Source organism: Roseofilum sp. SBFL, from assembly GCF_017746885.1.
Classification (GTDB): domain Bacteria; phylum Cyanobacteriota; class Cyanobacteriia; order Cyanobacteriales; family Desertifilaceae; genus Roseofilum.
Genome location: NZ_JAGHZH010000166.1, coordinates 1 through 52036 on the forward strand (window position 1 = coordinate 1; position 52036 = coordinate 52036).

Consider the following 52036-nt stretch of genomic DNA (forward strand, 5'->3'; position numbering starts at 1 on the left):
AACTCAATGGTCGCGATCGCATAACTATAGCATCAGGTTAGAGGGTTACTTGCCCAAAAAATCGCTGGATTTTTTCGCCATCTTTTAACGGCTCAAAGCCAAGTGTAGCCTTAGATTCAAGCCTGTTGTCACCCCCTGAGATCCTTAACTCCAGAACCGGTGGCTTCTTCAATCAGGGCTTCGGCGCGATCGCCATCTTGATAGAGTAATTCTAAAAACTGCCAGGGTTCCATCCCGACTAACCGGGCGTAAAATCCAACTTCACCCATGATTCTGGCTTCTGACTGGCGCAAATACATACTGAGGCAATGATGGGCCTGGTTTTCGGGTTGGCGTTGGGTACGGAAAAAGGCTAAAGCATTGAGTAACCGGTCTTCATAGGGCGCGAGGGGTCTAATGTTCAGGTTTTGGGGAGTTCGTTGAGTCATAATCGATGAAACTGCGTTTCCTGTAGAAAGAGCATACCCCGTAAGGCAAACAACACACCCTACGGGGCTAAGATTACTCTATTTTGCCACTTTCGGAAGCATCAGAGTTTGACTCCCCTTTGTTGAACTCTGATAAAAGAGGAAATTCAACCTAGGCTTTTTTAGCTCTTTTACGAACCATGAAACCACCAACACCCAGTAGAGCAAGTACCATTCCGGGTTCAGGAATGCTCTGGCTCTGGTTTTGATCGGGGTCAAAACCGGTGTTGCTCAGGAGGAAGGAGTGGTTGTCAGTCTCAAAGCCACCACCTGCATGAGACACCTGTTGTAACACAATCCGGTCAAATACAGACCCGGCATCTTCAGCCCAGAATTCCAGGTAAGCATCTGCTTCATTCCAGAAGTTCCTTGCACGGTGAGAACCTTTAGCTTCCTGCCAAACAGCATTCAATTCAGCTTGATTTGGAGCATTACGTCCTGCTGACTGAAAAGCATCGATAAGCGTATCTCCTTTATAGAAGGAAATTTTATTGTTGGCGCTCACAGAACCCCAGTTGAGACCAAAGTAGTTAGCTGTTTCATTGAGTTTAATCTCAACATCAGCTCCTTTGAAAACGGTGAGGTAAGGGTTGTTGTGGTTAACAGTGCCATTAATATTTTCTGGAACCCATCGGTCAGCAATTACAGCACTCCTGCCAGGGTTCAAAAATGTATAAGAGGCAAATTCATTGGTGAAATTTGCCTTAGACCGACGGCCGCGTTGATTAGGGATTAAGTCATTGAAGTCAACAGTAGCCGTATTCTCAACTTGAGTGGCAATCCCCATATTGCCATGTTCACCATAGGAACCCCCCTTATTCATGCGGAAGCTAAGACCTGCATGAGCAGCATTATTTCCAATTCCGAGTGTGGAGAAAGTTGCTAGAGCCGCGATCGCTAGAGTTTTGTATGTGTTGTTCATGGTCTGTTCTCTTTTTTGTGTTTGTGTGTTAATCACATGGTAAAAAAAATTCTTGAAAAAGTAAACTCATTATTCAAAACCTTTATTCAAGCCTTAAAAAAACTGTTTTTTTACTGAAATAAACACCCCGACTTTGAGTAATAAAAATTGCAAAGTATGGCATTTATACTTAAAATGTGCATCGCCAAAGGGAAGTACGGATAAGGAAAAATTTTGGCAGTAAATTGGCATAAATATTGCTATAGCGTCGTCTCAAGACCTAGAATCACCATTCCTCCGCTTAAAGTGAGAAAAACTATGGCGATATCAATTGCTTTCATTAGGGCTAACACGTAAGTAATAGCACATATATAGTAAAATTTAAGGGAGATAACGGATAGGCTACTGAGCTGCAAGCCCTCAATTGTGGAAACGGTGATGGCGATCCATAAATCTAGGTTGACCTGCTGTTTGGCAGAAAAAGCGTTATTATCTTTAAACTTGTGTCTCTAAACTGAGTGCCCATATCCACCAACTGTTTTAGTCCATGAGTTTTAAGGAAGAATTTGAACTACTGCTGCGATCGCGCTATCCGATCATCTATATTCCCACCGCCGAAGAAGAACGGGTGGAAAGGGCGATCGCCGAATCGGCCAAAAACCTCGGCAGTCGAGGAGTCTATACCTGGGATTTCGTCGATGGTTATCAAGGCAACCCCAATGATAACGGGTTTGGTCGTCGCAATCCCCTCCAAGCCTTAGAATTCGTCCAGAAAGTTCCCCCCACAGCCGCTGGAATTTTTGTTCTCCGGGATTTTCAGCGCTTTTTAGAGGATGTTTCCATATCGCGGAAACTGAGAAATTTAGCCCGCAGCCTCAAATCGGAAGCCAAAAACCTGGTGATTCTGGCTCCAGAAATTGCCATCCCCACCGACTTAACCGAAGTGATTACTGTCTTAGAATTTCCCTTACCCCAGAGTGGAGACATTCGGGAAGAAGTGAGCCGGTTACTGATGGGATTAGGGCAAGTCATTGAGCAAGAAGTCCTGGAAGAAATTGTCCGGTGTTGTCAAGGTCTTTCCCTAGAGCGCATTCGCCGGGTATTGGGAAAAGCGATCGCCACCCATGGGGAATTGCGCCCGGAAGATGTAGACCTAATTTTAGAAGAAAAACGGCAAACCATTCGCCAAACCCAAATCTTAGATTTTTATCCCGCTCAAGAACAAATTTCTGACATTGGCGGTTTAGAAAACCTCAAAGATTGGCTCCTGCGGCGCGGTGGCGGGTTTTCCGAGCAAGCCAGAGCCTACGGACTGCCCCATCCCCGTGGTTTACTGTTGGTGGGCATTCAAGGAACGGGAAAATCGCTGACAGCAAAAGCGATCGCCCACCATTGGCATCTTCCCCTCCTGCGCCTCGATGTGGGACGACTATTTGCCGGACTCGTGGGAGAATCGGAATCGAGAACCCGGCAAATGATTCAACTAGCTGAAGCTCTCGCTCCTTGTATTTTATGGATTGACGAAATTGATAAAGCCTTTAGTGGCATGGGATCGCGGGGAGATGCAGGCACAACGAATCGGGTATTCGGAACCTTTGTCACTTGGTTAGCAGAAAAAACTTCACCGGTTTTTGTCGTTGCCACCGCTAATAATATCCAAAGTTTACCCCCAGAACTATTACGCAAAGGGCGATTTGATGAAATCTTTTTCGTGGGACTCCCCACCCAAGAAGAACGACAAGCCATTTTTGAAGTTCATCTCTCTCGGTTGCGTCCCCAAAGTCTGAGAAATTATGAGTTAAAACGTCTTGCCTATGAAACCCCTGATTTTTCGGGGGCAGAAATTGAACAAATGATTGTAGAAGCCATGCACATTGGCTTTAGTCAAAACCGGGATTTTACTACCGATGATATCCTAGAGGCAGCCAGTCAAATTGTCCCCTTAGCTCGCACGGCTCAAGAACAAATTGAATTGTTACAATCTTGGGCAGCTTCCGGTAAAGCAAGACTTGCCTCTCGTTCAAGTGGTTTAAAACCGCCCTTGTAGTCGTTATTATTTTCAAGATTTATTCTTATGGTTGGTAGATTAGTTTCAGGATTTTTTCAAGTATTTTTGGGGATCGCGTTGGCGATCGCCCTGATGTTAGTCGGTGGATTAGCCGCTGCCCGTTATTTTATGGCCAGAATGACCATTGACCCTCCCAAACCCGAATTTCCAGAGGCACAAGAGGCTAAACCCGCTTCTGCTTCCCTGTCTACTCCTGCTGAAGTCCAAAAGCCAAAAGAACCGGAACTTCCAGAAGGAGCCTACAAAGCCAGAGTCACTTGGCCTGATGGTTTGATCTTGCGGAATGCCCCCAGTTATGAGTCGGGGTCTATTGGTGGAGTCGGTTATAACGAAACGTTGTATGTGATTGGAGAAAGTGAAGATAAGATTTGGCAAAAAGTTCGGGTTGCTTCTCGAGATGCCTGGGTGAAAGGGGGAAATGTGGAGAAAGTGGAATAGAAGGGAATGGGGAATGGGGAATGGGGATGCAATTCTCTCTGCTATGAAGTACAGCTTGAAGCCTCAGACCCTAAGTAATACAAGATATTGCCTGTTGCCTATTGCCTAGCGCAAATCGCCTTAAATGTTAAGAAATATCTCTAAACCTCAAGCTTGATTGCAATTGAGGGGAAATTATGCACGGAAAAGAAACTTGGGTGATACCCTGAGAAGACAAAATTGATCGGCACTCATCCAGAAATTATCTTTTATGTATAATAAGTCTTCTGATTCGGATTGGCTCGAAGCGATCGTTACTGGCAGTATCGGTGCAGGTATTGTAACTTCTTTTGCCGTCAGTCAAGGGCAACATCCCCTAGTCGGTTTAGCTATTACCCTATTTGCTGGTATTTGCGCTTGGTTGATCGATCGACAAATGCACTAATTGACACCAACTCAATCCATGTTTACCCTTGTGTTACCATTCGGTAAATTCATCTCTTCGGGTTCTCGCTTAATCCAAAGCTTGCTAACAATAATCCTGATTCTAGGGTCGTTGACTCTCTCAGTCAGAGCTATAGAAATAGGAGATGATGGGCCACAAGTGCGGGAATTGCAGCAACGACTCCAAGATTTAGGGTATTTTAATTTACAACCTACAGGACGATTTCGGGAACTGACCCAGGAGGCGGTCATCCAATTTCAACAAGATCGGGGCCTAATTCCCGATGGTATTGTGGGAGCAGAAACTTGGAGTCGATTGCGTTCGGGAGGAACCCAGAGATCGACATTAGACAATTCTCCCGTACTCCAGCGCGGCGATCGCGGCCCGGAAGTCACAGCTCTACAGGAAAACCTGATGGCCAAAGGCTTTTTTAATGGCCCCATTACGGGATTATATGGTTCCTTAACCGAGGAAGCGGTTCGCTCCTATCAAGAAGTCCAAGGCTTAACCCCAGATGGTATTTATGGCCGCCGCACTCAAGCACAACTCGAAAATGGAGCGCCAGTGGGTCAGTCCTTAAGTTCAAGGTCAGATCCCCAAGTTCTAGAATTACAGCGCCGTTTAAAAGCCAGGGGATTGTATGATGGCCCCTTAGATGGCATCTTAGGCCCCCTAACCCAAGAAGCCATATCCAGAGCGCAACAGAGGTATGGTATTAGTCCAGAAGATATTCGCTGAGTTTCTCTAGGTAACCAATCCCCGCGAAGACAGCGACGGGGCTTCCAAACGTATCGGAGACTTTACGTGAGAGCCCCCTGAGCCAAAGAAATTACAAGTGAGCAATCTTGAGTCATTTTGCTCGAAAAGATCGCCTAAAATAGGGGCAGCATCGACACCTGGATTAAGATCTCCTACTCTCTATGGACTCTCTAGCCTATCTCCATCTAGCCCTAGCCTATCAAGACCCGACCAGCACCGAACGGGTTTTACGAAAATCAATCCAGCAATTTTGGCAACAGTTGCTGGCTAAACCAATTTCTAGTCGATTGATCCTACGATTACTCTCTTTAGGCATCACGCTGGCGATCTTGACTTTAGCGCAAGTAGCTCTAGCTCTACGATTCGGAGATTCTGGCACAGATGTAGCACAACTTCAGCAAAATCTCCAGCTATTAGGATACTATCGAGGCCCCATCACCAGAATCTTTGATGGAGTAACTGAGCAAGCAGTACTCAGTTTCCAACGTGATGCTGGTATTGGGGTCGATGGCATAGTGGGTTCGGAAACTCAATCTGCGATCAATCGGACCTTGTTCAACCAATTGCCACAAGCAGGATTCAATACGTTCCCTCAAATTCTGCCCCCTCCTCCAGCACCTTTTAATACGCCATCTTTTACACCCGGTTTCACTTTTGGCGATCCCCTTCCGAATTCCTTTAATCCGGCTCTGGGTCAACCCAACTTTAATCAACCCTTTGGATTACAACAAGTAACACCCAGTTCTCCGATCTGGCAGATTCAGCTACTGCAAAGTAGACTGCAAGATCTAAGATTGTATCGGGGCACAATTGATGGAATCTATGGCCAACTGACAACAGATGCTGTGGAGCAGTTTCAGCGCTTAAGAGGTTTATTTCCTAGTGGCATAGCTGATAGCAGAACTCTAGCAGAATTAGGCTTAGGATCAGACCCAATAGCCACAGGAAACAATACTTTTCCCCGCGTAACACTCCAAGGATATGTCGTAGTGATTCCAACCGGTAACAATTTTATCTATCAACAAATCCGCATACGGTATCCCAGCGCTATACAAACTCGAAATCGAAGAGGGAGATTTGTTTATATACAAGCCTATGACAATCGCGATCGTGCTGAGAGTCAGTCTGCACTATTGAGATCGCAAGGTTTTACTAATGCCAGAGTCGTCTATTTCCGTTAAGCTCTAAATATCAAGGATAATGATTCCTGTGGCGATCGCCCTTGAAAATTCACTTACCACCTAAACTTGTTACTCCCCTTAGATCCTCTATGACTGAACCTGTTGCCGATCTCAATACCCAATCTCCTATGGCGACGCGCATCCGTAATCTGGTAGTGGCATTAACGGCGATCGCCTTAAGTGTAGCTTTGTTTCTAGGTCTACAAACCCAAAATCCCTCTACTTCTCTGTCTGAGTTGGCCGAAACCTCTACACCGCTAGAAGTTGCCCTAGAAAATGAGAAGCCAACGTTAATGGAATTTTATGCCAATTGGTGTTTAAGTTGTCAAGCTATGGTTCCTGATATGGTAGCGTTGCGAGAGGGCTATGGGGAACAAGTCAATTTTGTCATGTTGAATGTGGATAATACCAAATGGTTGCCAGAAATGGATGCCTATCGCGTCGATGGTATTCCCCATTTTGTATTTTTAGATCGTCAGGGAGAGGCGATCGCCGAAACCATTGGCGAATTACCCAAACCCATTCTCAAAGATAAATTAGACGCTCTCGTGGCGGGTGTCCCCATTCCCGACGCTGGCAATATCGGCAAAGTATCCAGCCTAGAATCGGGTTCGCGAAACGAAGTCCCCATGGTTTCCGATCCCCGCAGTCATGGATCTCAAGTCGTACAGTAGGCGATCGGATGTCTCCAGGAATTTTATATAAAGTGGATTGTGAATGTTGGACAGAAGAATATTATTCAATACTTTCATCATAACCGTTTCATTGGTTTCCCTCCTCTAAGATATATTGATAAACCGATCGCGATATAAAAAACCTTGAACGTAATCAATTTGCATTCGTCGTGCAAAGGCCAAATCCTCTTCGGTTTCCACCCCTTCTAAAATGATTTTTTTTCCTGTACTATGCACATAATTAGTCAAGAACTGAACTAAACAAATTAGATTTTTATTTTGTTTATTCTGCACAACATATCGATCCAGTTTAATAAAATCGACCAGTTGCATAACCGATGTGGAGATCATCGATTGTGGATTACAAACATCATCAAGAGCCGTCTCAATTGTGGCATTTGATAATTCATGGATCATAGACAAACTCATCATAGCATGATTGATTTCAGTATTTTCAATTAACTCAACGACAATCCCATCACCAGTTTGATAATTATGAAATAACTCTAGAAATGGATTTTTTCCAGAATGGGTTGTGTATTGTTCTCTACTACAGGAAAAATACGAATCTTGATCGAGGTTGACAAAAAGCTTCGTCTTTTTGGGGGCATGAGCTAATTGCAGTATTTTTTGTTGATATTCAACCTCACAGAGTTGGAGTGGTGTGTTGTGTAAAGCTCGATATACTATATCTGGTGGAATGGCTTGATTAGAAGCATCAAAAAATCGGGCTAAACACTCGAATCCATAGATCTCTTGACTCTTGACTTCAACAATCGGTTGATACTCCACTCCATATCTTTGTTCCGAGATCAACTCATCTATACTCTTAGACCAATTGACCCAAGCATCTATCTTTTTTACTTTAAAACCTGAGCTATTTAAGCGCATTTTTTCTACTTTTCTTCATTTTTTCTGGAAGATTTGAATGATGTATGAACACCAACATTTTTTTCTTCGTTGTCAATCCAATGGATGTTTCGTTGCACTAGCATAAGATAATTGTGCTTTCTTACGCCTTTTGTCTTGGGTACTTAACACTAAGGATTTTGAGCTTAACTGGTGACCAATGGAGATGATCCATGACTAGCGCCTAGCACGATAGCATAGTTGCACGTATTGAGTTGAGTTGCAGATAGGGATTGAGATCCAACTTTACTTGGGGATGGCGATCGCGATATCGGTAGATTGATCGAGAAAGTGGTTCCTTCTCCCATTTTAGACTGGCACAATAGCTGACCACTGTGCTTATCAACAATTATTTTATAGCTAATCGACATCCCTAAACCGGTTCCCTTATCCGCAGATTTTGTAGTGAAGAATGGTTCAAATATTTTCGCTTTTACTTCATCAGACATTCCTGAGCCATTGTCAACAATTTTGATTTGCACTTGGTTTTCTCTTGCCATAGAAGTTTGAATTTTAATTTGACCTGTTTGGAGAGGACTTCCCTGCTCTTTCTGTTTTTTACTGCGCTCATCGAGTACATCAATTGCATTGGCGAGAATATTCAAAAAGACTTGGTTTATTTGTCCACTGTAACCCTCGACTTTCGGGATTTCTCCATATTGTTTGATGATGGCAATTTCAGAGCGATAATCTTTGGCTTTTAATCGATTGTATAAGATCAACAAAGTACTGTCTAAACCTTCATGGATATCTACCGGTTTCATGGTGGACTCATCAACATGAGAAAAAGTCCGCATGGATTGAACAATCTGGGCGATGCGTTCGGTTCCCACTTTCATGGAATTGAGTAAATCTGGAAAGTCTTCCATCATAAATTCGAGATCGGATTCCTCACTATAGTCAACAATGGCTTCGACCGGTTCGGGATAATATTCTTGATATAACTTGAGGAGGGTTAAAAGAGATTCGCAGTAGTCTTGAAGTGGCACTAAGTTACCTCCGAGAAAATGGAGAGGGTTCTTGATTTCATGAATGATACCCGCTAACATTTGGCCCAACGCCGACATGCGTTCGCTGTGAACGAGCATGGCTTGAGTGTTTTGTAATTCAGTTAAAGTCTCTTGTAGAGTATTGGCTTTCTCCGTTTGCTTTCTGAGGAGTTGTTCAATCTGTAGCATGTAGCGCTGAGAAGCTCTGAGGTAAATGCTCAGAAAGGTAATTAAAGCTGTACTGCCGATAATGATGCTCCAAGTCCGCCAATATTGATCGGGGGCAATGTATTGAGCAGTGGGGATCAGCAACCAAGAAATTTCACGATCGCTCACCTTTAGCGATCGCTGACAGGGTAGCGTCACGGAATTTCGCGATCGCCGCAGTTGACGAAATGCTTGCCCAGAGGCTGAACTCGTCGGAGGGGCAAATTCTGGACATAACCACCCCCGACCAATTAGACTTGGAGGGTTTTCCTCAAGATTGTTGACAAATAATCGCTCATTCACTTTATAGAGCGCTACGGGTTCTAGCTCTTGTTTCAGGTTACCTTGCCAAAAATAAATCTCTAGCTCGGTTAGATTCAGCCCCCGTAGGGAGTGTTCTAGTAATGCCTGAATTAATTCACTTGAGGTCAGCTTTTCAATCTGCTCTGGACGGATTTTTTGTTGAGTAGAGAATTGTTGTTCTAAGGAATGTTGAAGGCGATCGGCTTGAATCTGTAAGCTGTTTCTCAATTCGCGCCGCTCCCATTGCCAAGTCGCAGAAGCAAGAATCATCGCGAAAATTGCACTAAGGATGGTGAGGGCTGTAACGGGTACATTGCGATATAGAGCAATGGCGCGACGATTCCGATCTAAAAAATAAGTCATAGTTAGATTACTCTATTATCGCAAATGAAGATTGGGAGTATTGGTATCTATTGAGAATATTTCTTAATTATAAGGGTATGAAGCACCAAATATTGGTGATCTGAATCACATAAAAATCAAAGATTAGATTTAATCTTAGGTTGTTCTTACTCCCCACTGCCGACTCGCTGCTTGTCCTGAGTATCTTCCTATCAGGGTAACGACAGGGGAATTAACGATCCACTAGAATTTAAACTATTCCTACTCTCTGAACCCAATTAAGTTCATGTACGTTTATCGCACAGATCAAGTTAAGCACAAAGCCAAGCAGCATAATCTGGAGACCCACATTAATCGATTCTGTGATGAACTGTTGCCTCAGAGTGTCGATCAAGCCCAAGCTCATTTCAAGCGCCTGTATCCTTATCTCAAGCGCAAGGTTGACCATAATTATCGCTTGATTGCTCGCATGGTACGGGTGCAGGGAGAAAGTGCGGGGGAGGATGTTTTGGTGTTGCTTGATATCCTCAAGCGGGGAGCAAAAGACTATGAACATTTTCTTAGAGACCGGGAAGGGTTTGGCCAGCAGTATCTCGATCTTCAGATTCAACCTGGGGAATTGGAGAATTGGCTATTGGGTCAACACAATTTAGAGTTGGTTCCCCATCGGGTACGGCCATTGGTACAGGAAAACCCGGATTTATTACCCTGGTTAGAACCTCCAGGATGGAAACGGGAAAACCAGGGTGCGTTAATTTATGAGAGTGAAATTTGGTTTGGGGAGTTAAGTAGTGCAGCGATGCGATCGCACGCTTCCCAGTATACCCAATTAGTCGAAGTGATTCAGAGTCCCCAATCGACGGAACAGACGACTGAGTGGCCGGGAGTGTTGCTTTATGGAGCAGGCGATCGCTATATTCTCTTTAGTCGGATTGTCTGTGGGGATCAATCGTCGTCGATTCTGTTTCTACTGTGTCCCTTTTCCCATTATCCCACGCCCGAGGAAATCAGTGCTATTGGCGATCGCACCTATCTCTACAATCAAACTGTCAATTATCTGAACGGCCATTTCAACCTCAATTCCATTACTGCCTTAGCTCGCCGAGCCTATCCCAATTATTTACTCGCCCATGAGGATTGGCTGATCCTTGAGGGTTCCCCAAAGGTGAATTTAGCCCTGTCTGCGGAAGAGGAGAGCCTCTTAAACTTTGTCTCAACACCGGGCAATCACGCTCTTCCCTTGTTCTTAAACGGACAAGCTGGGAGTGGTAAATCAACGCTCCTCTTTTATCTGTTTGCCGACTATTGCTATCGCAAATTCTATTATTATGGCGATCGCCTCTTACCTGGCAATCCCCTATTTTTAACCTACAATGAGCGTCTGCTAGAGGTTGCCAAAGACCGAGTCCAAAAATTACTAAAATTTCATCATCGCTTTGTTTCCCAACAAACCAGCAACGATCCGATTCCTAATATCCGGCATTTTTTTAAACCTTTCCAGCGTTTTTTGCTTAACCTTTTGCCCCCAGAATATACCGAAAAATTTGCCTTAGACCGCTATATTTCCTTCCATCAATTCAAGGTCTTATATCAGCACTGTCCCCTTCCCACCGCCCACCATTACTCGCCCGAACGGTGTTGGCATGTCATTCGCACGTTCATTAAGGGATATAGCTTAGAAGAGATGACCTTAGAGGACTACGAGTTTGAAGTCCCACGCAAGGAAAGAACCGTTCCCATTCAAGAGTTTAAGGATATTTATACCCTTTGGCAAAATTGGTATCAGAGAAAAGCACAAGAATCTGGATACTGGGACGATCAGGACTTAATTAAACAGGTCTTGCAACTGCCCTTGGATTTAGCCCGCTATACCGCCATTTTCTGTGATGAATCCCAGGATTTTACCCGTATTGAGCTACAATTAATTTTAAGACTCTCTATTTTTTCTCGCTACGATCTGGGATATCAAACCCTAGAAAACTTTCCCTTTGTGTTTGCAGGCGATCCGTTTCAAACCCTGAATCCAACGGGATTTCGCTGGGATAGTTTTAAGGCCGCATTTTATAGTGAAGTGGTGATTCAACTCGATCCCACCCGTCAATTGGGGTTAGAAATGAATTTCCAAGAATTAGAATGTAACTACCGTTCATACGCTCCGATTGTAAAATTCAATAACTTGATTCAATTCTGGCGCTATCTCTTGTTTAATCACCGAGATCTAAAGCCTCAAAGAGTCTGGAAGCAAGGACAACTATTACCGGAAAAATTTATTTTAGAAGACAATTTACCCCGGGAAGTATTCAAGGAATATATCCAAAATACAATTATCATTATTCCCTGTGAAGAAGGGGGAGAAATTGCCTATATCCAAGAGGATGAAGTCTTATCTGAAGTGATTGAAGGGTGGAGTGATGGGGAGCCGCCCAAAAATGTCCTCAGTGCGATCGCCGCCAAAGGACTCGAATTTAAGCGGGTGATTTTGTATAAATTTGGGGAAGCCTGTCATCACCGGTTTTGGACGCTCCTAGAAGCCGATCGCCCCGAATTGAGCATTGAAGTGGAATACTTCTTTAATAAGCTCTATGTGGCAGCTAGTCGCGCCATTGAACGCTTATTTGTCGTCGATACTCCCTGGGGCGATCGCACCCTATGGGATCAGATCAACGATCCTCATCACGTAGAAACCCATTGGGGACGAGTGAAAAATCTCCAGGACTGGCAACAACGGATACAATTTTTGCAAACCGGAACGGATGAAAGTGCGAAGAATTTGCAAGAAGATGATTTACTCTCCGTTGCTCTCACCCTTAAAACCGAAGGCTTAAACGCCCAAGATCCCAAACTATTACGGCGAGCCAAACAATATTATCGAACCATTGGTAATTTAGAAGAAGGACATCTTTGTGAAGCTTGGGCGCTCAAATTTGAACAACAGTATCAAAGAGCTGGGTCAGAATTTTGGCAACTGGGAGAAGAAGAAGAAGCTTGGGATTGTTTTTGGCAAGGCTCCTGTTGGGCTGACCTATATCAATGGTATCAGGATGTGGCCGATCGCCCGGAACTTAGCGATCGCCATAGCCTCGAACAACCTCTGATTAACTTCATGGTCTCAGAATTTGACCAGGAAGCCATACAAACCCTCACCCAGGCATTACAAGTTTATCACCATAATCAGACCCAAATTTTAGAGCAACATCGTTTTAGTCCCCAATGGGCAACGGCAATCAAAACCTATCAGCAAAACATCGAAGAAATTAACGACGAAAGTACCTTACAACCCGCCATTTGGTACAATGTCGGTGAAGTTCTGCAAGCTTTATCAGATGCTGGATATCCAGGTCTACTCACTTCAGCCGGACTTTGCTTCTATCGCGGAAAAGCGTATCAAGAAGCCGTAGATTGTTTCACCTCTGCTCAAGCAACTGAACAACGGGAATATTATCTTGCCAAATCCCAATTAGTTGGACTTCCCGAAGGCTTAGAATATCTGAAACTGGCTTCAAGTGCTAGAGGATCGACCCCAACCAAGAGTCATTCCGATCTCGAACATCTCATTTATCAGGCTTGGAATGAAGCAGGATCTCCCAAAGACCCCGCCTGGTTACGTTATATTGCTCCTATTTTAGAAAATCAGAACTCTTACTATCATGCCTTTATGGCTTATCTGTATTTAGACGATACTGAAGCCCTAAAGCGCTGTTTTGACCAGATTTCCGATCCCAGAGAACAGCGCCAAGTTTTACCCCTATGGCTACAATATTTAATCCGTCGGGAATCTTGGCCAGAATTACCGGAAGTTTTTGAACAATGCACTCGCGAACGGTTAACCGATCTTGTCGAAAAAACTCAAGTTTTGGCGGTAGTGATTTATGAATTAGCCCATTCTAATTTGCATCCCAATCGCCTCTCAATTCCCGATCGCCAACGCTACGAATATTTAATTAAAGACCAGTTCCTGGGTCAATCCAACTGGCAAAATTATCTGTTGATGGAACAGGTGGGCATTGCCCTGGAAAAAATCGGCGGTTTGGGAGTTACCCTAGACTTTTATCAAACCTTCTGCGAGGGCAATTATCCCACCAACACCCAACAGCTTGCCCGCACGCGCTGGTTAGCCACCAAGAAAAAACAGGAAGACTATTACACCACCAAGGGCAAAACCAACCGCCTGATCCGTATTCGCTCGGAACTAGCACAAAAATCCCGCAGTTGGAAAATCCCCCTAGATACGGTATCAGCAACTCCTCCCTCTGCTCCCCAACACCGTCCTTCCCCTCCCCAGCCCCAGCAGAAAAATCTCCCTCCTGTTCCAGAAGTTACTAATACAGCTCCTGCAAATCAATCGGTTGAACGCTCTTTAGATAAGCCGATGACTAACGAGCAGAATATTGACCAGGTCGAAATTTTAGGCTTACCCAAAGAGGTAGAAGTGAAGCAAATTAGCCATGGAGTACTGTGGTTCCCCATTAAAAATCTCGTGATTAAGGTTACTCCAATGGTCAAACAAGTGTTAATTGCCGATATTCTCAGTGGCGATCGCCTGCGGGTCGATTTAATCAACTCTAGCCTATTGTTCAAAACCATGTCTATGAAAGGTTCTGGCAATGAACCCCTCATCTTTAGTTGCTTTAATGCTAGCTACGAAGGACGCTTAGAACCCGGCGATCCAGCCCAATTATTCCTCAATATTGCCGAACATCAACTGTGCTTCAAATTCAAAGGAAGATAAAATAAAGAGAAAATCCTGATCGACTTATGCACCTCCAATACCATCCTAGAGATTACTACCCCTCGGCGGAGGATTTGCCCGACTCAGACGATACTCCTGTGGATAATGAACTGCAAGATTTAATTCCGACTCTACTCAAAGCGATGCTGGCATCAATTTGGTCAGAGCGCATGGATTGGTTTTTTGGTGTAGATATGGGAGTTTACACCGATCCAAACCAACCGGCAATTGTCCCTGATGGATTTTTGAGTATTGGTGTCCCCAGAATTATTGATGAAGGTTTACGCTTATCTTATGTTCTCTGGAAAGAGAGACAAGTTCCCACTCTAGTGTTAGAGGTAGTCTCGAAAACCCAAAGGGGAGAATATGCCGAGAAAAAACAAAAATATGCCCAACTGGGCGTTCTCTACTATGTAATCTATAATCCCTTGCCGACAGAGCAACAGAGATTGGAAGTTTATCAACTTAAAGGGGGTAAATATCAATTATTGTCTGGGGAACCCATATGGTTATCCCAACTGAATTTAGGGATCGGTAGAGAGCGAGGGACGAATCAAGGAATAACCAGAGAATGGCTCTATTGGTATGATGAAAAGGGAAATCGTTATCCGACTCCAGAAGAGAAAGTAAAGAGTGCAGAACTAGAGCTAGAAAGGGAGCGTCAGGATAAGGAAAAGCAACAACAAAGAGCAGAGAGTGCAGAATCGGAATGCGATCGCCAACAGCAAAGAGCAGAGAGTGCAGAATCAGATTTACAACAACTCCGTGAGAAACTACGACAATTAAATATCGATCCCGATTCTTTATTGTCGTAGTTTCTAAACGGCGATCGCTAATTCAGAGAACATCTGACGCAGACTATTAGGAAACTATCAGCACCATCGTGTGTCATCCATTAAAGAAGGATTGCCAACTCTGGGTAAAGAACCATGATTCAACCAAAAACTTTATTCCTGTCCACCCTAGCAGCGGGATTGATATTCACCCCACCCGCACTGAGTCTACCCGAAGCATCCATACTGGCTCAGTTTAGTAGCGAAGAACAAACGCGGATTCAAGTTTATCGCCAAGCAAGTCCTGCTGTAGTGACAATTAAAGCTGGACGAGGTTCAGGTTCTGGGAGTATTGTCCGCTCCGATGGTTTAGTGTTGACCAATGAGCATGTGGTTTCTGAAGCGAGACGGGGAAGAGTGGAGGTGAGAACAGCCCAAGGACAACGATATCAGGGTTATGTCATTGCAGTCGATCGCCGCAACGATCTAGCCTTAGTTTATCTGCAAACCAACGATACCCTACCCACTATCCCGATCGCCAATCGCCAAGGCGTACAAGTCGGTCAACAAGTTTATGCTATTGGTAGTCCTTTTGGCCTTTCCGGAACCATTACCACAGGTATCCTCAGTCGCATCGACCCAGAAAACAGAGACCTACAAACCGATGCAGCGCTTAATCCCGGTAATTCAGGCGGTCCCCTACTCAACTCCCGTGGGGAACTCATAGGAGTCAATAAAGCTATTTTAAGTCGAGATGGAACCAATAGCGGTATCGGCTTTGCCACCAATGCCTCCATTGCCCGCGAGTTTATTGTCGCCAATGGCAATCAACGCGATCCTGGCTTTCCGGATGATAGTGTGGCTCGACGCAATCCGAATTATCCTCCAGATAACGGTAATAGTCGCGATCGCTTTTCCGATCGTCCCCGTTTAGGCGTAACTGTCGATCAGGATTTAATTGTATTAGAAGTAGAACGGGGTTCTTTAGCCGCAGATATTGGTTTTCGACCTGGCGATCGTCTGTTAGCGATTAATCACCGTCGTTTGCGAGGAGTTAATGACCTGATCGGCTTTCTTGAAACCCGTCCCCGCTCCATGTTGCTCACCGTGCGACGCAATCGGAGAATTGCCGAAGTCTTGGTTGAGTTTTAGAGCAATAGGCAATAGGCAATAGGCAATAGGGAAAACCGTTTTACAGTTTTCTGGAGCTGTATCCCCGTCTCCCCTCATCTCCGTGTCTCCCCATCCCCGTGTCTCCCCATCCCCGTGTCTCCCCATCTCCAGAAGCGCTATAAAGGATAAGGGGGAAATGATTCAGGAGTAAGAGCGTGATACGGGCGATCGCCGATTGGTTAGAGAGAAAATGGGTAAACCCAGCCTATGCTGGATGGTTGCTGGGTGCTCTGATGGTCTTTTTCTTTGGGGCAGCGACCAATACCATGGTGGGATGGTTATATGTGATGAGTGGTATTATCGCCGCTCTGCTATTTATGGCTGCTATTTTACCCGTGCGATCGCTACGCGGCCTAAAGATCCATCGCCGTCGCATTCGCCCCATCAGCGCTGGAGATCGTCTCACTATTGAACTTGATATCGAAAATTGCACCAACCAAGCCAAAACCCTGCTCCAAGTTCAAGACGTACTGCCCTTTGTCCTCAGTCCTCCCCAAACCACAGCGATCGCCCATATCCCCGCTCACAGCGCCTACAAGTGGATTTACGATCGACCGACCCAAAAAAGAGGAATTTATCGTTGGAGTACCCTACAGCTTAGAACAGCCGCCCCTTTGGGGTTATTTTGGTGTCGCCGTCGCCGAGAAGCCCCTGCTACGGCGATTGTTTATCCCCAAGTGTTGCCCCTGCGAACTTGTCCCCTGATTGATGACCTAGGACAAGACCAAAGCCCCAAATTTAAACGCGACCATCAGGGGGTACAAAATGCCACAGAAGGTCTGACTCGCTCCTTGCGCCCTTATCGCACTGGAGATCCCTTAAGGCTAATTCACTGGCGTACCAGCGCCCGCTATGGGGACTTAAGGGTGAGAGAATTGGAAATTATGGCTGGTGGTGACGATGTGGTGATTGCCCTCGATACGGAGTTTGCTTGGCATCCAGAAACCTTTGAACAAGCCGTTATTGCTGCGGCTTCTCTCTATTTTCATGCCTCCCGGCGGCAAATGAATGTTAAACTCTGGACCGCGTATACGGGACTTATTCAAGGTTATCAAGTCGTCTTAGAGAGCCTTGCGGGAACTACCTTTGGCGAACAGGCGCGTAATTTACCCAATTTACCCTTAATTGTACTCACTCAAAATAGCGATCGCCTCAAGCAACTCCCTATCGGCAGTCGTTGGGTCTTTTGGCCCCCAGAAGATTGGTCGGGTAGCCTTAAAGAGGATTTTAAGGGTTTACAAATTGTAGGAGATCGCCCCCTAGAGTCCCAATTGCAACAGCCTCTTTGAGGGAATTGTGGAACATGGAGACGCGAGAAAAGCTCTCCCTGAGCGGAGTTGAAAGGAGCATGGACACGGATATGTCCTATTCCCTATTACCCATTACCTATTACCCAATCATGCTTTCTAAACGCTTTGAAGATGCCCTCATCTTGGCGCACCAACTGCACCAAACCCAAATCCGTAAAGCTTCAGGAGTTCCGTATATTGCCCATCTTCTGGGAGTTGCCAGCATTGCCCTAGAATATGGTGCAACTGAAGATGAGGCGATCGCCGCCCTATTGCATGATGCCATAGAAGATCAAGGAGGAGAAGCCACCCGCGATCGCATTCGAGAACAATTTGGAGAAACGGTAACTGCCATAGTCGAAGGATGCACAGACGCTTACACCATCCCCAAACCTCCTTGGAGGGAACGCAAGGAAGCGTATCTTGCCCACCTTCCCCAAGCTTCTGCTTCCGTTCGCCTCGTCTGTGCTGCAGATAAACTCTATAATGCTCGCTCCATTGTCAAAGACTATCGCCAAGTGGGAGAGAGCATCTGGGACAGATTCAAAGGCGGAAAATCAGGAACCCGATGGTACTATCAATCCTTAGTCGAAGCTTTCCAACAAGCTGAAAATACGCCCATCGTCCAAGAACTTGCGCGAGTTGTGAATGAAATGACACGGTTAGGGCATAGAGAATAGGCAAAACACTTGTACCCTATTACCCTTTTCTTTTAAAAAGGATGCTCTTCTTCTTCTTCTGATTCTGAAGGGGAAGAGTTATGCTCAAAATTTTCCGGTTGATGTAAGGATATTTTGTCTGGAATATCAATCACTTCTCCCCCAAAAAAGTGGGCAAATTGTTCAGCCGCTTGTCTGACGTTCTGTTTTTCCTGTTGTTTTTTCTGGTCTAAATTCGGTGCGGGTGGAGGCGCTGGCGATTGCAGGGCAACTGACACGGGCTCAATCGGCGTTTTGGGAGTTGGCGGGAGCGGATTAAGAGGTATTTTTTTTTCTGTGCCATCAACTACTAACTTGAATTTGACTTCAACTGTCTTATTAAAAGTTTTCTCAAACGCTTCTTTGAGTTGGGGTTTTGAATTTTCAACACAATCTTTCATCCCCCTTTTTTTGATCCCAATAAGAACAATATTTTCTTTTAATTCCAACAAAATACAATTGATAGAAAACAAAGGTTTAGTGCCTCGCAAGTCTAGGTTATCAAGGACGGTTTGCCAAAGTTGTTCTAAGTTATCTGAATTAACGGGAGTTACGGGTTGGGTGCTTTGTGCTGGGAAGGCTTGAGAATTGTTTTTGGGGGGATCAACCGGTTTTGGCCCTGGAGAAATGACGGGTTTTGGCGCAGCCGAAATACTGGGAACAGGAGGGTTAACGATGGATGCAGGAGTGGGTTGAACGGGGGGTTGGTTGGCTGAGAGTAGGCCTAATAAACTGACTTCTAACCAGAGTCGCGGTTGGGTGGTATTTTTCAGTTGAGTTTCGCTCTCTTGAAGATGCGTTTGAGCCGCTAAAATTTGTGGCAAACTGAAGTGTTGAGATAATTCGATCAATTGCTTCCAAGTCGAAGCAGTGAGAGCGACTAAATCTTGCCGATTTGGTGCGGTTCTAGCAATCAGTAAATCGCGATAAAAGCTAGTTAAATTGTGGAGTAGAGTTAGGGGTTCTCGACCCCGATCTAAGATATTTTTAGTTAAGTCGAGAATATCAGCCGGATTGGGTTTGCTAATTGCCTCTAACAACTGTAATAAATCGCGCTCTGGTACTGACCCCACTAAGTCCCAAACCTGTTCTACACCCACTTCGGTTACGTCATCTGCACCGACTAATAAGCTCAGTTGATCGAGTAAACTTTCCGCGTCGCGGAGTCCCCCTTGGGAAATTTGCGCCACTAAAGTTATTGCTTCCTCGGTAATAGAGATCGCCTCTTTGTTCGCAATATCTTTTAAGTGATGCACCATCGACTCCAGGGGAATGCGTCGAAAATCGAACCGTTGACACCGGGAAATAATCGTCGGCAGTACCCGTTGCGGATCGGTGGTCGCGAGAACAAATACAACGCGGTCTGGCGGTTCTTCCAAGGTTTTCAGCAATGAATTAAATGCCGCCGTACTCAGCATATGACATTCATCAATTACATAAACTTTATACCGACATTGAACCGGTGCAAACTGCGATCGCTCAATAATTTCCCGAATATTATCGACCCCCGTATGACTCGCAGCATCGAGTTCCATCACATCCAAAGAAGAGCCTTTTGTAATAGAGACACAAATCTCGCACTCACCGCAAGGAGTAGCCGTGGGCCCCTGGGTCTGAAGACAATTGAGAGACTTGGCTAGAATCCGCGCACTCGAGGTTTTCCCCGTTCCCCTCGGCCCCGCAAACAGGTATGCGGGGGCGATCTTATTCCGGTTTAGGGCATTCGAGAGCGTTTGCGCGATCGCCTCCTGTCCCACTAACTGGGCAAAGGTTTGGGGTCGATATTTATGATGGAGCGGTTCGTAAGTCACAATCGGTAATGGGTAATCGGTAATGGGTAGTAGGTAAACCCATGAATTGTTGAATAAATCTTCAGCTCCTAATCATACATGCTATCTTGATGTAAAGCCTCAGCAGTTAGATCGGCACTCTTGTTTGGTAAACCTTGCACAAAAGTTGACCATTTTTCCACTCTCTCTTCTATAGTCAATGGAGTATCACATTGAAGAGGGAAGAACACCAACACCTCCCCCTCTTGGCCTTCATAACCAGAGGGAACTTGAATTTCCACTTTATCGCCCGGCAAGACTTTAGTCGCGATCTGAAGGGCAGACTGCATCAGGGGAGGATTCATGGTTAGGTACACCAAATATAGCGTCACAACTACTCTATCGCAATCGTTCCGCGATCGGCCGGTAGCCCTGAGTTTTGCCATCCTCTTCAAAACCGCGCCCTTTTCAGGGAAGATAAATAAAGAGAGTTTATACTCTCCTGATGCGATCCAAATCAACCGATAGATTAAGTAACCTTATGAATTCAGTCCTCGCCCCTGAGCAGAACTCAACCAGTGAAACCCCCTTATCTCCTGTGCAGCAGAGCCGTCCTGTTTTCCCTTTTACTGCAATTGTGGGACAGGAAGAGATGAAACTCGCCTTGCTGCTCAATGTGATTGACCCGAAAATTGGGGGAGTGATGATTATGGGCGATCGCGGTACGGGTAAATCTACCACTATCCGTGCTTTGGCCGATTTATTACCCGAAATCGAAATCGTCGCTGATGACCCCTTTAACAGCGATCCCCACAATCAAGAACTGATGAGTGATGAAGTCAGACAACGGGCGAGCCTCCAAGAAAATCTCCCCATTACGCGCCGCAAAGTGATGATGGTGGATTTGCCCCTAGGTGCAACCGAAGACCGGGTATGTGGAACCATTGATATTGAAAAAGCCCTTTCTGAAGGGGTAAAAGCCTTTGAACCGGGACTATTGGCGAAGGCTAACCGGGGGATTTTATATGTGGATGAGGTAAATCTGCTTGATGACCATTTAGTCGATGTCTTACTCGACTCTGCCGCCAGTGGATGGAATACAGTAGAGCGCGAAGGCATTTCCATTCGCCACCCAGCCCAGTTTGTGCTAGTTGGTTCCGGAAACCCAGAAGAAGGGGAACTCAGACCCCAATTATTAGACCGGTTTGGAATGCACGCGGAAATTCGCACGGTTAAAGAGCCAGATCTACGGGTGAAAATTGTGGAAGAGCGCTCTGCATTTGATAGTCATCCCCAGGAGTTTTTACACCGCTCTCAAACCGAACAGGAAGCGCTGCAACAAAGATTGGTAGAAGCTAGAGAACGCCTATCTTCTGTCAACATTGATTATGAATTGCGGGTGCAAATTTCCCAAGTCTGTTCGGAATTAGATGTGGATGGTTTGCGTGGGGATATTGTCACCAACCGTGCGGCTAAAGCGTTGGCAGCATTTGAGGGACGCACAGAGGTTACTCTAGAGGATATTCAACAAGTGGTTACCCTCTGCTTGCGCCACCGTCTGCGCAAAGATCCCCTAGAATCGATTGATTCTGGCTATAAGGTGCAAAAGGTTTTTTGCCGGGTGTTTGGTTTAGCTGAACCCGAAGCTTAAAGCTTGTAGGGGCGAAAAATTTTCGCCCTATATCCGTGTTCCCGCGTCTCCTCATCTCCCTATCTCCACAGCCTATTCTCGGTCTTCAACCCAACTGGATCGCCAGGCAAATTCCGCTTGGGCGATCGCGCATTCTTTTTGTTTCCGCTGATAGTCTTGTCCCCTAGAGTACAAGCGATCTTGTAAATGACGCAGTTGCTTGCGGTAGCTTGTCACCCTAGCCTCACTAAACTCAATATCCGATAGGCGCAGGTTAATCAGCATGATTTTCAAGGGCAGAGAAAAGGGTAAAAGGGCGATCGGATCGCGATCGTCATCTTCTTCCTCATCGTCATCTTCTTCCTCATCTGGATCGTAGTCTCCCTTCTGTAAGCCAATAATCACTGGAGGAATTGAGTCTTCATATTGCTTGAGTAAGCGTTCTGGCAATTCAATCTGGCCCTTCAACTCTCCTTTTCTTCTAGGAGTGAGAAAGTTTTCTGCCTCAATCACTAGATTTAAAATATTCGGTAGACTAGGGGCGAGGGACTCTTGAGTGCCCATGGCCTGTTTAGCCACTTCTATCAAAGGTTCAGGTATATTTTCAGTAAAAATATTGGCTTTTCTCAAGAGCTGATTCACTTCATGGGAGAAGTGTTCTAATCGCTTGAAGATCTGTTTTTCTATATTTTGTTGCCATTGAGCTAAGGCTTCTGGATTCTTGATTAAGGGGTATTCTTCCTCCGATTCCATTACCTTTAAGTCTAAGGAGGGTTCGTTACGCTCTTCTGGGTTCTCGTCCTCCTCGTCCTCCTCCTCTGCCTCTTCTGAGGGCAGAGCCAGAGGGGTTTCTAGAGGGCGGCTGACTATTTCCTGAATTTCCGCTTCTGCTTGTTGGGCTAAACATTTAACCCTTTCCTGTAACTTCTGTCTTCCGGTTAACGAGAGTGCCAAAAACTCGTGAGGATACCCTTGGGTACAAATCTGATAACTGGCTACAATTAACTGATGGCGTACCGCTTGCCCTAAGTATTGGGTATAGTGACCATAGGCTTGATAAAATTCTTCTGCTAAAGAGGCGATCGCACTTTCCAACTCCTCGATCTCTCGTTCGATTCGCTGTAGGGGTCTAGCCATAATTCTATATTTACTCTAGGATTTTCTATCAATTCCACCTGGAGATAGCAAAGGAGCGTAAACTCTACGCCCCTTATCTAAGCTAGCAAACTTCCACTAGCTCACGGGGTAGGGTGGCCATTTGCCCCCCTAGCATCCCTTATTTACCACTGGCTTGAGCCGCTACTTCTTGAGCAAAGTTGCTCTCTTCCTTCTCAATGCCTTCACCCAAAACAAAGCGAGCGAAGCGGCGTACCTGAATATTTTCACCTAACTGGGCGATCGTCTCAGTCACCAATTCACCAACTGTCTTTGCTTGGTCTTTAACATAAGCTTGATCCAGTAAGGTTAACTCTTTCAGGCGTTTTTCAATCCGTCCAGCAACGATTTTTTCCTTGATGTTATCGGGTTTCTTGGCTAAATCATCCCGTTCCATCTCAATCGCTTTTTCTTTCTCGACGATCTGCGCCGGAATTTGGTCTATGCTGACATATTCAACATTCGGACAAGCGGCGATTTGCATGGCAATATTGCGCACCAGGGTTTGGAACGCTTCCCCACGAGCCACAAAATCGGTTTCGCAGTTGACTTCTACCAAAACCCCAATTCGACCACCCGTATGGATATAGCTATCTACTAAACCCTCTGCTGCAACACGAGAGGATTTTTTCCCAGCCGAAGCAATCCCTTTTTTCCGCAGCCATTCTGAGGCTTTTTCTAGATCGCCATCGTTTTCTGTGAGCGCTTTTTTGCAATCCATCATGCCAGCGCCCGTTTTTTCCCGTAGCTCTTTAACCAGTTTTGCTGAAATTTCTGCCATGTTAATTCAGATTTTTGATTACACCAAAGTGCTTACGCACGGCTGCTTACTCTTTCTTGACATCCTCACCGGGTTGAAGACACGGTGATTCTTTATTTCATCCCCGCGGAGCGGAAACCTCACGTTAGTGAGAGCTACCCTCCGCAGGAGGCTTTAGGTTTCTGTTTCAGTGCAACTGCCTCCACCCACTGACGAGTTTATAGTCTTACAGAAAGCTCCACAGACTATCCCCGCAAGTTTTGCGGTTTTTATGGGTCATTCTTCAACAAAAAAACTTTGTTGTTAGTTGATTCAAGGGTTGGATCGTCCATTACCCCATCCTCTTTTCCCGATTTACCGCAGCTCTGTGCGCCACTGGTTAAAACCAGATGTCGTCACGTAAAGGCTGTCTGTTACGTCTGCATCGCGGGTGGGTCATTGACCACTTCATATTATATTGTAAAGCCGTGCTAGAAGGACGGGCTTTCCCCCCAAACTTTTGAAGATCCGGCCTTGATAGCCTATCAAGGCGATTTCTAGCTTTCGTTACTCTCCTCCTCCTCTTCTTCTCCATCTTCATCAAAGTCTTCATCATCGAAGTCTTCTTCAGCATCTGGATAATCCGTATCCTCTTGGTCATCTACATAAACTTCACCATGATGACCTTCATAAATAGCATCTGCCAGTTTACCCACAATTAGCTTAATCGAGCGAATAGCATCATCGTTGGCAGGAATCGGATAATCGACTGGATCGGGATCGCAGTTCGTATCTAGAAGGGCTACAATCGGGATATTGAGTTTAATGCACTCCTGAACAGCATTATACTCGCGCCGTTGGTCAATTACTACTACGATATCGGGCACTTTACGCATCGTTTTAATGCCGCCGAGATATTTTTGTAATTTACCCATTTCCCGACGTAATACGGACGCTTCTTTTTTCGGGCGCAAATCCAACGCACCACTATTTTCGAGGCGTTCGAGTTCTTTTAAGCGTTCTACCCGATTTTTAATGGTTGCCCAGTTGGTGAGCATTCCACCTAACCAGCGCTGATTGATATAGTATGCACCACAGCGAGAGGCTTCTTGGGCAATAATTCCGGCTGCTTGCCGTTTAGTTCCCACAAACAAGACTTTTCTGCCTTGTTCAGACATGGTACGCATGTACTGATAGGCTTCTTCGATTTTCTGGGCGGTTTGTACCAGATCGATGATGTGTACTCCGTTGCGGGAGGTGTAGATGTACTGGGACATCTTGGGATTCCAGCGACGGGTTTGGTGTCCGAAATGAACTCCAGATTCTAATAACTGAGCAAGTGAAACAACGGGCATAGGGTTTAATTCTCCTTTCGGGTTTATCCTCCATCTAGGTGGATTGATTTCCATATAGGAAACACCCGAACCTCCTAGATGTGCGTGTTTAGACAACCTTACTATTAAACCACAGTTTAGGGGAATTCGCCACCCATTCCTGAAGTACAGCGCGACACTGCAAACAGGTCAAATTTTGGTAAAGCTGATGGATACCTTCGGGAGTATGGGGATAGACAACACCGAGGCGATCGCGCTCCACTGTAATGTTGGGATCGATCTGAGCCACACATCCATACAATTTCTGATTAGAAAAGGAACTATTAATCAGCCATCCTTGTTCATTGAGTAACCGAATCTGCAAAATATAGCGCTTTGCGCTAGGGAATAGGGAATAGGCTTTTGCTACATAGCTTTGAGGATTTAACACTGCCCCTCATAACAGCGCAAAGTGCTGTATCCTCTTCAGCAATAACCAATTCACGCTCAAGAATATGGGGTACAACCTCCAAGGGCTTTCCTTGATATAACTTAGAGTCAAGATATAACTTAGAACAAAATGAGCTTAGTGGTGCAGAAAACTCCTGAAAGACTAATACTCTCGACTGGACTCCTCAAAGGTGACGTTTTTACGATCGGATCATTGACCATGGACGACACAGCGATCTGCACCACTAAAGAGTCTTGAGTCAGAACTTGTGCGCGTGCAGTACCTCCATGACATCACAGAGATAGGAGATACCCGAAAAATCGTCAAAATACCTCCCTGCAACCTCATCTGCAATCTTCACCGCCATTTCCCGACTAGGGGTCAGTACCTCAAACTTGATATTCGTGAAGTCATCGCCGACACTAGGTTTTCCGGGCGATCGCACACCGCGACTGCCTTTACCGCCAGCAGGCACCACCGTATAACCGGGGGCTCCGGCTGCATCGATGATCTTGGCGACCTTTTTCTCTAGCAACTTTTCCGTGACGATGACGAGCTTGGTTGCTTGCTGAGTCATGATCTGTTTTACCTCCTAATGCTTGTAGTCATTGAACTTGGTCGTTGTGTTTCTTGCCTGCGGAATATTGACGCTGGCGAAGAAGTGATTAGCTCACACATAAAGGCTGTGCGCTTGTTGAATGAAGACGACGCAGATATTAACATAGTCGCCCCGTTAGTTGCTGCCGGACAAAGCGGCAGACTTCAACCCATCTGGGATTCAGCCACCCAGCGCCTGGGCGAGACTGATGAAGAGCGGTATTCCCAAGGCCAGCGCAACTGGCGTACCGACGGCTGTGGACGAGCCGATATAGGCGGAGGGATTGGCCGACGGGATACCCGCTCGTAATGTGGGCGGCCCTGAGATGTCTGAACTAGAGGCTGCGATGACCGCGAGGATCACAACCCCGCCAAGGCTGAATCCCGTGATGTAGTGAGCAATCATGCCGAGACCGAAGGCTATAAACCCATGCAAGAGCGGTGCAATAAAGGCATATAGGGCGTACCACTGGCCGACCTTACGCAGTTCACCAATCCTTGCTGTGGCCTCCATACCCATTACCAGCATTAGTATTGAAAGCAGACCGCGAAAACCAGGATTGAAGAAGCTATCATAAACACTTTCCGGCCGGGTTAGGATGCCTAGGGCGAGGCCGAGCAGCAGTGCCGATAGGGCAGATCCCTGGAGACTTTCTTGGATGATGGGCCAGATCTTGACGCGCTCGCTTCCAGTATCGGGTTTAGGATACCCACTTGCAACAATGTCCTGGTCGCTGGGATAACCACCTGCGCTACTAGAATACTCCCCTGCAGCAACCGGCTGCTTATTGAGCTGCTCCTGTGCATCACGACGCTGCTTTTGCTTACTGGTATAAATGCTGGCCAAAACGATCGCTGTCACCAGCGCTGGGATGTCCATGAAGGGATAGAGTGCGGCGGCCCAAGGCTCGTATTGCAGATTTTCCGATTCCAGTATCGTCAGACCGGCGGCGAGGGTAGAGCCACTCACGGCACCGAACAAGCCAGCGGTCGCAATGGCATCCACGACTTTGACCTTCGGCAGTATGCCCAATGTATAACGCCCGATGAAGACAATAAGGATACCAATGATCGCGGCGAACGCTGCGGGCAACAACATCTCTACTAGATTGGCGTTGCGGATAGCAATGCCACCGCTCAGGCCGACTTTGATCAGCAACATGAAGACGATGAACTTATAGATCGGATCTGGAATAGTGAGGCGGCTATTGACGGCGGCAACGACCATACCACCGATCAAAAAGCCGAGGGTCGGGGATTGTAATTTCCCTAGAAAGAGCGTCAAGAAATCGGATAAAAAATCCACGTTTTAATTCCTCCTTAATCAGATTTTATAGGATTCAGGACGGCGGGCAAGCGAACAATTTCACTAAGCAGTGGTGAGTCCTGTTCGAGAATGAGTTGAGTTTTATAAAAGACAAGACCTATCTGTTTTAACGTGAGCGATCGCCCACTTCATTCAGGTATATGAAGTAATCCATAGATTTTTGTCTATACAACTTATTTTGTCCTCGTCAATTAGTCTATAGCAAAAACTTAAGAAAGTATTTATTTGGCAAAATTAACTTTTAAATCTAATTGATAAGTTATATTTATCTTTTCTGGCTAAATCTGCTTTTTCTACCTGTCAACAGTCAACGACTTGACGTTGATTATCCTCAAGCTGCTTTCTAATTCAGTCTATATACTGAGAATTATTTTTTGCTAACAAACTGAGTGATTTACTGCTTTTCACAGATTGAAGTTGTTTCCTCTGAGGTTCATTTCCCCATAATACGGATCAATCGATTAGTCGCTATTACCAAGACTCACCAATGAGGCAATTTATAGAACGGGATCATTGATAGTCCTGGCGATCCCAACATTTAGTCAATCGATTCATTTTAGAATAAAATATTAGAAATTCAAATCAACAGACTACCCTACCATTGGAGAGTTTAGGGTAATATGCAAGTACAATAGAAAGTCTCCTAAAATATTTATTAATTTTATAGATAATCCTCTACTAAAGATCGAGGACTGGAGACAAATATTCCGTATATTCATATACACTTTCTACCACCAAGGAAAACCGGTTCAACAATGAAAGTCTTTAACAGGATCAATTTTAATAACCTACAGGGGGATATCTTTGGCGGTTTAACCGCCACAGTCATTGCCCTTCCGATGGCTCTGGCCTTCGGGGTCGCCTCTGGTGCAGGGGCTGAAGCTGGACTCTATGGTGCAGTTTTGGTTGGCTTGTTCGCTGCTTTATTCGGGGGAACGCCTACCCTCATTTCCGAACCTACCGGGCCGATGACCGTCATTATGACTGCCGTTATTGCCAGTCTAGTGGCCTCCTATGGTCAAGAGCAGGGTATGGCCATGGCCTTTACTGTGGTAATGATGGCTGGGGTATTTCAGATTCTCTTTGGAGTTCTGAAGTTGGGAAAATACGTGACTCTCATGCCCTATACAGTGATTTCTGGGTTCATGTCAGGGATTGGTTTAATTATGATCATCCTGCAATTGGGGCCCTTCTTAGGTCAGGATAGTCCCAAAGGCGGTGTGGTTGGAACCATTACAGCCCTACCTGATTTATTGGCGAATATTCAACCGACAGAATTAGGTTTAGCGGCGCTCACTGTAGCGATTCTCTTCTTAACTCCATCAAAAATTAAGCGCAAAGTCCCCCCCCAATTGATTGCTTTAGTTGTGGGAACTATTGTCTCGGTTACTCTCTTCGGAGGTGTAGACTTAAGGCGGATTGGTGAAATTCCAAGTGGTTTGCCTAGCTTGCAATTCCCTGTTTTCACGTTTGAAGCTCTAAGAACGATGTTTGTTGATGCTCTCGTTCTAGGGATGCTTGGATGTATTGATGCACTGTTAACTTCTGTGGTGGCTGATAGTTTAACCCGTACTCAACATGATTCTAATAAGGAATTAATTGGTCAAGGATTGGGGAATATCATGTCCGGTTTATTCGGCGGAATTGCCGGTGCTGGGGCAACGATGGGAACAGTGATCAATATCCAAACGGGAGGACGTACGGCTCTCTCTGGCATAGTTCGTGCAGTTGCTTTACTTTGTGTTGTTCTGTTTGCTGGCGGATTAACCCAAAATATTCCCTTGGCAGTCTTGGCAGGGATTGCCCTGAAAGTGGGGATTGATATTATTGACTGGGGCTTCCTGAAACAAGCTCATAAAGTTTCGATGAAAGCAGCCCTAATTATGTACGGGGTGATCGGATTAACGGTATTTGTAGACTTGATTACAGCCGTTGGTGTTGGGGTCTTTATTGCCAATATCTTGACGATTGACCGGTTAAGCGAACTTCAGTCTAATGATGTGAAGACGATTACGGATGCTGATGATGCCATCTTGCTTAATGATGAAGAGAAAGAATTGCTCGATCGCGGAAATAATCGGGTACTGCTGTTCCATTTAAGCGGGCCCATGATTTTTGGGGTGGCTAAGGCGATTTCCCGCGAGCATACGGCGATGGAAGACCATGATATCCTGATTGTTGATTTGACGGATGTGCCGGTGATGGGGGTTACGTCTTCTTTGGCGATTCAAAATGCGATTCAAGATGCTCTTGATGAAGGCCGTCAGGTGATGATTGTGGGTGCTTCGGGTAAGGTGAAACGGCGGTTAGAAAAGTTGGGTGTATTAGCTGCATTGCCTCCCAATCACTTGTTTGTAGACCGTACAGAAGCTTTACGTCAGGCGATCGCCTTGCTGGAGTATGAACAATATGAGCCTCAAACCAATGGTGCTGCTAGTGTTCCCTCTTCTACTGATTTATCTCACTCTTCAATGAATAATTGAATTCAATTTCTCTGTTGGTCGATTAACCTGCCATTTACTTCGGTAATGTCAGGTTTTTCTCTGGGCGATCGCCTTCTCATTGAGGAGAGGACGATCTCTTTTTCTTTTCCCAGAAGCCTAAAGGCTACTTTCAATGACCTGGCGATATTGGCTTTTTTGTTTCACTCCTTTGAGTTCTTGTAATAACGCCTTATCCTTAAACACTTGTACGGTGGGAGTCCCAGTAATACCAGCATTTTCAGCAATGTCTTGATCGGCTTCAATGTCAATTTGCACATAATGAATTTTGGAGTCAAATTCATCAATAACTTTGCTGAGAATCGGTTTTAGGGTATGGCAGGGGCCGCAGGTGGGAGAGGTGTACATTACCAGTAAGGGGCGATCGCTTTCATGGAATAATTTGCGTAGGGCATACCCTCCCGTATGGCGTGTTTCCTCCAGCTTAAATGTCTCTTCTGTATCAGTTTGCGTCGTCGCAGCCGCAGCAGTTTCCGATGGCTTTTCTCCTTCTTCCTGCTTAAATTCCTGACCTAATCCTTTCGCCGATAACCACCGCTCGGCTAACATCGCTCCCATACAGCCCGTTCCAGCAGCCGTGATTGCTTGTCGGAATTCATGGTCTTGCACATCGCCAACCGCATAAACTCCTTCCACACTGGTTTGTACCCCATGTTCGGTAACAACATAACCCACATCATCTAACTTTAATTGCCCTTGGAACAGTTGGGTATTGGGAGTATGACCAATCGCATAGAATAAACCACCCGCAGGCAAATCCTTTTCTTCTCCCGTTTGGTTATTCTTGACCTTCACCCCCCCAAATTTCGTCCCTTCTCCATAGACATCTACCGCTTCCGTATGCCAATGAACCGTAATTTTAGGGTGAACTAGGACCCGGTCTTGCATCGCTTTAGAAGCCCGCATTTCGCCCCGTCGCACCAGTAAATGGACATGAGACCCATATTTAGTCAAATAGACCGCTTCCTCCGCTGCCGTGTCTCCGCCACCAATCACCACCAGTTCCACACCCTTGAAAATCGGAGTTGCCCCATCACAAATGGCGCAAGCGGAAATGCCGTTACTCCAAAACTCCTGTTCGTGGGGAAGACTGAGCCGTTTAGCCGTCGCACCCGTAGCAATCACAATAGTATGAGTTTTGAACTCTCGTTCCTCAGACCGTACCGTAAACGGCCGCTGACTTAAATCAACAGAAACCACATCTTCCGTATATAACTCCGCTCCCCATCTGACTGCTTGCGCTTTCATTCGATCCATCAGTTGCGGCCCCGTAATACCATCGGGAAAACCAGGAAAATTCTCCACTTCTGTCGTGGTCATCAATTGTCCCCCAGGAATTCCCCCCATCTGATACCCTTCAAAAACCACGGGCTTGAGGTTCGCCCGACCCGCATAAATAGCGGCGGTAAACCCGGCCGGGCCGGAACCGATAATCACCAGATTCTCTACTGTAGGGCTGCTCATATTTATATAAACTCATAACGACTACGCTTAGTATAGCGCATTAAAGGCCGATACGCCCGATAGACAGGTTAAAATGAAGCAGAAAGACTAAGCAAATGGTGGATAACCGAATGGAAGAGATTGAAAAAATCCGCGATCAATTTAATGCTCTGCCTTATTATAATGCCCCTTTAGAAGCAACTCCCAAAGTAGATCCTTCTTCGCTTTATATTCATAATATGGTAACCGCGTTTTATCGGCGAGACCAAAAGGTAATTGACACAGCTGGTAAAGTCATTTTAGATGCTGGATGTGGGAGTGGCTATAAATCTCTGACCTTAGCCGAAGCCAATCCTGGGGCTAAAATTGTCGGCATAGATCTATCTGAAAAATCACTTGAAATTGCTCGTGAACGCCTGGGCTTTCATGGTTTTAAAGATGCTGAGTTTCATGTAATGTCCATTGAAAACATTGGCACTCTCAACTATGCATTTGATTATATTAATTGTGATGAAGTATTGTATTTGATTCCGGATGTTCTAGACGGATTAAATTGTTTTAAGTCTGTTTTAAGGAAAGAGGGAATAATTCGAGCAAATTTACATAGCAAAATCCAACGCAGCCAGTATTTTAGAGCGCAACGAATATGGAAAAAGCTAGGATTGATGGATTCCTCACCCCAAGAGACTGAATACAATTTAGTCCGAGAAGCTATGCAAAACCTAAAACCAGGAGTGTTTCTAAAGAAAGTTGCGTGGGCCAGAAAACCGGATAATTCTAATGAGTACCTCGCGATGAACCACCTATTTGTTGGAGACAAAGGTTTTGAAATTCCCGATTTGTTTGATTTAATCAGACAGTCAGGAATGGAGTTTGTAGGTATGGTTCATGATTCTCAGTGGGATCTACTAGGTTTGTTTGAGAATTGGGACGAATTACCCATTGAACTGATGATCAAATTTTCTGAGTTATCTACAGAGGAACAACTCCATATTCATGAGCTATTCCACTCCCAACAACGGTTATTGGATTTCTGGTGTGGCCATCCTCAAGGCGATCGCACCATAATCCCTATTCAGGAATGGACAGATGAAGAGTGGCAGCAAGCGCAAGTGCATTTACATCCGCAACTGAGAACGGAGCAGTTAAAGCAGGGAGCGATCGCCTCTATCACGGAAATGAGCGCCCTACCCTTAAACCACTATCTTCCCCTAGATCCAGGGACAACCCCTTTAATCGATAGTGGGATCATCAGTATTTTACTGCCTATGATTGACGCTCCCTGTGCTTTTAGAGATCTGGTGGAGCGATCACAAAGGCTCTATCCATTTGATCCATTCACTGGGGAGGCGATCTCCCCCTCCCAAGCGACTCAAAAAGTGAAAGACCTGCTCATACCTCTGTACGAGATGGGGTATGTATTACTAGAGTCTTAGGCTAAATCGGGAAAAAATTTTTGATCGGGGTGATATGAAACCAGAATGGGGTGGGTAAGCTATAGTCAATGGAGTTAGAAATCTTAGTTCATCCACCCCCAAGGAGAAGTAGATCATTATGAAGACTGAATTTAGAACCAAGTTCCTGCAACACCTGATCGAGAAGAAAGAAGACGAAGGATTTACCCTGATTGAGTTGCTGGTCGTTATCATCATTATCGGTATCCTGTCAGCGATCGCTCTGCCCTCCTTCCTCAACCAAGCCAACAAAGCGAAACAATCTGAATCCAAGCAGTATGTGGGTTCCATGAACCGCCAACAGCAAGCTTACTACCTGGAAAAAGGTGGATTTAGCTTTGACCTGGGAACTCTAGGATTGGGTATTGAAGAAGAGACGGAGAATTACAAGTACGGAATCAGTACAACCACAACTACACAAGCAGATATCACCGCAAATAGCACTGTAACTAACTATGGGGCTGCCAAACCAACAACCTTGAAATCTTATGTTGGGGGAGTTGCAGCAGTAAACCTGATAGCAACGAGTGAATCGACTACTCTAGCGAGTCTGTGTGAAGCCAACGATGCCGGTACTCAGCCAAGGGTGCTAAACTTTACAGGAACAGCAGCCCCTGCATGTCCCACTGATTATACAAACCTGTAAGGTTAATTAGTAGAGCATTTCTGTTTTGAAGCTACTACAAAAGGAAGGTAGCAGCAAAGTTCTCAAGGGTGAGTCATCAATGGATCTCACCCTATCTCTTTTGCTGCAACATGCTCATTTTAAGATTTCAACACCTAGAGATATCATGAGAAAATCATGACTCCATTAACCCAAAATTGGCAACAACAAGGGCTAAAGTTTTTAAGGTCAAAGGAGTACAGCCAGGCTTTAGAACTCTATCAGCATCAGATAGAAATCGTTTCAGCATCGAAGCAAGCCCATTGGTACTTAGGATTAGCTCTACTGCTACAAGGACAAGAAATGGAAGCCCAGGTCGTTTGGATGTTAGCGATTGGGGAAGGGAGTGAACAAGAAACGGAGCAATATATAGCTGAATTAGTCAGTGTTCTACAAACTGAAGCAGATATACAACAAAACAATAACGAACAGACAACAGCTTGGATGATTCGCCACCATATTCGTGAAATTGCGCCTACTAACCTTAAGAATCTCCTAATACTCATCGGATTAGACCTAAAATTAGATCAATTAACTCAAGAAGAAGTTGACAGGATAGGGATAATCCCAATTCTTGAAGCTAGTCCACAGATAAGCAATCCAGACTTCTATGCTCTATTGCAGATTTTACAACTCTGTCTAGATCAGCAGCCTCTCAACCCTTTTACATGCACTCTAGCAGAAGTTAGCATCTCCTATGCTGTATCTCACGATCCACAAGCCTTTATTAATATTCTGATGGAATCTTGCTTAAGGATTAATTATAACCTACGCAAACCAGATGTAGCCATTAAACTAAGTCAAATTGCACTACAGGTTGATCCAGAAAATATACAAGTATGGGAACATTTATCCGGTTTCTACTCTAAGGTTCCCGACTTCCAGCAGTGTATAGCCTCTGCTCAAAAGATGTGCGATTTAGCCAAAAATGACCTTGATAAAATCAGAGGTCTTTTTTCACAAATCACAGGATTCATGGGTGCGGGTGGATATTGGCAAGAAGCCGTCAATGCGTTTAGTCAGCAAGCTAAACTCCTCCTCTCCCTTGACCCAAAGAATGCATCAGATTATCTATTACCGGTTCATATCCGGATGTACAGTACCAGCTATTTCGTACCCTATTTTCAGGATGATGCCGAAAGAAATCGACACATTCACAACCATGTTGCCCAATTCTGTCAAGCAGGAATTGAACTACACGCTCATGAGAAAATTCAGCAGTATCGACAAAACTGGAGCTATCCCCAGAATCAGAATAAGCGACTAAAAATAGGTTACTTGTCTCACTGTTTTTCTAGTCATTCAGTAGGTTGGCTTGCCCGATGGTTATTTCGACACCATAATCGAGACGACTATGATATATATGGCTATGTTATTAACTACCGGGCGATGGGTAAAGATAAACTACAAGAGTGGTACATCCAAAATTTTACAGAAACTCGGAAATTGGGGATTAACTACGCTGATGTGGTTGAGCAAATTAGTCAAGATAAGATAGATATTCTTGTAGATATGGATAGCTTGACTTTAGATCTTAGCTGTGCAGTCATGGCAATGAAACCAGCCCCGATTCAAGTGAGTTGGTTGGGATGGGATGCTCCAGGAATTCCAACAGTAGACTATATGATTGCCGATCCCTATGTGGTTCCGGACAATGCAGATGACTACTACAGTGAAAAAATTTGGCGATTGCCACAAACCTATATTGCTGTAGATGGTTTTGAAGTCAGTGTCCCTACCTTACGACGTGAAATGCTAGATATTCCTAGTGATGCAGTGCTATTTTTCAGTTCTCAAAGAGGCTATAAACGTCATCCAGAAATGGCTAGGTTACAGTTAAAAATCATTAAAGAAGTACCAAATAGCTATTTTTTGATTAAAGGCTTTGGCGATCAAATCGCCATTCAGAAATTCTTTCTTCAACTAGCAGAAGAGGAAGGACTTTCTGAAGAGCGACTCAAGTTTGTAATGCCTACCCCCTCGGAGTCTATGCATCGTGCCAATATGAGTATTTGTGATGTGGTATTAGATACTTATCCTTACAATGGTGCCACCACCACTTTAGAAATTCTATGGATGGGTATTCCTATGGTAACACGAGTGGGACAACAGTTCGCTGCCCGTAATAGCTATACCATGATGATCAATGCAGGCATTACAGAAGGTATTGCTTGGACAGATGAAGAGTATGTCGAATGGGGCACTCGTTTTGGTAAAGAGCCAGAACTCCGTCAACAAGTTCATTGGCAGTTGAAAGAATCTCGCAAAACTGCCCCCCTATGGAATGGAAAGCAATTTGCCCGTGAGATGGAAAAAGCCTATGAACAAATGTGGACAAAATATGTAGACTCCAGTATTTGAAGAGTATTTGTGATATTTTATAGAAGAGTATTATCGAGCAAGCCTGATCGCAATCAATGATTATTCTAACCCAAGAATTGGATGTTATAAACCCATGAAAACATTCAAGAAAATCTTGATTTTTGTGTCAATCATTTCCTTCTTCGGAGGAACTTCTCTTGGGATGCTAAGAGTATTTAGCGGTGTTATTAACACTGAAGAAAGGAATCCTACTTCTCAAACTCAAAGTCCAGAATTGACCCCTGAACAACAATTGATTCAACAAGCTAGGGGATATGAAGTGGTTTTACAACGGGAACCTGAAAACCGCATTGCCCTTGAAGGTTTACTTGTTGTGCGATTACAAATGAACGACCTTCAAAATGCCAGAATTCCATTGAAAAAGTTAGTCGATTTATATCCTGATGATAAGACTTATCAAGAATTAATGACTCAGTTAGAAAATGAGTTACAAAAACGAACCAGTTCTAGTGAAGAGAACCAAGAAACCAATGCAAACACTAATTCAGACGATCAAATGAACATAGAAAACAACTGATAAGTCTTGCATAATATATTATTGAAATAATATACTTCAATTGATGAACTGACCGGATGTAAATAATTCATAATATATTAATCAACTACTAACTGGAGAAAAATATGTTTTGGGATGATATAAAACTCGTTACTGAACAAGTGCAAAAATATGGATTAAGAAAGCCTTTGGTTGATTTGGGCGGATTAGAGAAACCCACTATAGCGGATTACAACATAACCATTCAAACTCAAGAACAGTATGCTCGATATATTTACTTAAATCAAAGACCTTTCGATCATATTGATCCAGATTACTTAGTTCTAAATCCCGAAAATGGCTCCCCTGAAATTGAAGAGCTCCCTTCTCTATACTCGGATTTTTTCGGCACAGCAGTTTGCTTAAATGTGATTGAGCATGTAGAAAATCCCTTTGAGGTTTTTGATGCTTTTTATAAAATAATGAAGCCAGAAGGGTTGTTGATTATTGAAACTGTATTTTCTTTTCCTTATCATCCTTCTCCCAGGGATTATTGGCGTTACTCAGCAGAGTGTCTCAAAAATTTGAGTCAAAAAGCCGGATTTGAAGTATTAGAATGTGATTGGCGATTATTGATTAGAGCCGATCAAGGAATTGAAGTTATTCAAGAAATTCCCGGATTATACAAAAAACACCATCCTCAAGAAATAATGACGGTCTATGCTACCTTAACTAAGGCAGAAGAACCAATTAAGGAAAATTTAGTTAACTATCAATTGCCACAACGGTTATCTTCTGATCCTAAAGCTAGATTGACGATTTCCACAGAAGACTTACAAACACAACTAGAACAAAACCAATATCGTTTTCAAGAATCACCAGAAGACCCAGATTACCTCCACTCATTTAAACAAGTTCGTCAACAAATTTGTGAAACTTTATTGACTACTCCACAAGAACAATTACCCGTGACTCATAAGCTTCATCAAAAACTGATAGGTGGCTTCATAAAAGATTTTCCTAAGACTGAAGAAGAAAATGAATTTTTAAATCTTGCTTTAAAATCATTAGACTCAACTAGTCATCAACTTCAATGGGAGTATGTCCCAGAAGGATGGTTAAGGAGAGATGAAAAAATAAAAGGATGGAACATTAAGGCTATTTTGGATGTGCGGAAACATCAGTGGAAAGGTTTAGTTGATCAACTGAAAAAAAATGCTTTGCTGTCTGATGACTATTCACAACAGAATAATTATATTCTTTTTGCTTATGTCTTGTCTTTAACTGCTCAGAAAAAAGAGGAAATTTCTATCTTAGACTGGGGTGGAGGATTGGGAGAGTATTATCTGATAGCTCAATCCTTACTCCCTAATGTAAAAATCAATTATTCTTGTGCAGAAGTACCTATATTGTGTGAAGCGGGTCGCTCTCTTCAACCTGATGTTACATTCTATGAAGAAGCTCGAGACTGTTTTGCCCATGAATATGATTTAGTATTTTGCAGTTCGGCACTGCAATATGCACAAGATTGGACAACTTTGGTAGAAAAGATGGTTAAAAGTACCCGGCTGTATTTGTATATAACGCGACTTCCTGTTATTCAGAATTACTCGTCTTTTGTTGTTTTACAGCGGGCTTATGATTATGGTTATAATACAGAATATTTAAGTTGGTTTTTAAATATTTATGAATTAGTTAATTATGTAGAGGGTTTAGATATGAAAAAAGTTAGAGATTTTTTAATTGCAGAGCGTTTTTCTGTTCCGGGCGCTCCAGAAGTGGGAGAAGGTCGAGGATTACTCTTTAGTCAAAACCGTGAATAGGTATTAAGGAAACACTATCTCTAGATAGGTTAAACAACTATGAAAGATACTGTATTTGCCAATAAAAAAGTTTTAATTACTGGGGGACTGGGTTTTATTGGTAGTAACCTGGCTCGACGACTGCTTAAATTAGGTGCTAATGTGCTGTTAGTGGATAGTTTAATTCCAGAATATGGAGGAAACTTATTTAACATTAATGGTATTGAAGATCAAGTTGAAGTGAATATTTCTGATGTCAGAGATCAGTATAGTATGCGTTATTTGGTTCAAGACCAAGATTACTTATTTAATCTGGCTGGACAAACGAGCCATTTAGACTCTATGCACGATCCTTATACAGACTTAGAAATTAATTGTCGATCGCAGCTTTCGATCTTAGAAGCTTGTCGTAATTATAACCCAGATATCAAACTTGTTTTTGCCAGTACCCGTCAACTCTACGGTAAACCGGATTACTTACCTGTAGATGAAAACCATTTACTCCGTCCCGTAGATGTCAATGGGATTAACAAAATGGCAGGAGAGTGGTATCACATCCTCTATAACAATGTCTATGGAATTCGTTCCTGTGCTTTGCGTCTAACCAATACCTATGGCCCCCGAATGCGGGTTAAGGATGCACGACAAACCTTTCTGGGCATTTGGATTCGTTTGGTGCTTGAAGAAAAACCTTTTGAAGTGTGGGGTGGAGATCAACTGCGGGATTTCACTTATGTCGAGGATGCGGTTGATGCCATATTAATGGCGGCTGTTCAACCTGAAGCAGAAGGGCAAATTTTTAATCTAGGGGGCGATCGCATTATTAGCCTGCGAGAAACGGCTGAACTCCTGATTAAAGTCAATAGTGGTGGAGAATTTCAAATTCGTGAATTTCCCCCAGAGCGAAAACGGATTGATATCGGTGACTACTATACCGATTATAGTAAAATTAAATCCAGTCTAGGATGGACTCCGAAAAGGTCTTTGGAAGAAGGACTAACTCAAACTCTGGCTTTTTACCGCGATCACTTGCCTCAATATCTCTAGCCTAATCCATCTACCCTCTCCACCAACCTCATGCTCCTTCAAACCAACCCTAAAGCCGGTTATCTGGCTCAAAAAGCAGACATCGATCAAGCCATTCATCAAGTTCTAGAAAGTGGATGGTACATTTTAGGTGAAGAAGTAACCGCTTTTGAAAAAGAATTCGCTCAATACATGGGAGCCAGTTATGCGGTTGGTGTTGCCAGTGGTACAGATGCTTTAGTCCTTGCATTAAAGGCTTGTGGAATTGGAGTGGGAGACAGTGTGATTACTGTCTCTCATACCGCAGTTGCTACCGTTGCCGCGATTGAACTTGCCGGAGCAACCCCCATTTTAGTCGATATCGATCCAGTTACATTTACCCTCGATCCCAACTCCCTAGAAGATACCCTCATTGAACTGAATAAACATTCTCGCCTTAACGTCAAAGCCATTATTCCTGTTCATTTATACGGTCACCCAGCCGACATGACTTCCATCTTAGAAATTGCTCGTCGCTACGAACTGGAGGTCATCGAAGATTGTGCCCAATCCCACAGTGCAATGTTCAACAATCAAAAAACAGGAACTTGGGGAAAATTAGGAGCCTTCAGCTTTTATCCAACCAAGAATTTAGGAGCTTTAGGGGATGGTGGAGCAGTCGTTACCGACAATTCTGAACTTGCTGAAAAGCTCTTGATCTTACGACAATATGGCTGGAAACAACGCTTTATTAGTGATACTTCCGGCATGAATAGTCGTTTAGATCCGATACAGGCAGCGATTCTGCGAGTCAAGCTATCTGCCCTCGATCGAGATAATAACCAACGAAAATTTGTAGCTAAAGTCTACGATCGCAATTTAAGTAATTTACCTCTGACTCTTCCAGAAACTAAAGATAATGTCGATCCAGTTTATCATCAATATGTTATTCGTTCTGACTCTAGAGACAATCTACAAAAGTTTTTGAAAGCAGAGGGGATTGGCACAGCTATTCATTATCCCGTACCCGTTCATCAGCAACCTGCATACCAAAAATTAGCGATTTCTCCAAAAGGACTAAGTGTTACTGAAAAAATCAGTCGTAAAATTTTGAGTCTACCTATGTATGGTCAGCTCACTGAGGAAGAAGCAACCAGAGTCAGTCAGGCTCTGATTTCTGGAATTAAATCTTTAAATTCATGTTGATTTTTAATAAATTATGCGTTATTTCTGCACCTACTTCGATCATAACTATTTACCCAAAGGATTAGCACTTTATCAGTCCTTACAGAAATTTTGTGGTGATTTTGAATTGTGGGTACTTTGTCTCAGTCGAATTTGTTATGATGCCCTTCAAAAACTTAACTATCCTAATGTGCATTTAATCCCTCTAGATAAACTAGAACAAAGCGATCCAGATCTGCTAGGGGCAAAACAAAATCGAACCATTGTTGAATACTATTTCACTTGTACTCCCTGTTTACCATTATACGTTTTAAGAAATAATCCGCAAGTAGATTTGCTGACTTACTTAGATTCAGATTTATTTTTTTACTCTGATTTAGATCCGATTTATCAGGAAATTGGCGATCGCTCCATTGCCATTATAGAACATCGATTTTCACCCGATTGCCTAGAACTCAAAAAATTTGGAATATACAATGTAGGATGGTTATCATTTCGCGCCGATCAAAATGCTCTAAGTTGTTTGCAATGGTGGCGAGAGCGGTGTATAGAATGGTGTTATGACCGACCAGAACCCACAAGATTTGCTGACCAGAAATATCTTGATGATTGGTTAGATCGATTTTCGGAAGTAGTCGTTATACAGCATAAAGGGGCTAATGTTTCCCACTGGAACACAAATAATTATCAAATTTATAAGAGTCGAAACCAAGTTTTTATTGATGAGCTGCCGCTAATATTTTTCCATTTCCATGGATTTAAAAATTACAAAACTGGTTTTGAAATATCTTCTTTGAATCCAGAGTTTAAATTATCCAGCTCGAAAGAAAGGATGATTTTTGAATTCATCTATAGCACTTACATCAAAACATTGAAAGACATTACTCAAATGATGGGTGATGTCTTACCTGGTCTTTCCATACATCGTTCTTTAAGAGGTGCGGCCATTCCCGCTCTTGCCTCCCTATAAAAAAAGTGAGTTCAAATGTTGATGGATTTTAATCTTCTATGTTAAAATACAAAACTACAACTCCAGTCTGTTTAATCATATTTAAGCGAGCCGAATTAACTCAAAGACTGTTTGATGTAGTTCGTCAGGTTCAACCTTCTAAACTATTGGTAATTGCTGATGGCCCTCGTCTAAATTGGTCAGCAGAGGCTCAAAAATGTGAAGAAACACGGAAAATTATTGATACCGTAGACTGGGATTGTGAAGTTCTCAAAAACTATGCAGATCAAAATCTTGGCCTTAAGCATCGAGTAGCTAGTGGCTTAGATTGGGTTTTTGAAACCGTTGAGGAAGCAATTATTCTTGAGGATGATTGTCTTCCTAATGTAACCTTCTTCAGATTTTGTGATGAACTTTTAAGTTACTACCGAAATACTGAAGAAGTCATGGTTATTACGGGGACTAATTTTTTCTTTGGATATCAACCCACTCCAGAAAATTATTACTTTTCCAGATATATTGATTGTTGGGGGTGGGCAACTTGGAGAAGAGCTTGGCAACATTTTGATTTTGACATGCAAGAATGGCCAAGACTGCGAGAACAAAATTGGTTACAAGAATTATTCCTAGAACCTCAAGTTGTTGCCCAATGGACAAACATTTTTGAAGCCACTTATCAAGGCTATATTAACTCTTGGGCTTATCGATGGAAATTTGCCTGTTGGCGAAGAAACGGATTAACCATTGTTCCTGAAAAAAATTTGGTTTCTAACCTCGGATTTAATCAAGAGGGAACGAATACCCAATTAAGCGGTGGATTACTAGATGAAATCCCCAATGAATCAATAGTATTTCCTCTAAAACATCCGGCGCAAGTGGAACGAAATGATTGGGTAGACTATTTAACTCAAAAAATTGTTTTTGAGTTGTGTTTTTCAATTTTAATTCCAGAATTAGTTACTACATTTTGGAACTTTACGGAATCTCAGATAGAAAAAACGTATTTAACTATTATTAAAGGATTAAGAAATTCATGGAATGTTAAGCCGCTAGTCCCAACTTGTATCAACGATCAAAAAAGACAGGAAATCAATACTATGATAACTACAAATACGGAAAACAAATCTAAAGAAATCCAATCCTTACTGGTGGCGATGCTCTATGCTTACCCTCATCAATTGCCAATTCAGTATGATTGGTCTCGAATTCCTCAATGGTTATTGCCTGATTATATTAATTTTTCCTTCACTCCTCCGGGATTATATCAAGAAATTGGAGAAGCAAAGCAATATCTGAGCTATCTAGAGTGTTGGATGAATTACATTTCTTCAATTATTGAAAACAACCCCGGTTCACAGATTGCTCAACAAATTCTTTACTACTTCCAGAAATCTAGTAATTGTCGTGGCTTGTATCAAACCGATGCTAACCTGAAAAATCTTTATACCAAAAGAGCTAAATTGATTGAAAAGTGGTGTTTACTGCAAGGACAATCTGTAGACTACGACTTTGCCCCTAGACTACCAGAAAGAACTAGAATTCGCTTAGGAATTTTGGCTGACAATTTTGGCTTAAAACCTGATACTTTTTTAAGTCTACCGGCTTATAAACATCTGAATCGGGATCGGTTTGAAATTGTTTTGTATTCCATTCAGGCAACAGGAGATCGCTTGGAAAGGTATTGTTCAGGTCACGCTGATATAGGTGTACAACTTCCAGAAGATTTACCCAGTACAATCCAAAAAATTCGTGAAGAAGACCTGGATATTTTATTAATTGCGGGTACAATAACAGAGGAAGTGAATAATCTGAGTGTATTGACAAATTTCCGGTTGGCTCGTATTCAAATTCTTGGAAGTTATTCAGGATTGAATCCACAAACAAGCACTATTGATTATTATCTTTCAGGCGATCTTCTGGAGCTTGAAAAAACAGATGATTCAATGATTTGTTTATCAGGAATTGGAAAAACGATAGATTTTGGTTGTGAGCAGCGAGGCCTTCCCATCCGTAGTTTTGACCGAGAAACTTTAGGGATTTCTAATCATGCAGTAGTCTATGTTTATGGGGAAGATAACCAAGCGATTCCTCCAGAAGTAGAACAGACTTGGGTTAAGATTCTGAGCGAGGTTCCTGACTCAGTTTTACTGCTCTATTCAAGTATTTCTCGACCTGTTCCCAAAATGCTTTTAGCAGCTTGGAAACAGCGTTTACAGATGACCTTAAAACAGCAAAATATCAATGAAGATAGAGTAATTTGGGTTTCTGGTGTTCGCAGTCATACGGATATACAAGCCCTGTTGAAGCAAGCCGATATTTATCTATCCCCTTATCCCTACACCGATTTAGTCTCCCTAGTGGAGCCTTTCCTGACTAATTTACCTGTGGTTGTGATGGAAGGTAAACACTCTCATACTCGCTTGGGTGCTGCACTGTTAGAAGAAATGGAAATGAGTTCATGGATTAGTAAAGATGAAGCTGCTTATCTTGAAACAGCAGTTTCTCTAGGTAAAGATTTCCAATTGCGCGAACAATATGGTCATCAGATACAGCAAGCAATGAAAAAAACTCCTTGCTTTCTAGATAGTGAGTTATACTCATCTGAAATTGAATCCAGATTGGTGGAAGTGTTTGAGAACTATCAACTCTCTGAAATAAAAGAAAACTTAAGATTAAGAAGGGTTAATTTGATTATTTTTCCAGACTGGAGTCAACCGGAAGACATCCTATTATTGGATTTAGCTATGGCATTCAAGGCAACTATGAGCCATGGGCAAAAGGATGACATAACGCTGCTAGTGGCAACGAGCAATATTAGTGACGAAGATGCGGATGCTGCTATTTCCACTGTGATTATGGGTTTACTGATGGAAGAAGAGAGCGATCTGGCTGAAGGGTTAGAAATTTGCTTAACCGGGTCTTTGGGTCGTTTACAATTACAGGCTTTATATCCCCAACTGCAAGGACGTTTATCTTTAGAATACGAGTCTTCTATTCCTGAGCTTTTATTTTCTGCTCCTGCTTATTCTCTGAAAGAATTTCTAGAAATGCAATTTTAAGAAGGGTTTAGTCATTGGGGGGCGGTTGAATAATCATGTCACCATTTTCTGTGATTTGAACAATTCCACCCACTGATTTTATCCCTTGGATCGCCCGATCCCGGGTTTGCTCATCGACTGCATTTCGATAAACTAACATCCAAGCAGCAAACTGGGCCTGTTTACTATCCGGATTTTGGGCTAAAAATCCTGCTGTTGAGTGCGAGAGAGCAACCACATTCTCGCTCTCTAGATCAGAATATTCACTGGCCCATTCAGCCGCTTTAGCAAATGATGCTTGCGCTGCTTGAGCATCGCCTAGAAAGAGCAGTTGATCAATCCCCAAGTAGCGCCAGATATAATAGGAACGGGGTGGGTCTTGAGGAGAAAGTAACTGTAATCCCTTTTCCATCATTGCAGTAGAAATTTTAGGCTCGCCTAAATATAAAGAAATACTTGAAGAAAGACCAAAATAAGCAGGAATAAACCGAGGGTCTTCATTTAGAGCAATTTCAAAATATTGTGGAGTTAAATCATATCCGGTGTGTTCGCGGGCGGGCTCGTCACCAAAATAGATTAAAAATTTAACATAAGCCCAATCCGCAATTAAGTTATCAAAGCCAAAATTAGGTATAGCTTTGAGTAATTTCAGTGCGATCCCCTCTTGAGCAACTTCACGCTGGAATTCACTTTCTGTCCGTTGCGCTTGGACTGATTTGAGTTGATTCAGCTTGGGGAGTTGCAAAGAGGAGATCGCCGTTGCACAGAGCGCCACTAAACTGCCTGTAGCTAAGATATAATACCATCGCCGTTTATCTGTACTCATTGCCTCCTACCAAATCGCCTTCAAATCTAGGCACAAACCTGAGAGAACCTCTTCTCCCGATACACGGGTGGGAGCTTCTAGCACTTCTGGGGGTTGTCCGGGACGGTAAACTTTGACTTGGCGCTGTTTGCGGTTAATCAACCAACCGAGACGACAACCATTATCGAGGTATTCCTGTATTTTGGCTTGGGTTTTGGGCAAACTATCGCTGGGGGACAGAATTTCCACAGCAAACTCGGGACACAGGGGGAGAAATTTTTCCCGTTGTTCTGGGGTAAGATGACACCAACGCTCTTGGGCTATCCAAGCTGCATCTGGGGAGCGATCGCTGCCATTGGGTAAATCAAACCCAGTGGAAGAGTCGAACACTTCACCCAGTTGAGTTTGTTCATTCCACAAAGCCAGTTGCAGGTTAATTTTAGTATTCACACGGCCCGTTTCCCAACCTGTAGGGGACATGAGATGGAGTTGTCCCGTTGCACTGCGTTCGAGTTTGATGTCTGGGTTGTGTTGACAGAGTTGATAAAATTGCTCAGAGGTGAGTTTAATTATGGGATCGAGGTTAAGCGTTACCATACTTCCTTACCCTAGATATTAAGTATTTAATTTAAGCGGGCGGTACATTCAAGGATGAGGCGCTGATTCTCGATCGCGTGGGGAACAAGTTCCGAAGCTTGACGAAACGCCGCGATCGCCTCCCGATATTCAGCCAGAGCCGCATGACATAATCCTAACCCATGCAGTGCCCCAAAGTGAATTGGATTTAAGCGCACGACTTCTTCACAATCAGCGATCGCCTTATCATACTCGCGGCGCATATAATGTAACACGGCTCTCCGGTTCCATGCTTCAGCAAAATCCGGCCAATCGTGAATCACTTCCGTTAACAGTTCTTCAGCTCTGTCGAAATGACCGGCATCCAATACTCTCTGGGCTTGTTGCAGTCGCTTTACTCCCATCATTCCTTTCTGGTTAAACCAGCGCCGCCATAGTTCCTGAATGGCTTGTTCGCGCACCGGTTCGGAATCACTCTGGAGATCGGATAGTAAACCATCTAGTTCTGGATCGCGCATGGTTTTCCACAAGAGCAGTTCTTTCTAGTTTAACTCTGCTCATGGGTTATTGGTTATTGCTCATGGGTCTTGTGCTAAAACTTCATCATTCCTGCTGCTCTCTGGAATTCAGAAACCTCACTGCTTCAATTTGATGGGCGATCGCCACCCGTTTGAGTTCCCCTTGAGGCGATAACAGATAAATCCCACTACCATTGCTGTAAGCCACTGTACCATCGGCCGCCAAATCATAAGCCAAAACACTCGTGGCTAACACCTCCGGCACGCCCTGGTTTCCTTGACGTACCAACTCCCAACTAGGGGGAACCAAGGGGGGAGCATCCCGATCTTCGGCATGTTGATTGGGGAGATTATCCAACGTTAACCAATCTCCCCAGATCCGCATCCGTTTCGGTTCTACCTTTTGTTGCGTTCCCGCATCAATCGCTCGCACAATAGAGTCCCGATCAGATGGCTCACATCGGTCTGGACTCGGTTCCAGTTTACCTCCTAACATCCAGGTTCCCATGCCAAAAGCTGGCATAGAAAAGTTAATTTCTGGGATTTTCTTTTCAGGAATCATTGTTTTATCCGAAGAACGCCAAGGTTTTTACTCTCCCATCACGGATTTTATCACCACCAAACAAATTTTTAGATTCGCTTTATAACCATATAGGAGTCTTACGTCTAGAATAGAAATCAACCCTCATCTCTCTAGCGATCGTGAATTACCCTAAATCTCCACCTATTCCCGCCAACCATCTCAACATCATGGGATATGTAGACGAGTCGGAAGTTAATGGCCCAGGATGTCGCGCTGTGGTCTGGGTTCAAGGCTGCACTCGCAATTGTTCTGGCTGTTTTAATCCCGCTTCTTGGTCGTTTGAGATTAACCAACTGATTTCCATCGATACTCTAGCAGAAAAAATTGCCAGTAATCCCCGCAATCAAGGGGTGACCTTTTCTGGAGGAGAACCTTTTTGGCAGGCTCCAGGACTGGCTAACTTGGCTCGTCAGCTTAAAGCGAAGGGATTCAATATTATGTCATTTACGGGTTTTACCGTAGAGCAGTTAAGGGCGAAAGGTGCGCCGGAAGGGGCACAAGAGTTACTCGATCAACTGGATATTCTCATTGATGGCCCCTATGTAGAATCTTTAGCAATTCATTCCCCCACTTCTCCCGTTTCTTCGAGTAATCAGCGGGTTCATATCCTGAATCCAGAATTTGAAAATGCGATTAGTTGGGCGAGCGATCAAATGGAAATCCATATTCTCAAAGATGGTACTCGCTTAGTCACGGGGTATCGCGGCCAGATGACCTTGGCTGAATTGTAGGGTTTCTTGAGTTGATCGCAACATTAGAAATTGTAGATCATGACCAAACTCCCAATTTTACAACCTGGACAATCCTATACGTTCAGGCAATACAGAGTTCACTCAACTGGCTGTTGAACTGATTGCCCTTGACCAATGGGGCGATAGTTCCCAGTCTAGTCTTGTGGGGGCTGTTTCTACCGGTGATATCTGGCAATTGGCTCTCTTACATCGGGAGACTAAACACATTCAACAAGGACTGATGCTTTATCGAGTCCCCGATGATTTAGAAACCTTAGTTCGCATTTTAGTTCAAGTTTTTCAGCGATCGCCCAAAAATATATTTTTTCTCTTGGTGATCGCAATTGGAGCAACCATGCTATAAGATAGTTGAAAGTCAAATATCGGTTCTAGCGGGGAGCAGCCGCTAGAGGAAACGGGGAAAGTGCAGTGAGAATCTGCCGCTGTCCCGCAGCTGTGAAGGAGAGATCTTGTCTCCAAGTCAGAATGCCCGCCGATGAAAATACCGACATATAAGATGTGAAAACTCTCGTCTATTCACCCCTATATCTGCGAGGTACAGATGTTTATCAGTCTTTTTGTTTTAAGATTTAAAGTTTTTCTGTCTGCCAATTGCCTCCGCCACGGCAAATCACAGAATCTAGCGGTTAGCCATTAGCAATCAAAAGTCAGCTTCTTTTTAGGAAAACCTGGAATTATTTGATGATCGATGATTCATTATTTTTTCTATGGTCTAAATGCTGAGTTACCAAAATGATCCTCAAGGCTACAGAAGCGATCGATTATCTTTAAATCTCCTCAAAAATGTGCCGGTTAAAGACATGAAATTTTTAGAGAAACCAACAGAAGTGGGGAGTTGGAACTCTTCCAAAGATACGCCACTTTCTGCACTTTATCAACTCAATTTATGGGAAATTGCGATCGCCGCAGTTGGGGAACTTCGTGAGTGGCAGTCAGGGCTAATTGCTGTGAGTTTTGCCAGCATTCTGTTGTCTTCTAATCCACCCTTACTAGGGTTGGCTGTGGTGGCCAGTAACACTTTAAATCCCCATAGAGCGGTCGAGACTGTCATCACCATTTGGCTAACCGATTGGTTTTCTACAAGTGCGATCGGTCAAATTCCCTTAAATATAAATTCATTGAATTTGGCAATTTGCAACGGAGTGCAACTCCTTTTGGTCACCGGATTTGTCATCCGGCAACCCAAATTTAGCCGGAGCAATTTTTCCGGTTATTTAGGGTGGTTAGGTCTAAGCGCGATCGCCGCATATATTCTTACCCAAGGGAATCTGATGCTATTTGACCAGTGGACGGACAGTTTTGGAGCGATCGACCCTAACTGGCTTGCGAGTAATCTATTATGGGTCTTTGGCTTATCGGTAATTCACTGCGCGATCGTCTGGTTGTTGGTGCAGACGATTCCTCAATACTCGCGTCCTGTTTTTCCACCTCGCGGCCAATTTGGCGATCGCCCTTGGGGGTGTGGACGAAAATTTTAGTAGGGGTTTGGAGACCAAAACCCCCTACGATTAGATACCGGGCTATCTGCTAAAAAACGTATTATCAGAGGAGACTCTTTCATGCCAATGTACTTATTCTACTCTCTGGGATTTTTGCTTTTACTCCTAGGAGGAGGGATTGCGCTCTATCTCGCCACCCCTCGCAGTTATCAATCTGCCGACACGGTAGCTAATTCTTATGACGAATGGACTGAAGACGGAATTTTAGAATTTTACTGGGGCGAACATATTCACCTGGGTCATTATGGGTCACCACCAACACGGAAAAATTTTCTCACCGCTAAATCGGACTTTGTGCATGAAATGGCTAAGTGGGGAGGATTGGATAAATTACCCCGTGGGACAACAGTATTAGATGTCGGTTGTGGCATTGGGGGTAGCAGCCGCATTCTCGCCAAAGATTACGGTTTTTCGGTTACGGGGGTGACCATTAGCCCGCAACAAGTGCAGCGCGCCCAGGAATTAACCCCTGAAGGAGTCGATGCCAAGTTTATGGTCAATGATGTCCTGGCATTATCTTTCCCCGATGCCAGTTTTGACGTGGTTTGGTCGATCGAAGCTGGCCCCCATATGCCCGATAAAGCCCAATATGCGCGAGAGATGATTCGGGTGTTAAAACCCGGTGGTCAGCTAGTTGTGGCAGACTGGAACCAAAGAGACGATCGCCAACAGCCCCTAAATTTCTGGGAAAAACCCGTCATGCGTCAACTGCTCGATCAGTGGTCCCATCCCGCTTTTTCTAGTATTGAAGGGTTTGCCGAAACGATCGCGGAAACTGGATTGGTTTCTGGGGAAGTCGTTACCGCAGATTGGACTCCAGAAACCCTGCCTTCTTGGTTCGATTCTATCTGGCAAGGAATTGCTCGACCTAAAGGATTATGGCTGTTTGGGGTCTCGGGATTTATCAAATCTTTGCGAGAAGTGCCCACGATGCTGTTAATGCGTCTGGCATTTGGCGCTGGGTTGTGCCGGTTTGGGATGTTCCGCGCTGTGCGAGGGAGTTCAACCCCTCAGTCCGTAGAGAACGCGAAAGAGGTTCAGTTGCTGAACGGTTAGGGGCAAAATTAATCGGGACTTACGCACCACAGGTCATTATCCAGTAGCGGGTTCGTTTTCTCACCCCAACCTAAACGAGTTAGAGTGCCCTGCTCTGCGTAAGTCCTAAATCAAATGGAGTTAATGTCAATCATGGAAACTTTGCGCTTTGATGCAACTGATACCAAATCCGAATAGTATAGAAAATAAACAGATGCTGTTCTAATGCCAATTTTCTTGCTATCCATCTCTACCTGTACTACCCGGATTTGGTATGATTTTTCGTCGCCTGTGGCTGAGTTGGACTGTGATGTCGCGATTGTGGGTGGGGGAATTGTCGGAGCCACTCTAGGATCTGCACTGAAGGATTCTGGATTGAAAGCGATCGCGATCGAGGCGAATTCTCTGGAGTTGGCAGTAGCTCGAGACCGGGCTTACGCTCTTTCCCCTCTGTCAGGACAAATTTTCCAGGAGATTGGGGTGTGGTCAGATATTTTTCCTCACATTGGTAAATATTGTCACATTCATCTGTCCGATGGGGACGATCCTGACCCGGTCAAATTCCAAACGGCGGATTTGGGAACTGAATATCTGGGCTATGTCGGACCGCATCAGGCGATTCTCAAGTCTTTGCAAGAGTCGATCGCTGAATGTGAAAATGTGCGTTGGTTATGTCCGGCTAAAACTTGCGGTATCATTTACCAAGCCGATGGTGCGGTGGTTGAAGTAGAGGTGGAAGGACAGAAGCAGCACCTCAGAACTCGATTGGTTGTTGCGGCTGATGGAGCTAGATCGCCCGTTCGGAATTGGGCTGGGATTAAGACAATCGGCTGGAAATATTGGCAGTCTTGCGTGACTTTTGTCATTCAACATGAAGCGCCTCAAAATGATATCGCCTTTGAGCGCTTTTGGCCCGATGGCCCGATGGGAGTGTTACCATTGCCGGGAAATCGCTGTCAAATTGTTTGGACTGCTCCCCATGCTAAGGCTGAGGCTTTACAAAAACTTGCAGAAGATGAGTTCTTGGCTCGATTGGAATACTACACCGGGGGTTTGTTGGGCAAGCTGAAATTGATCGGCGATCGCTTATTATTTCCGGTTCAATTATTCCAATCTCAGAATTACGTGCGATCGCGACTGGCGTTAGTGGGTGATGCGGCACATCGCTGTCATCCTTTGGGGGGACAAGGACTGAATCTGGGGATTCGCGATGCGGCAGCATTAGCCCAAATTCTATCAACGGCGCACCAACAAGGGGAAGATATCGGAGATCTTCAGGTTCTCAAGCGCTATGAACGCTGGCGTAAGGGAGAAAACCTGGTCATCCTAGGATTGACTGATATCTTGGATCGAATGTTTTCTAATAGTTATTTGCCTGTGGAGATCGTCCGTCGCTTTGGTCTTTGGCTACTGCGGACTATGCCACCATTGAAAATTTTAGCGCTCAAGCTAATGACTGGATTTCAAGGCCGAACTCCAACGCTTCGGAACAAACAGCAAGTCGTTCGGAGCTAATCGTCCTATTTTTTTTCTTCTGGCGATCGCAAATTAGGACAAAAATGCTGTTGAGACGGGAATTAGAAATGGTGCGGGTGCCGATTTTGCCGTATTTGAAAATGGCTTTGATAACCGAGGCGGTATTTTTGGCGAACTGGCTTATGTGGAAGTTTCCAGTGATGGAGCTAACTTTGCTCGGTTCGACAGTGATTCTCTGACGGGCGAACCGGTTGCCGCGCAACAAGTCCTCGACCCAACGGGAATTTACAATCTGGCAGGCAAGCACCGGAATAATGCCTCTGAATTTCAAGGAGAATTTTTTGGCAGTTCCTGGGGCACACCCTTCGATCTGCAAACCCTGGCCAGCAATCCTTTGGTGACTTCCGGTCAGGTGGATCTCAATGCGATTCGGTTTGTTCGCCTGATCGCTCAGGGGGTGACAACAGGCTTGAATCTAAGGCTAGGCTAGGCTTTGAGCCGTTAAAAGATGGCGAAAAAAATCTAGCGATTTTTTGGGCAAGTAACCCTCTAACCTGATGCTATAGTTATGCGATCGCGACCATTGAGT

General features: G+C 44.2%; 45 protein-coding genes and 1 riboswitch. Of the genes, 28 read left to right on the forward strand and 17 right to left on the reverse strand.

Features of this window, described 5'->3' with window-relative positions; translation table 11 throughout:
* Positions 1-128 precede the first annotated feature (128 nt).
* Together J7545_RS17820 and J7545_RS17825 are read right to left on the reverse strand one after the other, a co-directional pair.
* A complete protein-coding gene (locus J7545_RS17820; protein ID WP_318700811.1) occupies positions 129-428 on the reverse strand; it encodes a hypothetical protein in 300 nt (99 codons plus the stop codon).
* A gap of 151 nt (positions 429-579) precedes the next feature.
* Positions 580-1389: a PEP-CTERM sorting domain-containing protein gene (locus J7545_RS17825; RefSeq protein ID WP_318700812.1), complete on the reverse strand. Its 810-nt coding sequence runs from the start codon at positions 1387-1389 to the stop codon at positions 580-582.
* Positions 1390-1915: 526 nt separating this feature from the next.
* Between J7545_RS17825 and J7545_RS17830 the strand changes: the two genes are divergently transcribed.
* The 6 genes from J7545_RS17830 to J7545_RS17855 all read left to right on the forward strand — a co-directional run bounded on the left by J7545_RS17830 (position 1916) and on the right by J7545_RS17855 (position 6912).
* Complete coding sequence (locus J7545_RS17830) at positions 1916-3415, forward strand: AAA family ATPase (RefSeq protein WP_318700813.1); 1500 nt, start codon at positions 1916-1918, stop codon at positions 3413-3415.
* A gap of 27 nt (positions 3416-3442) precedes the next feature.
* Entirely contained in the window at positions 3443-3874 is a 432-nt protein-coding gene (locus tag J7545_RS17835; protein ID WP_271941685.1) for an SH3 domain-containing protein, read from the forward strand.
* 250 nt (positions 3875-4124) lie between these two features.
* Positions 4125-4298 (forward strand): hypothetical protein, encoded by a 174-nt coding sequence (locus J7545_RS17840; RefSeq protein WP_318700815.1) that lies wholly within the window; start codon positions 4125-4127, stop codon positions 4296-4298.
* An 18-nt stretch (positions 4299-4316) separates the two neighbouring features.
* The gene (locus J7545_RS17845) at positions 4317-5036 is read left to right on the forward strand and encodes a peptidoglycan-binding protein (protein WP_318719937.1); all 720 of its coding nucleotides are present in this window, start codon (positions 4317-4319) and stop codon (positions 5034-5036) included.
* Positions 5037-5218: 182 nt separating this feature from the next.
* Positions 5219-6238, forward strand: a complete 1020-nt coding sequence (locus J7545_RS17850; RefSeq protein WP_318700818.1) for a peptidoglycan-binding domain-containing protein — start codon at positions 5219-5221, stop codon at positions 6236-6238.
* Between the two features lie 89 nt (positions 6239-6327).
* Positions 6328-6912, forward strand: coding sequence for a thioredoxin family protein (locus tag J7545_RS17855; protein ID WP_318700819.1), 585 nt, complete (start codon positions 6328-6330; stop codon positions 6910-6912).
* Between the two features lie 105 nt (positions 6913-7017).
* Here the strand turns inward: J7545_RS17855 and J7545_RS17860 are convergent, their stop codons facing one another.
* Together J7545_RS17860 and J7545_RS17865 are read right to left on the reverse strand one after the other, a co-directional pair.
* A complete protein-coding gene (locus J7545_RS17860) occupies positions 7018-7803 on the reverse strand; it encodes an EAL domain-containing protein (RefSeq protein WP_318700820.1) in 786 nt (261 codons plus the stop codon).
* Between the two features lie 164 nt (positions 7804-7967).
* Entirely contained in the window at positions 7968-9683 is a 1716-nt protein-coding gene (locus tag J7545_RS17865; RefSeq protein ID WP_318700821.1) for a HAMP domain-containing sensor histidine kinase, read from the reverse strand.
* 265 nt (positions 9684-9948) lie between these two features.
* Here J7545_RS17865 and J7545_RS17870 point away from each other — a divergent pair, with 265 nt between their 5' ends.
* The 5 genes from J7545_RS17870 (at position 9949) to J7545_RS17890 (ending at position 18306) form a co-directional block, all read left to right on the forward strand.
* Positions 9949-14391, forward strand: a complete 4443-nt coding sequence (locus J7545_RS17870; RefSeq protein ID WP_318700822.1) for a hypothetical protein — start codon at positions 9949-9951, stop codon at positions 14389-14391.
* 26 nt (positions 14392-14417) lie between these two features.
* Positions 14418-15206, forward strand: a complete 789-nt coding sequence (locus J7545_RS17875; RefSeq protein ID WP_318700823.1) for a Uma2 family endonuclease — start codon at positions 14418-14420, stop codon at positions 15204-15206.
* 114 nt (positions 15207-15320) lie between these two features.
* Positions 15321-16316: a S1C family serine protease gene (locus J7545_RS17880; protein ID WP_318700824.1), complete on the forward strand. Its 996-nt coding sequence runs from the start codon at positions 15321-15323 to the stop codon at positions 16314-16316.
* Positions 16317-16492: 176 nt separating this feature from the next.
* Positions 16493-17626, forward strand: coding sequence for a DUF58 domain-containing protein (locus J7545_RS17885; RefSeq protein WP_318700826.1), 1134 nt, complete (start codon positions 16493-16495; stop codon positions 17624-17626).
* Positions 17627-17736: 110 nt separating this feature from the next.
* The gene (locus tag J7545_RS17890; RefSeq protein WP_318719938.1) at positions 17737-18306 is read left to right on the forward strand and encodes an HD domain-containing protein; all 570 of its coding nucleotides are present in this window, start codon (positions 17737-17739) and stop codon (positions 18304-18306) included.
* 32 nt (positions 18307-18338) lie between these two features.
* On the opposite strand, the gene J7545_RS17895 is transcribed toward J7545_RS17890, so the two are convergent.
* Positions 18339-20135, reverse strand: a complete 1797-nt coding sequence (locus J7545_RS17895) for a DNA polymerase III subunit gamma/tau (protein ID WP_318700829.1) — start codon at positions 20133-20135, stop codon at positions 18339-18341.
* 68 nt (positions 20136-20203) lie between these two features.
* The gene (locus J7545_RS17900; protein ID WP_318719939.1) at positions 20204-20458 is read right to left on the reverse strand and encodes a hypothetical protein; all 255 of its coding nucleotides are present in this window, start codon (positions 20456-20458) and stop codon (positions 20204-20206) included.
* A 176-nt stretch (positions 20459-20634) separates the two neighbouring features.
* On the opposite strand from J7545_RS17900, the gene bchI reads away from it, so the two are divergent.
* Positions 20635-21744 (forward strand): magnesium chelatase ATPase subunit I, encoded by a 1110-nt coding sequence (gene bchI, locus J7545_RS17905; protein WP_318700831.1) that lies wholly within the window; start codon positions 20635-20637, stop codon positions 21742-21744.
* A 72-nt stretch (positions 21745-21816) separates the two neighbouring features.
* Here bchI and J7545_RS17910 read toward each other — a convergent pair whose 3' ends face one another.
* The 6 genes from J7545_RS17910 to J7545_RS17935 all read right to left on the reverse strand — a co-directional run bounded on the left by J7545_RS17910 (position 21817) and on the right by J7545_RS17935 (position 27284).
* A complete protein-coding gene (locus tag J7545_RS17910; protein WP_318700832.1) occupies positions 21817-22860 on the reverse strand; it encodes a hypothetical protein in 1044 nt (347 codons plus the stop codon).
* 139 nt (positions 22861-22999) lie between these two features.
* A complete protein-coding gene (gene tsf, locus J7545_RS17915) occupies positions 23000-23659 on the reverse strand; it encodes a translation elongation factor Ts (RefSeq protein WP_318700833.1) in 660 nt (219 codons plus the stop codon).
* A gap of 515 nt (positions 23660-24174) precedes the next feature.
* Positions 24175-24972: a 30S ribosomal protein S2 gene (gene rpsB, locus J7545_RS17920; protein WP_318700834.1), complete on the reverse strand. Its 798-nt coding sequence runs from the start codon at positions 24970-24972 to the stop codon at positions 24175-24177.
* 88 nt (positions 24973-25060) lie between these two features.
* A complete protein-coding gene (locus tag J7545_RS17925) occupies positions 25061-25381 on the reverse strand; it encodes a hypothetical protein (RefSeq protein ID WP_318700835.1) in 321 nt (106 codons plus the stop codon).
* A gap of 259 nt (positions 25382-25640) precedes the next feature.
* The gene (locus tag J7545_RS17930; protein WP_318700836.1) at positions 25641-25958 is read right to left on the reverse strand and encodes a P-II family nitrogen regulator; all 318 of its coding nucleotides are present in this window, start codon (positions 25956-25958) and stop codon (positions 25641-25643) included.
* Between the two features lie 201 nt (positions 25959-26159).
* Complete coding sequence (locus J7545_RS17935; protein WP_318700837.1) at positions 26160-27284, reverse strand: sodium-dependent bicarbonate transport family permease; 1125 nt, start codon at positions 27282-27284, stop codon at positions 26160-26162.
* A 776-nt stretch (positions 27285-28060) separates the two neighbouring features.
* Between J7545_RS17935 and J7545_RS17940 the strand changes: the two genes are divergently transcribed.
* Complete coding sequence (locus J7545_RS17940; RefSeq protein WP_318700838.1) at positions 28061-29788, forward strand: SulP family inorganic anion transporter; 1728 nt, start codon at positions 28061-28063, stop codon at positions 29786-29788.
* Positions 29789-29905: 117 nt separating this feature from the next.
* Here J7545_RS17940 and trxB read toward each other — a convergent pair whose 3' ends face one another.
* Positions 29906-31270, reverse strand: coding sequence for a thioredoxin-disulfide reductase (gene trxB, locus J7545_RS17945; protein WP_318700840.1), 1365 nt, complete (start codon positions 31268-31270; stop codon positions 29906-29908).
* Between the two features lie 95 nt (positions 31271-31365).
* Between trxB and J7545_RS17950 the strand changes: the two genes are divergently transcribed.
* The 9 genes from J7545_RS17950 (at position 31366) to J7545_RS17990 (ending at position 44224) form a co-directional block, all read left to right on the forward strand.
* A complete protein-coding gene (locus J7545_RS17950; protein ID WP_318719940.1) occupies positions 31366-32685 on the forward strand; it encodes a class I SAM-dependent methyltransferase in 1320 nt (439 codons plus the stop codon).
* 118 nt (positions 32686-32803) lie between these two features.
* Complete coding sequence (locus J7545_RS17955; protein WP_318719941.1) at positions 32804-33349, forward strand: type IV pilin-like G/H family protein; 546 nt, start codon at positions 32804-32806, stop codon at positions 33347-33349.
* Positions 33350-33505: 156 nt separating this feature from the next.
* Positions 33506-35728, forward strand: coding sequence for a hypothetical protein (locus tag J7545_RS17960; protein ID WP_318719942.1), 2223 nt, complete (start codon positions 33506-33508; stop codon positions 35726-35728).
* Between the two features lie 94 nt (positions 35729-35822).
* Positions 35823-36266 carry a tetratricopeptide repeat protein gene (locus J7545_RS17965; protein ID WP_318700844.1) on the forward strand — a complete coding sequence of 148 codons (444 nt, stop codon included), beginning with the start codon at positions 35823-35825 and terminating at the stop codon, positions 36264-36266.
* A 104-nt stretch (positions 36267-36370) separates the two neighbouring features.
* Positions 36371-38047, forward strand: a complete 1677-nt coding sequence (locus J7545_RS17970; RefSeq protein ID WP_318700845.1) for a methyltransferase, TIGR04325 family — start codon at positions 36371-36373, stop codon at positions 38045-38047.
* Positions 38048-38086: 39 nt separating this feature from the next.
* The gene (locus J7545_RS17975) at positions 38087-39073 is read left to right on the forward strand and encodes an NAD-dependent epimerase/dehydratase family protein (RefSeq protein WP_318700846.1); all 987 of its coding nucleotides are present in this window, start codon (positions 38087-38089) and stop codon (positions 39071-39073) included.
* 30 nt (positions 39074-39103) lie between these two features.
* The gene (locus tag J7545_RS17980) at positions 39104-40237 is read left to right on the forward strand and encodes a DegT/DnrJ/EryC1/StrS family aminotransferase (RefSeq protein WP_318700847.1); all 1134 of its coding nucleotides are present in this window, start codon (positions 39104-39106) and stop codon (positions 40235-40237) included.
* A 13-nt stretch (positions 40238-40250) separates the two neighbouring features.
* Positions 40251-41186 carry a hypothetical protein gene (locus J7545_RS17985; RefSeq protein ID WP_318700848.1) on the forward strand — a complete coding sequence of 312 codons (936 nt, stop codon included), beginning with the start codon at positions 40251-40253 and terminating at the stop codon, positions 41184-41186.
* Between the two features lie 38 nt (positions 41187-41224).
* Positions 41225-44224 (forward strand): hypothetical protein, encoded by a 3000-nt coding sequence (locus tag J7545_RS17990; protein WP_318700849.1) that lies wholly within the window; start codon positions 41225-41227, stop codon positions 44222-44224.
* 7 nt (positions 44225-44231) lie between these two features.
* On the opposite strand, the gene J7545_RS17995 is transcribed toward J7545_RS17990, so the two are convergent.
* From J7545_RS17995 to J7545_RS18010, 4 genes are all read right to left on the reverse strand, one after another.
* Positions 44232-45029, reverse strand: a complete 798-nt coding sequence (locus J7545_RS17995) for a hypothetical protein (RefSeq protein WP_318700850.1) — start codon at positions 45027-45029, stop codon at positions 44232-44234.
* A 6-nt stretch (positions 45030-45035) separates the two neighbouring features.
* Entirely contained in the window at positions 45036-45605 is a 570-nt protein-coding gene (locus tag J7545_RS18000; protein WP_318700851.1) for a Uma2 family endonuclease, read from the reverse strand.
* 26 nt (positions 45606-45631) lie between these two features.
* Positions 45632-46114, reverse strand: coding sequence for a tetratricopeptide repeat protein (locus J7545_RS18005; RefSeq protein ID WP_318700852.1), 483 nt, complete (start codon positions 46112-46114; stop codon positions 45632-45634).
* A gap of 73 nt (positions 46115-46187) precedes the next feature.
* On the reverse strand, positions 46188-46664 hold the full coding sequence (locus J7545_RS18010) for a hypothetical protein (protein WP_318700853.1): 477 nt from the start codon (positions 46662-46664) through the stop codon (positions 46188-46190).
* 188 nt (positions 46665-46852) lie between these two features.
* Here J7545_RS18010 and J7545_RS18015 point away from each other — a divergent pair, with 188 nt between their 5' ends.
* The 6 genes from J7545_RS18015 to J7545_RS18040 all read left to right on the forward strand — a co-directional run bounded on the left by J7545_RS18015 (position 46853) and on the right by J7545_RS18040 (position 51937).
* On the forward strand, positions 46853-47416 hold the full coding sequence (locus J7545_RS18015) for a 4Fe-4S single cluster domain-containing protein (RefSeq protein WP_413038762.1): 564 nt from the start codon (positions 46853-46855) through the stop codon (positions 47414-47416).
* 163 nt (positions 47417-47579) lie between these two features.
* Positions 47580-47780: a hypothetical protein gene (locus J7545_RS18020; protein WP_318700856.1), complete on the forward strand. Its 201-nt coding sequence runs from the start codon at positions 47580-47582 to the stop codon at positions 47778-47780.
* A gap of 3 nt (positions 47781-47783) precedes the next feature.
* A riboswitch (cobalamin riboswitch) is annotated at positions 47784-47929 on the forward strand.
* A 224-nt stretch (positions 47930-48153) separates the two neighbouring features.
* On the forward strand, positions 48154-48915 hold the full coding sequence (locus tag J7545_RS18025) for a hypothetical protein (protein ID WP_318700857.1): 762 nt from the start codon (positions 48154-48156) through the stop codon (positions 48913-48915).
* Between the two features lie 87 nt (positions 48916-49002).
* Positions 49003-49992, forward strand: a complete 990-nt coding sequence (locus J7545_RS18030; RefSeq protein ID WP_413038763.1) for a methyltransferase domain-containing protein — start codon at positions 49003-49005, stop codon at positions 49990-49992.
* A gap of 204 nt (positions 49993-50196) precedes the next feature.
* Positions 50197-51486: an FAD-dependent hydroxylase gene (locus tag J7545_RS18035; RefSeq protein ID WP_318700859.1), complete on the forward strand. Its 1290-nt coding sequence runs from the start codon at positions 50197-50199 to the stop codon at positions 51484-51486.
* A gap of 145 nt (positions 51487-51631) precedes the next feature.
* Positions 51632-51937, forward strand: a complete 306-nt coding sequence (locus J7545_RS18040; protein WP_318719944.1) for a hypothetical protein — start codon at positions 51632-51634, stop codon at positions 51935-51937.
* Positions 51938-52036: the final 99 nt, after the last annotated feature.

Coding starts and splice junctions, on each gene's coding strand:
- J7545_RS17820 (WP_318700811.1), bottom strand. CDS start 428: ATGACTCAACGAACTCCCCAAAACCTGAACATTAGACCCCTCGCGCCC.
- J7545_RS17825 (WP_318700812.1), bottom strand. CDS start 1,389: ATGAACAACACATACAAAACTCTAGCGATCGCGGCTCTAGCAACTTTC.
- J7545_RS17830 (WP_318700813.1), top strand. CDS start 1,916: ATGAGTTTTAAGGAAGAATTTGAACTACTGCTGCGATCGCGCTATCCG.
- J7545_RS17835 (WP_271941685.1), top strand. CDS start 3,443: ATGGTTGGTAGATTAGTTTCAGGATTTTTTCAAGTATTTTTGGGGATC.
- J7545_RS17840 (WP_318700815.1), top strand. CDS start 4,125: ATGTATAATAAGTCTTCTGATTCGGATTGGCTCGAAGCGATCGTTACT.
- J7545_RS17845 (WP_318719937.1), top strand. CDS start 4,317: ATGTTTACCCTTGTGTTACCATTCGGTAAATTCATCTCTTCGGGTTCT.
- J7545_RS17850 (WP_318700818.1), top strand. CDS start 5,219: ATGGACTCTCTAGCCTATCTCCATCTAGCCCTAGCCTATCAAGACCCG.
- J7545_RS17855 (WP_318700819.1), top strand. CDS start 6,328: ATGACTGAACCTGTTGCCGATCTCAATACCCAATCTCCTATGGCGACG.
- J7545_RS17860 (WP_318700820.1), bottom strand. CDS start 7,803: ATGCGCTTAAATAGCTCAGGTTTTAAAGTAAAAAAGATAGATGCTTGG.
- J7545_RS17865 (WP_318700821.1), bottom strand. CDS start 9,683: ATGACTTATTTTTTAGATCGGAATCGTCGCGCCATTGCTCTATATCGC.
- J7545_RS17870 (WP_318700822.1), top strand. CDS start 9,949: ATGTACGTTTATCGCACAGATCAAGTTAAGCACAAAGCCAAGCAGCAT.
- J7545_RS17875 (WP_318700823.1), top strand. CDS start 14,418: ATGCACCTCCAATACCATCCTAGAGATTACTACCCCTCGGCGGAGGAT.
- J7545_RS17880 (WP_318700824.1), top strand. CDS start 15,321: ATGATTCAACCAAAAACTTTATTCCTGTCCACCCTAGCAGCGGGATTG.
- J7545_RS17890 (WP_318719938.1), top strand. CDS start 17,737: ATGCTTTCTAAACGCTTTGAAGATGCCCTCATCTTGGCGCACCAACTG.
- J7545_RS17900 (WP_318719939.1), bottom strand. CDS start 20,458: ATGAATCCTCCCCTGATGCAGTCTGCCCTTCAGATCGCGACTAAAGTC.
- bchI (WP_318700831.1), top strand. CDS start 20,635: ATGAATTCAGTCCTCGCCCCTGAGCAGAACTCAACCAGTGAAACCCCC.
- J7545_RS17910 (WP_318700832.1), bottom strand. CDS start 22,860: ATGGCTAGACCCCTACAGCGAATCGAACGAGAGATCGAGGAGTTGGAA.
- tsf (WP_318700833.1), bottom strand. CDS start 23,659: ATGGCAGAAATTTCAGCAAAACTGGTTAAAGAGCTACGGGAAAAAACG.
- rpsB (WP_318700834.1), bottom strand. CDS start 24,972: ATGCCCGTTGTTTCACTTGCTCAGTTATTAGAATCTGGAGTTCATTTC.
- J7545_RS17930 (WP_318700836.1), bottom strand. CDS start 25,958: ATGACTCAGCAAGCAACCAAGCTCGTCATCGTCACGGAAAAGTTGCTA.
- J7545_RS17940 (WP_318700838.1), top strand. CDS start 28,061: ATGAAAGTCTTTAACAGGATCAATTTTAATAACCTACAGGGGGATATC.
- trxB (WP_318700840.1), bottom strand. CDS start 31,270: ATGAGCAGCCCTACAGTAGAGAATCTGGTGATTATCGGTTCCGGCCCG.
- J7545_RS17950 (WP_318719940.1), top strand. CDS start 31,366: ATGGTGGATAACCGAATGGAAGAGATTGAAAAAATCCGCGATCAATTT.
- J7545_RS17955 (WP_318719941.1), top strand. CDS start 32,804: ATGAAGACTGAATTTAGAACCAAGTTCCTGCAACACCTGATCGAGAAG.
- J7545_RS17960 (WP_318719942.1), top strand. CDS start 33,506: ATGACTCCATTAACCCAAAATTGGCAACAACAAGGGCTAAAGTTTTTA.
- J7545_RS17965 (WP_318700844.1), top strand. CDS start 35,823: ATGAAAACATTCAAGAAAATCTTGATTTTTGTGTCAATCATTTCCTTC.
- J7545_RS17970 (WP_318700845.1), top strand. CDS start 36,371: ATGTTTTGGGATGATATAAAACTCGTTACTGAACAAGTGCAAAAATAT.
- J7545_RS17975 (WP_318700846.1), top strand. CDS start 38,087: ATGAAAGATACTGTATTTGCCAATAAAAAAGTTTTAATTACTGGGGGA.
- J7545_RS17980 (WP_318700847.1), top strand. CDS start 39,104: ATGCTCCTTCAAACCAACCCTAAAGCCGGTTATCTGGCTCAAAAAGCA.
- J7545_RS17985 (WP_318700848.1), top strand. CDS start 40,251: ATGCGTTATTTCTGCACCTACTTCGATCATAACTATTTACCCAAAGGA.
- J7545_RS17990 (WP_318700849.1), top strand. CDS start 41,225: ATGTTAAAATACAAAACTACAACTCCAGTCTGTTTAATCATATTTAAG.
- J7545_RS17995 (WP_318700850.1), bottom strand. CDS start 45,029: ATGAGTACAGATAAACGGCGATGGTATTATATCTTAGCTACAGGCAGT.
- J7545_RS18000 (WP_318700851.1), bottom strand. CDS start 45,605: ATGGTAACGCTTAACCTCGATCCCATAATTAAACTCACCTCTGAGCAA.
- J7545_RS18010 (WP_318700853.1), bottom strand. CDS start 46,664: ATGATTCCTGAAAAGAAAATCCCAGAAATTAACTTTTCTATGCCAGCT.
- J7545_RS18015 (WP_413038762.1), top strand. CDS start 46,853: ATGGGATATGTAGACGAGTCGGAAGTTAATGGCCCAGGATGTCGCGCT.
- J7545_RS18025 (WP_318700857.1), top strand. CDS start 48,154: ATGCTGAGTTACCAAAATGATCCTCAAGGCTACAGAAGCGATCGATTA.
- J7545_RS18030 (WP_413038763.1), top strand. CDS start 49,003: ATGTACTTATTCTACTCTCTGGGATTTTTGCTTTTACTCCTAGGAGGA.
- J7545_RS18035 (WP_318700859.1), top strand. CDS start 50,197: ATGCCAATTTTCTTGCTATCCATCTCTACCTGTACTACCCGGATTTGG.